Origin of the sequence: Lysinibacillus sp. IITD104, assembly GCF_036698265.2 — a bacterium.
Lineage (GTDB): Bacteria > Bacillota > Bacilli > Bacillales_A > Planococcaceae > Lysinibacillus > Lysinibacillus boronitolerans.
In genome coordinates, this window is the sequence record NZ_JBAHYH020000001.1 from 2,024,930 (window position 1) to 2,078,791 (window position 53,862).

Sequence of the window (53,862 nt, forward strand, 5' to 3'; positions counted from 1 at the left end):
AGTGTTTGATACGTTTCAATGGATAAAGTTGCAATTACCACTACAGGAAGAAGCCATTTAAACGATTTATATTTAGTGAAAAGTAGAGGTAAGAAAACGCCTAGTGGCACAAACATTAAAATGTTAAAAATACAATTTTGAAGATCACGTAACGAGTATTTCTTCCATGCATCTATATAGCCACTGAATGGTTGAAGATTCATTTGCATGAAATGAGAAGAACCACGTCCAAAAATCGTTAGTTCACATACAAATACAATATAGCCGATAAAGAGTGCTCCCAGTATCAATTGCTTAAAGTTTATTTTTTTTCGATTTGACTGTTGGTTTTTATGATAGAGGAAATAATAAAGTCCAATAAGTAAGAACTCAGCGCCAATAATAAGGATGACTGGCAACATTAAAATCCGAATGTTATTCATAATATCTGTAACGCCCAAAACAAGATGCTCCTAACTATGTTAATCTATTGTCGACTTTTCTTATTGTAAATGGTAATTATTAATAATTATTGAGAAAAATTATGAAGATTTCTTAAGATTTTGCAGCATATCTACTTGAGGGAATTTTCCGTAAAAAAGGTGAGGAACAGTTTGGAGATTATCTACAAAGTTTGTGAAAATTGCACGTTTAGAGACAAAGACAAACCTTGCTGTTTCGAATTATCAGCATAGTTTTATGGGCAATAAAGTATAGGTAGGCGTTTTTTATAAGACTTCCGTTATATTGTCTTGTCAGTCCTTGTAATCAAAATTGACGTAAACAATTGTCAGAAAATATCAATATACCCTATAATAAATAAAAAAGCTGAGAATAAGAGGTGAACTTATGGGGAAACCAGTAGATTACAATCTATTTCCGGGTTATAAAAACACACTTGACTCCAGACTTGATGAACGTAAGGAAGAATTTATTGAGGAACTAGAAAGAGCAAAAGTTGATGGACATATACTTGAATTTGAGAAAACAACAGAAGAATTGCCCCAATAGTAAGATCAAAGCATCTTGAAAAAGATGCTTTTTTCTTTTATTTGGAGCTTGTTTCTATGTATAAATTGGGCTTTTCACTTCAAGGAGCTCTTCCTTTTTAAGCGATAATAATTGAGAGAAATGTCAATAATCAATAGGATGTAAAGTACACTAAATACATTTAAAGTTAACGAAGGCAAAGGGAAAATGACATCTCTAATCAATATTAGCCAAATAGTGGTTGATACTAAAACAATAGTATCCAATAAAATAACCATAGTATGTTTATGGGCTTTAAAAATAAAATTAAATACAATTAATCTTACTAAAATTGGTGTCGTGAAGAAGTAAAATGAATAGATCTGTGTAATTTCTTCTAGGCTCACATGCATCTCCCTTTGGTGTTATTTGAGTTAAATAAGCGGCAGCAAACAAAAATAGGACTATTAAAAGTAGTCCTATTTCAAGAGTATAACATATAAATGTCTATTTTTCCATTTTACGTAAATAGGCAAGCTGTCCAATATGATAGGCATTATGGGTCGCGGCATTAGATATGATGGCCCACCACTCCGCTTTCACAGGAAACCCATTCACAATAGATAAAAGTTGCTCTTCCTCAATTAATTCTTGCCACTTAAGCAGGATATGTAATAACTTTTCTTTTAATTCAAAGAAAGTTACTTCATCTTTAACAAGAAACGTATTCGCATTATTTGTTTGCGAAGGAGCCTTCACTTGATTTTCCCTATACCGCATTTGCCAAATTTCATTCCAATAGATTAGATGCTGGACAATTTCAGCCATACTATGACTAGAAGAATCGGGTTTCCAAAAGGCTTCTGCTTCAGATAGCCCTTCTACGACTTCAGAAAATGAGATATACCAACTTCGGTCATTTGCATTAGCTAAAAGTTGATCTAACAAAATGGTTTTAGCTTCCATCATTCACGTTCCCTTCCAAAGTATTTTTCAAATAGTATAACATTCTGAAGTTGGAATGTACGGATGAATTTGGTGCAAAAAAAGCTGTAGCTTATTAGAGCTACAGCAAATATAGGAGAGCGTTTTAACAATTGAAAAGTTCCTAAAAAGAGGCAAATCAGCTTCTATTTTCAGCTTTTTCTGATTCATCTTTTTTACTTCTAAGCAACAAGGCCATGAATAAGAAACTGGCTACCCAAAAGGCAAAGAATAAATTTTCTAGTAAAGCCCAATGCCCATTTTTAATATAATTCCAAATAGTTGTAAATAAAAATATGATAATAAAGAATGAAATATATAAGCATTTTCCGAATGTAGTCATATTAAGCACCTCTATTTTTAAACATCACACAATAAGAAATGAAGACCGTAAAACCCCTGTTTCATTCAATATGGGTGATACACTCAAGGTTAGTGTGTGTAAATTATGGTTGCTTATACATCCACCGAAAGGTTAGACAATATCAATTTTGGAAAATTATTTTTTTAGCAATTGTAAATCGTTATTTTATAGAAGGAAATCATTTACTTTTGCTAAACTTATGAAATAGAAGGAAGGGAGGAAATAGCGTGAGACAGTATGCCAACAAAGAAGAATTGATTAATACGATTAACGAAAAGTATAAAAAATATATTGCAGAATTTAAAGATATACCAGAAAACTTGAAAAACAAACGGATTAAAGAGGTTGATAAAACGCCGTCTGAAAATCTTTCTTATCAACTTGGTTGGATAAATCTTTTGCTTCAGTGGGAGCAAAAAGAACAACATGGAGAAGAAGTACATACGCCTGCAGAGGGCTATAAGTGGAATAATCTAAGTGGATTGTACAATTCTTTTTATAAACAATATGGAGAGTACTCTTTGAAGGAACAACAATCAATGCTTAATGAAGCTGTCAATCATTTATGTGAGTGGTTAAAAACCCTTTCAGAAAAGGAATTATTTGAAGTTGATCAAAGACGATGGGCAAAAACACAAGCGAATTGGCCTGTTTGGAAATGGGTGCATATTAACTCAGTTGCTCCATTTACAAACTTCAGAACCAAAATTCGTAAATGGAAGAAGATGAACCTTTAAAAGAATGGATGTTCTTTACTATACAAAACAAACGGATTTACTTTAGCCTTCCACTAATGGAGGGCTTTTTTTATGCACTTTGGCAGCAATGAAAGGCTATTGTATCTCGATGCTTCATACGAATGATTAATTATTGGGGAAAGGAGAGATGGTAAGGAATGAATCAAGAAACAATCTTTCAACGAGCTGACCACATCTAAGTAATTATATCTCCTCGACCATTTCAATCCTTCTGTACAAAAGTAGTGAAGGGTTTCTTTGTCTGCCAGAGCTGGTACATTAGCGCTTTTGTTCATACGAGAATTTATGAGAAAACTACTATTCTCATGACTATTGTAAAAGATAAATATGTACTATTTTACATAGAATTTAGAATATTCATATTAAATAACAAAGTATTTATTATTTTTCTGTTAAAATTATTATGTTAAACAATATTTTGGGATTGTTTGATAATTACCAGTAATTTTGTTAATAGGATTGAGAATTTATCTTTATTAAACATGAATAGGAGGGATTACTCTAAGTATTTACATGCATTAACAGCTTCAGCGGGAGTAGTAGCACCAATTACATCTGAAGCTAATAGTTTCAAGGATGTACAGTAATTGAATAATAACTTCCATGTAAACAAGTTAAGGACAGATTATTTTAGATTAAAATCATAAGGAGCTAAGCGAATGAAGAAATATGAATGTAATATCGTTACCAAAATAGCGTTATCATTTTTACTTGTAATTTCGATGATTTCACCTTACTTCACAGTTGTAAGGGCCGAAACAGAAGCTATTGGAGTGGGAGAAGCGGTCAATCAATTTGATCCAACCATAGTTAAGAGTAATGTTACTGTAGAAGGATATATAGTAGGGTTTGCCAAAAGTGAAACTTCTTATTCTGTGATAGCAGATAGTGACACAAATATTGCCATTGCCGATACACCGGGTGAAACAGATGTCACGAAAATGCTGTATATTCAATTACCAAGCTCCTATAGAGCCAATTTCGGATTATTTACTAATCCAAGTAATCTTGGGAAAAAAGTTAAAATAACAGGTTCACTAGAAAAATACTTTAGTAACCATGCAGGGCTAAAATCACCAACTTCAATGGAGTTTGTTAGGGACGATACAACTGAACCAAATCCTCCCGAGACTGAAGTAACCATTGCCGAAGCTCGTGCAGCTGTTGGAACAGACCGCACAGTTCAAATTCAAGGGACGGTTACGACATTACCTGGTAGCTGGGGAGGCAAGGCCTTCTATGTACAGGATGAGACAGCAGGGGTATATGTCTTCTCTAGTTCTGCAGAAGCAGGGAGCTTAGCTGTTGGAGATATTGTCGGCATCACAGGGAAAACTAGTTTATATAGTGGAGAAGTTCAATTTAATTCACCGACAATTGAACGGATTTCTACAGGGACGGCACCTACACCGCAGACAGTAAATTTACCGATTGCGGATGATAGCACACAAGGAAGATTAATCACACTTGAAAATGTGAAGATTAAAGATTTAGCGCCATCTGGTACGTATGGTACATTTGAATTTAAAGCAGTCGATGCAGCAAATAACGAGCTGTTAATTCGCCATGATAACCGTACAGGCTATCAGTTCTCTCAGTTTGAAGCAGATGGTTTCAATAATAATGATGTCATCACAGTGACAGGGATTGCGTCAATTTTTAACGGGACATATCAATTAAAAACGTTAAGCGCGGAAAGCTTCCAATTAGTATCAAACTATGAGCCAACACAAGTAGAGAATATTAAGGCTTTACCAGCAACAGGCGAAGTTTATGCAGGAACGAAAGTAACATTATCTACAAATACCCCAAATGCAACCATCTATTACACAATCGATGGTTCTGAACCGTCAGTAGCTAGTGAGGTTTATGATGCAGCAGCGGGGATTGTTATAAATGAAGCCATGACTATAAAAGCATTTGCAACTGCAACAGGCCTAGATGATAGTGACATTGCATCCTTTAAATATACAGTGAAAGAAGAGCCGACCGTTATTTCCATTACGGAAGCACGAAATAAAGAAATCGGACAAACTGTCATCGTATCAGGTATTGTAACAGCGAAATTAGAAACGGCTACAGCGCACATACAAGATGATGGTGCGGCGATAGCCATTTATCCTGTGGATAGTCTTGCCGCAAATGTTGGTGATCGGGTGACGGTGCAAGGTCAAGTAGCTGAATATAGTGGTCTAAAGCAATTAACGAATATTTCACTTGTTGGCATGCCTGTTCCATCGACAATACCAGAGCCACACATTATTAAAAGTAATGAGGTTGCAGAAGACAATGAATCGAGACTCGTTACAATTAAAAATGTTGCCATTACTGGTTCGGGTCAAAACTTTACAGGAACTGACGAAGTAGGAACTTTTGCTATTTACGATAAAACACGAGACTCAGGTTTAGTGAGTGGAAAAACGTATGGGGAAATTACAGGGATTGTGGGTCAATATACAAACCATCAACTGCTCCCACTTCGCATTATTGAGGATGTAACAAAAGTGCAGGATATCAAAGCTTCTCACGTCGGGGGCGTAACAGCTGGCACAAAAGTTTCCCTTTCAACAATGACAGAAGGCGCAACGATTTATTACACAGTAGATGGCACAACACCAACAACAGCTAGTGCAAAGTATACAGAGGAAATCCTTGTTAATAAACCAATGACGCTGAAAGCGATTGCGGTAAAAGAAGGTTTAACAAACAGTGCGATTGCTACATTTGTTTATGAAATTATTGATACTAAAAATGCCAAGATTAGCGATATTCAAGGAGCAAGCCATAAATCACCATATGTCGATTTAACAGTAAGTGATGTAGAGGGCATTGTAACATTCGTTATAAATTCAGCAAGCTTTATTATGCAAGAAAACGAGTCGTCGTTTGATGGCGTAAAATCAACTGCTATCAAAGTAAATAAGACAGGACATAATGTAGCTGTAGGGGACCTTATTAAAGTATCAGGAAATGTAATAGAGGCGGGTGGCAACTCTCGATTGACAGATACACAAATTTCAGCAGCCAATATTACAAAAACAGGTACAGCAGGAATTCCAGAAGCCCTTGTGATAGGGAAGGATCTGTTCCCGCCAAATAAAATTATCGATAATGATGGCTTTGCGATTTTTGACCCACAAGAAGATGGCATCGATTTTTGGGAATCCATCGAGTATATGCTGGTATCATTCCCAGATGCGCGAGTCATTGGACCGATTTATAATAATGATTCTCCAATTGTTGTACCGAGCACAACAAATAATACATTCAATGTGAATGGTGGTTTAAATATAGCGGCCGATGATTATAACCCAGAAAAAATTATGCTTGAAGGGGTAGCTGGGAAAAATTATGATTCAGGTGATCGTTTTAATGAAGCCCTTATCGGATTTGTAGAAAATTTTACAGATGGCTATCGACTGAACACAAATAAAGTCTTCCCAGAGGTGACAAAAGCGAATCTTCAGCAAGAAGTGACGCATCTTGAACCAGTAGCGGACAAGTTAAATGTCGCTTCCTATAATATCGAAAACTTTTCAAATAATCCTGCCAATACATCAAACGAAAAAGTAGCCAGAATTGCAGCGACATTTGTGAATAATATGAAATCACCAGATATTATTACATTGGTCGAAGTTCAAGATAATGATGGGCAAACTGATTCAGGAAATGCGGATGCATCGGAAAGCTATCTGCGATTAATTCATGCAATTAAAGTTGCGGGTGGGCCTGCTTATGATTGGATTGATGTCATGCCAATTAACAATACAGTAGGTGGTGCACCTGGTGGTAATATTCGTGTAGGCTACCTATATAACCCGGAGCGCGTTTCATTAGTGTCAGGTATAAAGGGGATGGGTGATCAAAAAAATACATGGACAGCAGCTGGAAACCTTACTTTAAATCCTGGCTTTGTTGATCCATCAAAATTTGTAGATACACGAAAACCAATTGCAGCGGAATTTGAATTCCAGAATGAACGTGTAGTGATTATCGGAGCTCACCTAAATTCTAAAGGTGGGGATGGTTCACTTTGGGGACCAACTCAGCCACCAGTGCTAGAATCAGTTAAGAAACGTATTCAACTTGCTCAAGCCATCAATGATTTTATCGATGAAGGACTTGCCATTAATCCAGATTTAAATATCATTGTAGCAGGGGACATGAATGACTTTGAATTCACACCAGCGCTTGAAACGTTAAAGGGTGATATTTTAACGAATATGGTAGATAAAGCCCCAGAGCAAGATCGTTTTACGTACTTCTTCCAAGGAAACAATCAAGTGTTGGATCATATTTTAGTTTCGAATCATCTTGCTGACGTTACAGAAATTGACTTGATTCATATAAATGCGAACTTTACAGAAGCACAAGGCCGTGCATCAGATCATGACCCAGTATTAGTTCAAATTGATTTGAAGGCAGGGAATGTGGAAATCCCAACACCAATCATACCTGAAAATGTATACAACTATGATAACTACAAAACAGGTAAATTAATAATGAATCGTCCAAGTATTTCGCTAACGTTAGGGAAAAATACGAATATTAAAAATGGAATTGCGGTATTTAGTGAATATGCGGAATTCCATGGTGAAGGATTTGCAGACAAAACAGTAACGATTAGTCCCAAAAAGGGAAATGCAATTATTGACTTCAAAGGTACGAAAATTGGTGAAATTATTATCGAAGGAAAAAATGTGAAAGAAATTCGAAATTTACCTGATGGAGCGACCATTACGTATACTAAAGGGGCTTCGGCAGAGGAAATTGAGTTTAAGTAGTATCTAAAAAACAATCCAGCACTAGTCTATATTGGATTTGGTGCTGGGTTTACCTATAACATTGAAAATAATCATATAAAAATAACCAAGTGTTCATATGAGTACTTGGTTATTTTTTACTTTTTATAAAGCCCATATTAGGAAATAAAAAATTTTAAACCGATAATTAAAATAACGAACCCTGAAATCTTTAATGTCTCTCCATTTTCAGTTATAGAAGTTTAGATGGTAATGAATAGCATATTAGAAAAATCGTTATTTATTTTAACGATCAAGAAAAGCATCCCTCTATGTTTCACCGTTCCAATTTTCTTAGAGAAAAAACCCAACCAAATCAATTCTTTGGTACAGATGAAAGGATGAATGACTATGGCAAACAAAAAAGCATTGCAACGAAGCAATGCTAAGTACGTGGAGTTTTTGACAACTTTACTACATTAAAAACAAAGCCTATAAATCCACAAATAAAGAAAATATACGCTACTAGTATGGACATAGCTTCTAAATTGTTAGTAAAGATTCTATACCCTCCTAAAGTAAATAAAGCCAAACCACCAACCGAATTAAGTAATATTTTATTTTTGTCAGTCAAAAAACACACCTCCAAATAATGGTATGTATATAGGTTAACATAAATCAAATATTTAGTTAACCTATTTGTGAGTGTCATAAAACAAAGAAACTTTACTGAACATTACTTTAAATAGAATGATAATCCTATTACTCACAAAATATGAATTATCGACTGTAAAAATACATTTTAGTTCTAATTCAAGGTGGTACAGGAGGAATAGAGTAGGAGTGAGATAGATTTTCGGATATGCACGGGGATTAACTGGACAATTTGAAGTTCATGTCAAAAAGAAAATGTGCTGTAAGGGGGAGAGAAGCTGGAGGTAAATGAATGAATATGGAAAGCCCTATAACAGTGTACAGGGCTTTTATAATCTTAACATTAAAGTCTAAAGAATCGGTGTTAGTTCTGAGTTCACAAACCGTTGGGCAGCAATAATTACACCTGAAGCTGTTCGTCCATAAACGCTATATATTCCACCATTTTGATTTGGAACAATTTCAACTTCATATTGAGCTCCAACTACACCAGGCGTTACAAAAGTAGAACCATTAGCAATAGCGGCAAAAGGAGTTGTTGATAATAATTGTCTTGACCCATCTAGTCTAAAAACTCTTACTACGCCAGTTAATAAACCTCCCGTAAGGTTGAGAATTTTGACACGAACACTAGCTGCATTAGCTGGTTGATTTCCTGTATTTTCAATTGGGCCAGTAGTTAAAGGCATTTATTTCACCTCCAAATAAACAGAATTTGTATAATCTGCAGATTATATTTTTATTGTATGTAGCATTCTGTATACTCTCTAGTCTTATTAATCATTTCTATAAATTAAAGAAAAGTGTGGGTTGGATTAGTATGTAATGTGCAATATGTAAGAGAAGGTTAACCTATTTTTCATGACATAGAACCTTAGTAGAACATCTAAAAGTGGAGCTATCTTAGGAAGCTGAACAATATGAGGAAAATAACTAGTGCCACTGGGCTGGTATGACTCTAAAAGCTTGCGATACACTCAATCATTAGATAAACGATTGAGTTTACATTGTGGTTAGTAACGTTGGGTCGATACTTAGATTTAAGGAAAAGTAAACCTTCATTCAACATGAGTGGGATAACATAAGCCTAATATGGAGATGGGGTGCATTCTTTTCATATTTTAATTTGTATAACATAAAAGTTATACTTTGTAAATAAAAATACCATTAATATATATTATCAAATTATTTGTAATTTTTAGGTTTTGCTGGTATAGTTGGTTAAATTTGTGAAAAAAATGGGTGTTTAATTTGAATCGATTAATAAAAGCTTTTGGAACTCTACTCATCTTTATCCTAGTTTTTTCGGGTCTACAAAATGAAGCAAGTGCATCACCAGCTCTATGTGGAATAATGAGCATAGAGGTGGATTCAGAAGTAAATCCTGAAGTAAATCCAGAGATAGATTCTGAGATAGATTTTATGGCAGAGTCTGCAATTATCAATAATCTAGAACCACACAACTTGCTTGAAACATTAAGTGTTGAAATCACACCTTATTGTAGTGGAACACAAATGTGGGAAGCAATTCGCGGATTAGCAACATTGACAAATACGACAAACAAAATTAATAATTACGTAACTTCGGGTGGGACAGCTAGAGCAATTGAGCATTTTAATAGAATGCCAGGAACAACAGTAATTCAAAGTCCTACAACGAAAACAAAAACGAGTGATGGTAAGACTGTTGCTATGTATACATCAACATCAACAAAACAAACTACACTTAGTTATCCTAATGGTACTTTCACAGATAAAATAAGGTATGAATAATACAGAGAATAAATTTTTTTCTGAAATCGTATACTTTTGAGGGAAGCAAAGAGGTGATTATATGTGTAGCCGAAGACTTCATATTTGGCAACCAATAACCAGTTTAGTAAGAGCTCAAATAGTAAATGCTAAATTCAATTACACTGATTTGGGTTTATGTTTAACATTAATTGATATAAAAGGTTCTGAGGTTGATATCATTTATGATAGAATGTCCCAAATTCAAGATTATGTTTGGTCTTTTAGATATGCTGGAGAAATCCCTCGATCTGATCTAGTGCCACTCGTTGATGATGCAATTGAACGAGAGTCATCTTTCGATGAATCTGCTGAATGGTTTTACAAAATGAGCAATTCAGATTATATTGAATGGTTTGATCAATTACCTTGGTTGGGCAGTAAAGAAATTCCTAACGTTGAGCATCATATTTATTGTTACAATGATGGTATTTTTGAAGTAATTAGTGATTATGAACCTCGTTTTGTTATTAGAACTAAATCATAAAATAATGCTTTTAGTTTTGCAAATGTACAATTGCACGTGAAGATAGAAAAAGAAAAGATTCTGAAATGAGAAACGATTGAACTTAAAATGTTCAGTCGTTTTTATTTTGTACATAAACGACAAAGGGAAGGTGTTTCTAAATGAAAGAGACAAAAAGAAATCAAACACACGCGGTCAATGTAATTGCATTTTATTCGAAGGCAATAATTTTTAGGACAATCTAAAACATGCGGATATAAATATGTTCTTATTCATATAGCTCTCTATATTTGGGATATTTATTAAAGAGTATAGTGGATTTTAATTAAATTTTGTTCTTTTCTTTTTTGTCTTTAAACTTATCCTTTAAAACAAATAATTCAATCAAATTCGTTCATAATAATGAAAAGGACGTGGTGACTATTCTAAATGAGAAGAAGATATCAAAGTTGAAAAATATGTTAATTGAGCAAAAACACTCGCTCCAACGAAGAATGGATACAGATGATGAATATTTAGAACGAGGTAGTTTACGGGATTCTGTTGATGAATTATCAACAATCGATAATCATCCAGCAGATCTAGGTACCGAATTATATGAACGTGAAAAAGATATGGCGTTAAAAGTCCATGACAATGATGAGTTAGCAAAAGTAAATACCGCCTTACAAAAGATTGAGGATGGTACCTATGGTGTATGTGATGTTTGTCAACAAGATATCCCATATGATCGCTTGGTGGCACTGCCTTATACCTCTTTTTGTATTGAACATACTGCAAAAGACGTTCCAACAGATCGACCGGTTGAAGAGCAAGTGATGCTTCCTCCAGTTGACAATTCTTTTGCTGGCCGAGATGACAAGGATGATATTCATGATTATGAAGATGTGTTTCAGGTTGTAGCGAAATATGGAACTTCCGAAACACCTTCCGATTTTGAAGGGGATTTTGAAGATTATGATGAATTATATGAAGACCCAGAAGAAATTGCCGTTAATGACGAATGGAATTCATACCATATCTCCGAAACAGATGAACTAACACGCCAAGTTTCCATTCAGGAAGTAGAACACGCGAGAAAATTTGATTATTTAGAGGATTAAATGTGGGATTCAAAATTAATCAAACGAAAATCGATATATTGCTTTAACCTTATAAACAAAATTCCACAAATGGGCGCAATAGTTACAAATGAATGCTTTATATGTAAATAATAAAGCATTTCCTTGTTAAAAAGATCACTTCATATAGTGGTCTTTTTTAATAAAAGCGAATTAATACATACAGGTTTAGTCAATTTGTCTATTTCATTTGTCCCTTCATTGAATAATGTAATAAACAAGGAGGATGATAAAATGGGTTTCGACAATTTCAATAGAAGTGAAAAGGAACCAACTAATATAAGAATTAGCAGAATTCATGATGATTGTGAAGAAAGTTGTAATAACAAAAATGTCCATCAAGGAGTACAGGTACCACAACAACCTGTAGGTACGGGGCTTCCAGGGGTTGCTTATATTTATGATACAACTGCTCAACCAGGTATCCCGAATAATGGTTCAGTTACTTTCAATACAAATGGCAATATTACTCCTGCTGGGTTTGTCACACATGTACCAGGAACAGCACCTATCATTATAAATCAAACGGGTATTTATCTTATTACCTACGAGGTGTTTGTTACAGGTGGCCCTAATGCATTTGCGCTTTTCAATGGCGACAACCAAATAGCCGGTTCCAATTATGGAGACAATTCTGGTAACTTGGAAAATGGTCAAGTAATAACGACTTTAAATTCAACGGATGTTCTTACATTGAGAAATATTCATCCAAACCCAACAGCTTTATTAAATTTAGTTATTCCTGACATTCTAGTTATCAGCGCGTCTATTGTCATTTTAAGGTTGGCTTAGGAATCTTACTACATTCAACAAAGTGCACCGAAATGCACGATAAAACTTGAACACAATTCGTTACAAAATAATGTGGTGTCACGTTACCACGAGCCGCAAGTGAGCTCTCGACAATTTACCACAATATCAAAGCTTTCATCTTAGGATGTAGGCTTTTTTTGCTTTGAAAACTACATCCAACAGCCAAAACACTATGAGTTGAGAGGGCAGAGTTTGATATGGTTTTGACAGTGGAATTTATTGTTGGATTTAATTTTCTCTCCCATTATTATTAATGGTGGAGGGATTGTAATGGATATATTAAGATTTAATTATTCAACTTACTTAAGAGAAGTAAATCAAGAAGTTATCAACTACAGGTGATGGAACTAACAAAAGTCCTTATGACTTTTTTAAAAGATAATAGTTTAATAAATATGGATCCTTTTAAAGAGGATGGGTCTATAAAAGAGGATTTAGTAATTCGTAAATCAAATTTGTCTGACATTGGCAATGAGTTATTTAAAATTTATTATCCGAAGTGGTCAAATTACATAGATCGTGGGGGTAATATAGAAAATGCTAACAATGTAGAGATTTAAATACTGTACAATATGAGAAAATTACACAGTAAATAAAAAAAGCCGTAGCGTCATCACACGTTACAGCTTATATTTTTATATTTATTTTTTTAAAAAATTTATAATACCAGTACAAAAATAGATAAGGGAACAGGTACGAGAAAAACGTAAGGTAGACATTCCAACCGTTTTTGTAAATTACTCGTCCGAAATAAAAGAAAATCATTTCTAAAAAAGTAGTGAACAACGACATAAAAAAGATAACAGTATAAGCTCTGTTTAATTTTTTTATGAAGTAGATTAAGTAACATCCCAAGACTGGGTATATCCCAAAATCAAAAGGTAATGTAGCTATATGTTTCTGATTAGGGAAAGGTAGTACTTCCCAAAAATCAAAATAAAAACCTATGGTATTTACTATATAAGCAGTAACACTAAAATATGGAGCAAATAAAAAGAGTAACATTTTATCTCTCTTATAGAGGTGCAGTATACCTATAATCCAAGGAATTAGAAAGGCCAAAAGTAGATGTAGGATCATTTTTTCTTTCCTTTGGTTTTTATAATAAATATGTTCTTAATCGCTTTTTATTAAACTGTGTAAGTTTACTGAACAATAAAGTGTGCACTTAAAAACTTTTGTCATAACTCAGTGTGCAAATGAAAAACTACATGGACGATACCTACCAAAAGGAATTGGTCGTAATGATGCTCACATGTCTAGTTTTAGGGCTAACTTACAGGGGAGCTTTTACCAAAGCGTACAAGAAGGTTAAGCCACCAAGTGTTACATTGCCTTTTAGGGGTTACGAGGAGTGAAGAAAAAATTTAGTGGTGAGGTGTAGTAAGACCGGATATACACGATCATCTGTTGCTTCTTTCAAGGCTGTTCTTGCGATTATAAGTGAAAATAGTGTATTATAGCTTTCATGTTGTAAACAAAAAGGACGGATGTAATGAAATATAATAAGACAATTATGCTAAAGCTTATCAATGAACATCGAACATTGCATGATGAATTAAAAAAGCTAAAATCTGAAATGGGTTTAGAAAAAAATTTCGCAGTAAAGGCATTGTATCATTCATTCGTTGCAGAAGATGGTCCTTATATGAAAGAATATCAGGATTTAGAGCGATTACAATAAATCGTAGTGCCACTAACAAATGTATACTAAGCTTGTGATTGAGCCATTCATTTTGAGTGGCTTTTTTTGTCTTTTTTCTCGCAAACTTACGGATAACTAAATTGGGCAAGGAGTCAGAAGCTTAGCGTTATTTTTTATTGTCTAAATCGAATATGGTTTTATGAAGTGCAAGTAAACGGCAGGCGGTATAATGTTGAGTTTAGATGGTTTTAATGCATAATAGAAACTGAGGGAGATGATTCTAAGTTGATAGTAAAAAATGTCAACACCGAAGTTTCAGGAGATATAATCGTTACTCACCTGATAGGTCAAATAAAAATGGAAGACGTTAATGATTGGTTTAATGATTTTGAAAAGATATGTCAGCAGTTTATTTCTGAAGGTAGAGAATACAAATTGTTGGTAGATAGGAAAGGATACATCCCAGATCATTTTTCTATTCAAAAAGAATGGAAAGATAAGTTCTTTAATAAAACAATGCTAAAACACAGCAAAGCAATTGCGTTTCTTCTTGAAGAGGGAGAGATAATGAACCATTTAAAGCAATCCAACACAAAACAGTCTGTTGAATTTTTCGATAATTACGAACAGGCATTCAAATGGTTGGTTGAGTATTCAAAATAAGCGTCTTTTTATAAAGGTTTATAGAGATATGACGTGGTTGGAACCTAAACTGTACTGCAACTTCAAGCTTCAGGTTCTTTAAGAATTGTATCGTTTAAAGGTTTTGATTTTGATAAAGTTTCTAAAGCAATAAACCAAAAACCAGGCACTCTAATGAGCACCTGGTTTTAATCATTTGCAACAAATTTTTACCTTGTTAGAAAAAAGAGTAAAACGTTGATATATAAGAGAAGGGAGGGGTCACAGTAAAAGCGAACCTCAAAAAGTACCCCAATTTGATGAAATATTGTATTAACTTTTATTTCATCCATTTGCAAACGGATATCTTTCTCAAATGAATTGTACATATACATTTAATGCCGATGGTGACTGAAAAAACTGTTCAATAATAAGTAAAAGAAAAAGCCGCAGCGTCATCACACGCTACAGCTCGAATTAATTTATGCCTCTGATGGCTTAGTCATTAGCATTATACCCCAACTTAGGAGGGCAAACCTATATTAAAAGAAAGAACACTAACGATGCTTCAATGATTACAGACTACCACTGGATGGTTAACGCCATCAAAGAAATACGATCAGAAATGGTTATAGGGGCAAAAACGGCACAGTATGGGATTAAAGCTACATTACCAAAGGCAGCAGGCGGTGTAGGAGATCCAAATATGCAGGAAGCTATTAGACGATCTAAGAACATAAAGCGTGTTGCAGAATATGAGAAAAAGCTATTAGAGGTTCAGAAGCTTCTAGATAAGGTTACTGGAGACAGAGAACTATATGTACTGAACTGGATGTTAGACGGGTACTCAATGCCTTGGATTGGGAAAGTGGGGGCGTTTTTACGGCAATAAGCGCACTGGCTATATAGGGCAGAATTTGGTGTGGTTTTGAGAGTGGAAATTGTAGTATATGGTTCCAAATTATTCTCTTCCTGATTTAGGTTTGACATACAAACAAGCTTTTAACAAAGCATACAAACAGATTAAGCCCCCTAGCGTTGTGATACCATTCGTGAGTAACGAAGGTTGGAGAAAACAGTTTAATGGTGAAGTTTGAGTTATTTAGATAACCTTCGTGTTTTATTATAGGTGATTTCATCGTTGGATAATTATGTTAAAATTGATAGGTGGTTTTAAAGGCTACTAAAATTATTGGTGAGGAGGTATAAATGGTGAATATTTATTGGTTAGGTGGAGGGCTTCTTCCACTTGATTGGGAGTTTTGTTTTTTAACAGTTAATGAATACAAGGAGAAATTAATTGAAAAAAGAGAGAAGAACCCTGACTATTTTGATTTGCAAACAGGTGGAGTAGATAAATTATTTGCTCTTATAGATAAACGTGTCACGTTTGCTCTTAATAACTTTAATGGGACATTAGAAAAATATAATGAATTAAGGTGCCCTCCATTGATTACTCCAATCCCTAGAGGGGATGATAGTAATGGGGCAGATTTTATCATAATTTTAAAGCGAGATGAAGATGGAGATACAGTAGTTTACTCTCCATATCCTATTTCGTATTTAGAGGATTAAAAGGGCCCATATTTCTAGAATCAAACTCCATTTGATAAAGAAATGCACTGAAACTAATAGAGCAGTTTAGTTAAGCAACGGTAGTGAGTTTTTTTAGCACATAATTTAAAAAATAAAGGAGGGATAATGTTGCAAATTAATTTGAACAAATCTCTTGCTTGGAAAATAGGGGAGATGATTGATTCTGGCTTAATATCATATAAGCATTATTCCTTATTTTGTGATGATATTATAGATAAATCTGAAAGTCCTCCTTACTGGATTATAGAACTTTCATTAACAAAATTTCAAAACAATGCAGTAAGAATTGTAAATGAATTTGCATATTCTGAACCTTTTGAAAAATTTCCTGAATTAAATGATTTCTATTTGGCTTGTTTATTTTTGAAATATAGGCACCGTCAAATATCTTGGGCAAGTTTTCTTATTAATGCTGGAGTGTATAGTGACGGTTATCATTGTTCAATCCATTGTGAATTTTTTTATGACCAGCTTAATGCTTATGAAAATTCTAAATACAGTAAAAATATCGAAGAAATTCAGGTAATAGACGTTGAAAATCTTCTTAAGGTAAATATCAGTGAAGCACAAGTCACTTATAAGATATTTGAATATTACTTTAACAAATATGTATCTAGTTTCTAATGAATACTAAAAATAGAGGTACTTTAGTGTAGCTTTGGTTTCAACTTCTACGGATATTAGAGCATATTTTGGAAATTGTTTTTTCAAGCATGTTTTTTAGACTTGTTCTCATAATTATAAAATCTACACAAGTCATTCATTTTGAATGGCTTTTTATTTTTGTCTTTATTCTCGCAGACGTTATAAAGAACGAGAACAAATACACTTTCGAACAGTTTAAGGATTCTTACGAATAACTAAATTGGGCAAGGAGGAAATTATGAATCAAAATCTATTCACTCTTAAAACGTTAATACCTATAGATATTCAAATGCTTGCTGGAGAAGGAGATCCTAATCCGGAGTCAACGCCTGAACCTACACCGGAGTCAGCATCAGGCGGAGATGGTCAAGGGGCTGCATTGACACTTGAATCAGTTCAATCATTTCTAAATGACAATGATGAGGGTAAGAAATGGCTACAGTCAATTGCTGATACTAGAGTAACTGATGCTATTAAAACCTATGAAACTAAAACCCTTCCAAAGAAATTAGAAGATGAGATTGCTAAACGCTATCCACCTGAATCTGAGAATCAAAACAGTTACGCAATTTAAAAGCACAATTTGAGCAGTCTCAAAAAGAAGCCGCACGAGAAAAGCTAGTTCATCAAGCTTTATCTATTTTGATAAAGGACATCGAGACGATTTGAACTATAATTTCGGGCTGTTAGAAGCCTTGATCGGTGAAGCCAATGGTTTGACCGATAACTTGAGAGAGGAAATGCTCGGAAAGATCAACAACCTACAGCAACAAATCGATATACTAACAGGTGAGAACATTGGTGAATTATTAGAGCGCCTTAATGATTCTATACAGCAAGCTTTAACAGCGGCACAAGAGGCTAGGACAGCTAAAACAGCAACGGAAGAAGCGACGGCATTAGCTACAACAGCCGCAGAATTAGCGAATGCTAGTGCTTTGCTTGCTGATGAAAAGGCTAACTATGCTAATGAAAAAGCAGTGTAAGCGCAAGAGGCAGCAGATAATGCCAATCAAGAGGCTTCAAACTTGTCGCAGTTAAAGATTGATGTTGTAAAAGCTACACAAGATGCAAATGTAGCTACAGGTAATACAAATCAAGCAGCACAGACAGCCACTAATACAATTAATATAGTTTTACTAAATGTAACAGAGTTAGTAAATTAAAAGAGTGGAACAGCGAAACACAGTACAAATAGAACAACTTTGTTACTTTAGAAGGTAACGGTTATATGGCTTTACGTGACAATAAAGGAGTTAGACCCCCTTCATTACCTGTGCTTTCAAATGCTGATTGGGCAATGTTTGTTCAAAAGTGCGAGAAAGGTGAACATGGCCCTCCTGGACAGGACGCTCTAAACAGATTGAAACTAAGGAAGAACGCGATATGATGTAGTTGGAGCTGAGATTAAAATACAAGGTTCAATATTTAGAAAAAACAGCATCAGGTTCTTTAAGAATAGTATTGTTAAAGGTTTTGATTTCGATAAAGTTCCAGAAGCAATAAATTAATAGCCAGGCGCTCAAATGAGTACAAGGTGTTTTTGTAGGTGCTGTATTGTCACTGCTCGTGCATATTTATTCAATTTTTCATAAAGTGGTACCCCATTTAAAAGTGTTTATATGAATTTATATGGAATAAAAATTTATATTAGAAAAATCCATATTTATTTTAAATACCAAGAAAAGCAACGCTCTATTTTTCACCGTTCCAATTTCCTCAGAGCAAAAACCCCACCAAATCAATACTTTTACGCTATAATGTAGGACGAGGTGAAGAAAATGTTTGTGAGTGAGAAACAGATTGAAATACGGTATGCAGAGACCGACCAAATGGGCGTGGTGTACCATGCGAACTACATCATTTGGATGGAAATTGGGCGTACCCAGCTTGTAAGTGATGCGGGCTTTGAATATGCTGCGTTAGAAAAAGATGGCTATGTATCGCCGGTGATGGATTTATCGATTTCGTATAAAGCAGCCATGCATTATGGACAAGTGGCGACGGTGCGCACTTGGGTAGAAAAGCATGATCGTTTACGAACTACGTATGGCTATGAAATTTTACATGAGGATGGCACGGTAGCAGCCACAGCTCAATCCGTACATATTCTTGCGCATAAGGATACATTGCGACCGGTATCTTTAAGTAAGATTGACCCTGCTTGGGATGCTAAATATAAAGAAATTGCTGTTGAGGCAAAATAGGAGAACAATAGATGGAAATGTTTTTAGCTTTAGGCGCTATTTTGGCAGCTCTTGGTGTTGTTTTAGGTGCTTTTGGGGCACATGCACTCAAGGATAAGTTTGCCTCACCGCATTATGCAGCCATTTGGGAAACGGCTGTGCAATATCAGATGTATCATGCTTTAGGGATTCTAGCCCTTGGCATTCTATCCAATGAGGCATTTTTAGGAAGCTCTAGTCTGCTTTCTTGGGCAGTATACTTGATGTTTGCAGGGATTGTATTTTTCTCTGGTAGTTTATATGTGCTTGCCGTGACAGGTGTGAAAAAGCTAGGTGCGATTACGCCAATTGGTGGCATGTTATTTATTGTTGCGTGGGTGCTTGTAATAATAGCTGCCTTTGCCTAATACAAAATGTAACGAGAACGTTCTGGTGATTTATATCATCGGAGCTTCTCGTTTTTTAGTTGATCGGAAGAAAATGAAACAATTTGTCTGATTTTGCGTATTACATAGTATGAAGAGATGTTAAAATAAGCTAAACATCAATGTGAAGGTGGGAATATTTATGGGTTTATTAAAAGCAGGCGTTGGGGCATTAACAGGTGTTTTAGAGGATCAATGGCGTGAGTATTTTTATTGTGAAGCCTTATCCTCAGATGTGCTAGTAACTAAGGGTGTTAAGCGCACTTCTAAACGAGGTTCAAATAAGGGCAATGACAACATTATTAGTAATGGCTCTATTATTGCCATCAATGAAGGGCAATGTATGATGATTGTTGAGCAGGGGAAGGTTGTAGAGTTTTCTTCAGAGGCTGGGGAATATGTCTATGACACATCAACAGAGCCTTCGATTATGTACGGCTCAGATTTATCTCATGGCATTATGGAAACATTTAAACAGATAGGCAAGCGTTTTACATTTGGTGGCGAACCTGCTAAAGATCAGCGAGTTTATTATTTTAATAAAAAGGAGATAGTTGGCAATAAATATGGTACTCCTGCACCAATTCCATTCCGTGTGATTGATCGTAATATCGGATTAGATATCGATATTGCCATTCGTTGCCATGGTGAATATTCCTATAAAATTATTGATCCATTATTATTCTATACAAATGTATGTGGAAATGTAGAGCGTGAATTTACGCGAGAGGCCATTGATAGCCAGTTAAAATCAGAATTAATGACAGCGTTACAGCCAGCCTTTGCGCAAATTTCAGCAAGTGGCGTTCGTTATAGTGAAATACCTGCGCATACGGTTGCATTAGCAGACGCACTCAATAAGGTATTATCTGAAAAGTGGCTTGCTACACGTGGTTTAGCTGTTGTGTCATTTGGGATTAGTACCCTTAAGGCTTCTGAGGAAGACGAAGCCATGATAAAACAACTACAACGCAATGCGGTCATGCGTGATCCAGGTATGGCTGCTGCCCATTTAACAGGCGCTCAGGCAGAAGCGATGATTGCGGCTGCTAACAATGATGGTGGGGCTATGGCAGGCTTCATGGGGATGAATATGGCTTCACAAGCAGGTGGCGTCAATGCTAGTCAGCTATATCAAATGAATGAGCAAAATAAGCAAGCACAAATGGCTCAGGCTGCGATGCAAAATCAATCAGCCAATGCACCTGGTACATGGACATGTGCATGTGGTCATGACAACACGGGCAAATTCTGTTCGAATTGCGGCGCAGCAAAACCAGCGGAAGAGGGCTGGACATGTACATGTGGAGCGGTGAATAAAGGAAAGTTTTGCAGCGAGTGTGGCTCTAAAAAACCAGCTGATGCTTTACTCTATGCATGTGATAAATGTGGGTGGACACCAGAGGACCCTGCCAATCCGCCTAAATTCTGTCCAGAATGCGGCGATGTTTTTGATGAAAAGGATGTCAAGTAAGGAGATGATGACCTATGTCAACGCAAGAAGTTGAAAATGTCAAACAAGTAAAGCTTGACTTTGATGCGGAATGTCCATCCTGTAGTGCATCAATTGAGTTTAATCCTGCTACAGGTAAGCTGACTTGTCCATATTGTGGATTTGAATCTGAAATTGCAGCCCCTGAGCAAGAAGAGGAAAAGGTTGCTCAGGAAATGGACTTCTTAAAAGCAGAGGAGCGTGGGAATTTCAATTGGGGCGTGGAGAAGAAAACAGTTATTTGTAAAGCTTGTGCGGCCGAGACAATTTATGATGCATTGCAGGTCGCTGACAGTTGTCCTTACTGTGGCTCAAATCAGGTCATGGAGGCGAGCGCTGAAAATACGCTTGCTCCCAATGGCGTATGTGCTTTCGAAGTAACGGATAAGCAGGCAGGAGAACATTTTCAGAAATGGATCAAAGGTCGATGGTTTACACCAAAGGCTGCCAAAATAAATGCCAAGCCTGATGCCTTTAAAGGGGTATATCTCCCGTATTGGACGTTTGACTCCAAAACAAGCTCCAGATACTCCGCAAGATATGGACGACATCGAACAGTTACGGATAAAGATGGTAAAACGCATACTGAAACAGATTGGTATTCAACAAGTGGTTTTTATCAGGAGTTTATAGACGATCATTTAGTGAGTGCCACGACTCGCTATGATCGGAACATGATGCGAAAAATTGAACCATTTAATCTTCTTAATAATAAGGCCTATAAACCACAATATGTAGCTGGATTTTTATCAGAGCGTTACAGTGTTGGTTTGCAGGATGGCTGGAACCAAGCAAAAAATGAAATTCATGATCACCTCCATGCGCAGATTACGTCCAAAATTCGTTGGGAAAATAGTGCAGATGTAGTATCCAATCTATGCTTTTCCACAAACCATGATGATATTACATACAAATATTTAATGTTACCGATTTGGTTATCCTCTTTCCGCTATAAGGAGAAGATTTACCGCTTTATGGTGAATGGACAAACGGGTCGAGTTGGCGGAAATGCTCCTATTTCACCGCTTCGTGTAACGATTGCTGTTATTTTATCATTAGCAGTAATCGCTCTGATTTGGTATTTCTTTATGTCTGAATAATAATAAACAGTATGCCAGTAGGAGCCTTGTTGTCCTTTTGGGATACTGTTTTTTCATAAAATTGTCCTTAAATACTGGGTAAATGACTGAATTAATTGGCTGGTATAGGCTAATAATCATCCATTATCACGGCTGTCATTGCGTCGAGTTGCATAGATTAAAGGGAGAAATAAAATAAGAGAGACAGCCTTGGATGGACAAAAGTATAAAGCTGCAAGATGGAAAGTCGTTAGCATTGATAAAAATCACATACTGGCATTTATGATGGTTAAAGGTTAGGACGGCTTGGCCAAAAATCTTGGGAAGTGAAGTTGCGATTTTACTTTAAACAACTTATTATACAGTCAGAGAGCATTTTTTGAGCTAGTCATGATAAATGTAATGTTATTTTTGAATAACAATGAAAACGTTATTCATATTGGAGGTTTCGATGATGGACGCAATTGAAGTGTTAACAAATTTAGATCAAATACATGGGTATTATCAACCGATATTTAGCGCAGACGCGCATACGGTGATTGCCTACGAAATTTCCGGATATCTACAAATTCAAGGTCAGCAAATTAATTTGAAAGATTTTGTCAACAATGAAGATATTCCCGAAGAATATCGAATTGATATGGAACATAAAATTTTACATGCAGCATTAGCCAAAATTGATGAAATTGCTTCAGAAATTGATATTTATATTCCAAGCAATCCAAATTTATTAATGCAAGATTTTGGTGAAAGTCATTTTAATATTATCCAACAATATATAGAGGAAAAAGATTTACAACGTATCGTACTTGTCGTATCAGAGCATCGATTTATAGGGGATATTAACAAATTACATCACGCCCTACGCTATTTTACGACGTTTGGGGTGAAAATTGCCGTTCAGGAAGTAGGAGCCGAAAGTCATTTAGAGCATATTGCGCTATTGGCACCACATATCTTAAAGGTCAATACACGTGATTTAAATTATGATTCTTGGTCTGCTCAATCGGACATGATTTCTGCCATTGGTAGCCTTGCTTATAAAATTGGAGCAAATCTATTATTTGAGGATATTGAAACGGTTTATCAGCTACAATTTGCTTGGAAAAATGGTGGTAGGTTTTATCAAGGGCCATACCTAGCAAATCCAGCTATGACTTTTGTTGATAAGGATATATTAAAGGAACGTTTTAAAAAAGAATGCCAGCAATTTATTACTTCCGAAAAGAAAATGCTGGAGGCGCAATATTTGCAGCTGAAAAAATTAAGGGAGGAATTAGAGGCGATTGTTCACCGTGTGAAACCAACAAGCGACAATGTCTCCCATTTAGAGTACTTAGCTGAATTATTGGATAACTACTCCTTCCGTCTCTATATTTGTAATGAGGATGGGTTCCAGTTAACGCCTAACGTTATGCGAATTGATGGGAACTGGGAGCTACAGCCACGTGCCATCAATAAAAATTGGAGCTGGCGCCCTTATTTCCTTCAAACGATTATCAAAATGCGCAACGATCAAAGTGGGGAAATCTCTGAATTGTATCGGGATATTGAAACAGGGGAAATTACAAGAACATTCTCCATTGCCATTAACGAGCATGAATATTTGTTTGTTGACCTTTCCTATGACTATCTTTATGAAAACAAAATCTTTAGATAATATTACTAATTTCTTTTGTGACAACATTTCATGGGTACAAATTGCAATTCGATCTATTTATTTTAATTAAATGTATTAGGTATTATGGGGGAGAATCCTAAAAGCCTAGTAAAATACTGAAGTTGCCTTCTATATTTGCAGAAGGCAATTTTTTTTTGATTTCAATCAAGAATGCTATTTAAATTCTCATAGAAAATTAACTACCTCTATCGAAACAAAAATGGCAGTCTATACATTTGTTAAATTTGTAATGAATGATTTTGTTTTTTCAGTATTTTTTCATTTAGCTTAATTAAGATGGAAATATCATAAAGGAGCTGAAAAAATGAAGATTATCAAAATACTGCTAATTATTAGTTTAATTTGGCCATTTCTTGATGCCAACATAGCAAATGCGGATGATGAAGAAGATTATAAAAAATACGAGGGTGATGTTCATAAAAAGCACAATGATGATTATGATGATGACGAGGAAGATGATGATTATGATTATTATAAAGAAGAGGATGAATATGAATATTATGACCAAATAGACCCTGAAACAAATAGTAATACATGGAATATTTGGACAAGATCGACTTATGTAAATAAAGGAGAGTTACCCCTAAAAGAAGCGAAAGAAATTCAATTAAAACTAGAAAATAATAATAATACAGTGTCACTTTACTTGATTCCTTTAGATGGTGAAATATATGTGCCAGGTAAAATTGTTGCTGAACTTTTAGGTGCAAAAGTAGTTAATTATGATGATAGTAAAATATTGGAAATTAATAAAGCTGGTACAGAACTAATTTTTCGTGCGGGGACAAATGTAGTGTACTATAACGAGATAAAAACACCGATACCAGCTGTTACATTTTACTTGAATGATAATATATATGTTCCAATTAGTGTAATTTCAAATGGTTTGGGCTATGTGGCTGAATGGCAAGAAATGAATAACGCTGTTGTATTGAAGTTATTAAAATAAAAAGGGAGATGATTGAATGAAAGATCAAAAGAAAGCTAAATGGATATTAGGCACTTCTGGAGTAATATTATCTTCTTTACTATTAACGCAATTTAATAATGTTCCATCAGATAAAAACATAGCTGATCTAAATTTGACAAATGAACAATCAAAAAAAATGTCAGACCGAGAAAAGGAACTTGTTCAATTAGATTGGACAAATTTTGAAATTGTTGGAGTGAATCAACTACAACAAAATAAAATTCGTACCGATCGAACTACCAAACGATCCTAAACATAGTTTGAAGTGGAGTTGAAGTTGCTTGGATACCCTATCATTAAACACGATGAATACAAACTTTTATATTGAAATTGCTGGAACGCAAAAAATGGATTGGAAAGACAAAGTGGTAAAATGGTTGCAATACGTTGCAAGAGAGTGGTCGAGATTTGAGCCAAATAATGAGTTAAATCAAATTAATCAACTAAAGGTAGGAGAAATAGGTAGAATTTCTCCTGCATTATATGATTGTTTAAAAGCAGCAGACAACTATTATACATTAACTAATAATATATTTTCTCCGTATTTAAAATTACATTTAGAACAACATGGGTATGATCGATCCTTTCCTTTTCAAGAATCAACGTATAAGCCAATACAAATAGAAAAAAAAACAAATAAGCCATTTCTTTTTTTGGATCACAATGAAGTTTTAAAAACGGATAATCAATTAATTGATTTAGGTGGATTTGCCAAAGGATACGTAGTTGAAAAAATAGCTGATTGGCTTAGACAGGTTTCTCCAGAGTTTGGAATTGTAGATGGTGGTGGAGATATGAAAATGTGGTCGTCAGGCAAAAAGACATGGACCATTGGGATTGCTCATCCATTTCATATACACGAAGAGATCAGTTCAATTAGAATTCAAAATGGAGCAATTGCCACATCGAATCGTATATTCAGAAGTTGGAAACAGCAGGGGAAAGAAAAGCATCACTTATTAGATGGAAGAACCGGAGAGGTAATCATTAGCCCAATCCTTCAAACAACGATAATAACAAACTCATTATGTCAAGCAGAAGTGGCAACAAAACTGGCTTTTTTATTAAATGAACAAGAATTACAAGTATGGTTTGACAAACTACAGATGCCTTGTGCTTGCTTAATAGCAAAAGATGATGGAAGTATATATTGGCTGAAAGGAGGAGAAAAATTAGATGTTATTTAGTACTTGGGAATGGATTCGATTATTAGGGCTTTTAAGTTATTTTTACTTCAGTATGTCAATTTTTTTTGGTTTACTAAGGAAATCTTCTACTCTCAAGTCCAATAAAAACTTATACTTTCAATTACATCAAATGAGTGGATGGATGGGATTTATAACTGTTATTGTACATTTACTTTTACTAATGATTGATCAATACGAACCCTATACTATTTCTGAAATCCTATTACCTTTTAGCGCTAACTATCAGGCATTGTTGTCTGGGCTAGGAACCATAGCTTTTTATTTATTTTTAATAGTTCTTTTAACATCAGATATATGGATAAATAAAATGAACTTCTCACTTTGGAAGAAGATGCATTTTCTTGTTTTACCTGCTTGGATATTATCACTTATACATGGGCTATTCATTGGTACTGACTCTAATCAAATGTTGGTAATTTTATTTTATAGCAGTACGGTAATGGTTATAATTACCGCACTACTTGTAAGGTTGATGAGTGATGGGTTTAAGAAGAAAGATCAAAAGCAAGGGGTTAGCAAGTAAGCGGTGCTTGAATGGATGAAAGGCAGTTTCTCCATGTTAGCTAGACTGCCAAAGTAGCTCAAAAAAATAAACTAGTTGAATGGCACTACTGATACATGTAATGCCATTCTATGGTTTATCCATCATGTAATGATGAAGAGCCTACTTTTTAGTATAAAGAGGAAATTGAATACAAAATGTTGTACCTTTTTCCAATTCGCTTTGAACTGTGAATGTTCCTCCGTGATCATGAACAATAGAATCAGCTATAGCAAGTCCTAGTCCTGTTCCGTTTCTGTTTCTCACTGCATCACTCCGGAAAAATCTATCAAAAATAAAAGGGAGGTCTTCCTTAGAAATCCCAATGCCTGTATCTTCAATGTAGATATATATCATTTTATCAGTTTGTAAAAGCTTTAGATAGATTGATCCTCTTTGTGTGTACTGAGCGGCATTATCTAATAATATATAAATTAATTCAGTTATATTATTTGAATTTCCAATAAATTCAACATTAGGTTGGATTTCTGTTTCGAAAACGATTGATTTCGGTAACGCTCGTTTAAACTTCCTACTAATCGTTATTAGCAACTCTGTTAAGGAGATTTTTTCTTTAGTTGAATGAATACGATTTTTGTCATGTCGGGCTAAAAATAATAGTTTATCTAATAGCTCTTTCATTAACTCTGCTTCATGCTTTAAATCTTCAATCAATTCTTTACCGAAATCACTCATATTATTAGCTTCATCAGTTTCTAAAATATCGAGTGAACTATAAAATACACTTAGCGGTGTTCTTAACTCATGAGAAGCATCTGAAACAAAGCTTTTCTGTTTTTCAAGTGCATGTTGAATGGGGATCATGGCTTTTCCTGCCATGTAGTAACTTAAAAATCCAATTATTATCGTAAAAATTATAATTAAAATAATAAACAGTAAGATCATTTTTTGAAAAAAATGATATTGTGATGTGGTCGATTTGCCTATAACAATATATCCAAGGAATTCATCGTTCGGCTGAATGGGTTTCGATAAAATTAAAAGATGTTTATCGCGCCACTTTATATTTTTTACAAAACGTTTAGAAGGATCTTCCGTTTGAATGATTTTTTCTAGATCTTTAAATAAACCTTGATAGTTTTCGTCACCGTGGACTAGTATCTGGTCTTTTGTATAAATATAGTAAAAATACATACCATTTGGGTTAAATTCTAATTTCCCTTCATTATCATTTTTGTGCTCAAAAAAGTCATGATATTGTTCTTTATAATAAGTTTCTAGTTCTTCTATTTGTTGGTAATTCATTAGTTGAACTAATGAAAAATAAAGAATAATAAGAAAAGCAAAGAAAAAGCCTATAAAATTAATGGAGTTAAATAAAGTTAATTTTTTACGAGTTTTCTTAAACATGCTACCTCACTCTGTATCCTATTCCTCTAATGTTTTCAATAATGGATTTTGGTCGATTATAATCGATTTTTTTACGAACTAATTTTACTAACGCATCAAGGTTGTTGTTAGTCATCTCATGATCAAAGCCCCATACTTGTGAATAAATTTGTTCTCTAGTAAGAATGATGCCTTTGTTGATAAAAAGGTACTCTAACAATAAAAATTCGTTTTTAGTCAATAGTATTTCTTGATTATCTTTAAAAAGTGTTCTGGAATCCAAATATAACTTTAAATCATCAATTTGAATGATTTGATGAATGGATTTATTTTTTCTTCTTAAAATGGCACGTATTCTCGCTAAGAGTTCTTCCATTTTAAATGGTTTAACAACATAATCATCAGCACCTGCATCTAATCCGCAGATAATGTCATTGCTATCATCCTTTGCTGTTAGTATTAAAATGCCTCCTTCATAACCATTTCTTCTAGCTTCTTTGCACACATCAATACCGCTTATTTCTGGCATCATCCAATCTAGTATGACTAAATCGTATGTATGAAACAGTATGTATTCTAATGCATGCTGACCATTATCTACAGCATCCACCTGATGAAATTCTTTTTGAATGATGTGAACAATGTTTTTTCTTAATCGATTATCATCTTCAGCTATCAGTATTTTCAACGAAGCTCCTCCTACCTTTTTTATATTCAATATAACTAATTTATAACAACATTATGAAATCCACCTGAATTTTTTGTGCGACCAATCTTCTACTTATTCTAAGCCAAAAAAGAAATTTAAATTAAATATCGTAATTTTTTCTAGTACCGTTTTTCAGATTTTTTTCATATTGGTTGCTTAGACTAATGTTGAACCTCAATATGGAAGGAGATCTCCTATGCGCTATTTAAAAATTTTTGGGATAGTATTGGTAGTGATGTTTTTTTTGTATGATGTAAATCCCATTTATGCTGATGATATTTTTGAAGGAAGAGATGAGTATGATGAGGGTAACGGTAGACAACAACACGAAGAAGGGCGTTATGAGGACCTTGGTGAATTAATTGGTTGGTGTGCATTCATAGGAATTGGTGCAGCGGGTATGATTTTTCCTATTAGAACCTTCTTGAAGTCTGTAATTCGTACTTTTCCACAATCTAAAGGGCTATATTTATCCGTAGCAAAGTTAATAGGTAGATATCATATTCTTTTTGGCACAATGGCATTGTTGCTAGGTATTGGTCATGGGCTAATCATGTACTTTAATGAGGGTGAATTGGAGAATGAAGGAATTATGGGCTTGATTGTAATTATTCTTTTGTTAATTACTGCTATTATAGGAACGAATTTATTCAACAATAGAAAAAATCGAAGCTTACGAACAATCCATATGACAATAGCCGCAATAAGTGTGATTACAGGAGGGATTCATATTTTTATCTCTTAATCATGTTAAGCTTACTAAGCTTAACATTTTTGTTGCATATAGCATTCATTTCTATATTTGTTGTATAAACAATGTCTTAGACAAAGAATCTCTAATATTTGAGCTTAATGCAAAATGATTACTTTAGGGAAGTGTGATGAGTGTAATTATATTTAAATATTTTCTCATTTGGTCTTCTTATAGGTCATATATTGGCTATGGTATCTTTCAGCAGAAAAATTCTACACCTCAGCTTAAAAAAATACGATTGATTAGAGATAAAAGCTGCAAGCAATCTTAGCCAACATAAGTACGGCACGACCCCAAAATAAACAAAAAACTAGGTACGCCAATGAGGGGTACCTAGTTCTATTAAAGGGACACTTGGGATGGAGTGACCCTAGTAACAATTTCGGAGGTGTAAGGCTAATATAGCTTTACACTACTATATATATGTTGTGATGGCTATGATTGAATAGTTAATTGCCTGAGAAATAATCGATGACATGCAAAAATAGTTTTGGTATTTCGTTGATCGTATAGGATAAAAATGGTAAGGTGAATATAACTTTAGGAACAAGGAGGAGAATTCACATGAAAAAAAGAGCTATTCGTTTTTTAAGCATGGGTATAGGGTTCTCCACAGCTGTTTTTTTCTAAAATCAATGAGCGAGGGATAAGTCTGCCCTTTTTTAGAAAAATACAATCCAAAAGGAGAAAAGAATATGAAAACAAACATAATACGTAAAAATCCAATGCAGGTACCTAGCCCTGTTGGTAAATATAGCCACATCACAATCATTCCGAAAGATGCAACAATGTATGCATTCTCTGGACAAATAGGGGTTGGTCAAGATGATCAACTGCCTGTAGGACTAAATGAACAAATGATCAATACATTTAAAAATATTGAAGCGCTTTTAGCAACTGAGGGATTGGATGCTTCTCATGTGGTAAAAGTGAATATATGGGCGACAGAGGAGATTGATTGGCATCATTTCGATCAGCAATGGGAAATGATGTTTGGTCATTCTTATCCTTCTATGACGATTGCTTATATATCTGCATTAGGGCTACCAGATATTAAAATAGAGATTGAACTTTGGGCTGCTAAATAGCCTGAAAAACGACAATATCCATGTGGTATTGTCGTTTTTGTGTACAGATCTGTATTAACGTGACATCCTTTTTAATTGTTTCATTTCATAATTTAATTCGTCAATTTGCTTTTGTAGTTTGTCAATTTCATTGCTATTATTTTCATTTTCCTTCAACTCATCCTCTAGGGCAAGACCAGCCGCAATGGTCGATAGAGCGTCTCCAAGTGTTGTAATCGCCCCCGCAATGACAGCCAGCCTAGCTGCATGACTCACGGATTCCAATCCCTCACTATTCCGATTACCTTTATTTTGCTTCATATAATCCTCCCTACAAAAAAGGGTATTATTTGCAGTGTATGCTTAGAATAAGAAACAGGTGAAGAATTTATTTGCATCAAATAATATAAAAAGCAACTTATATATGTAACAAGGGTAAGTTGGTTTTTAGAAGGCGTTTTTCAGAAGTCTATGGTCTTTTTTCAATACATTCAGAGAATAAATAAATATTTTAACTCATGTGAAAATGTGTTGTCAATAATAAATTTGTAATTTTATTTAAAAATGTTATAATAGTCTTACGATCATTTTTTTATAAACGTATTTCGAATTCCGATGTCCTATTTTGCAGAAAGAATTTGGATACGTTTTTTTAATTTTTAAAAACAAAATTGTTTTAAAGAAGTTATTTAAAAAAATTTACTAGCTAATAGTAACTTCGTTTTTTATTCCATAAGGAGGACTAGATGAATGAATCTAATTAATAAGAAAGTTACACACAAGCGCTTTGGCATAGGTAGTATAGTTAAACAAAATGATTCAAGTATTGAAATACATTTTGCATCAGAAAATAAAAGGTTTGTTTTTCCAGATGTATTTGGAAAGCACCTAACAATACATGATAAAAGTGATGCTAAGTTACTTGAAGAGATTATACAAAAAAAGGAAATTGAACGAGAAGAAGAAGAAGGGCGGAAGGAAGAGGAAAAGAAACGTCAACGAAAAGAACTGTTACTTCGCTTGGAACACGAAAAACTTATGAGTAACCATAAACTTCATCCTGCATCACAGATGGTTTTTTGGTGTGATTCAGAGGAACAGAATCGTTCTTTTTCAGAGTGGAAAGTTTTTTCGGGTATATTAAAGAGTGGTACTAACAAAGGAAACCCAAACAAGCCGAGCCGTTTGCATCAAAATAGCGCTGTCCTTTTAACAGCAAGAGATTCCAGTCAGCTTGAAAAAGATAGACGCATCTTAGGTGTCTATATGGTGAATGAAAATTTTGTTGGTAAACTGTGTGAAGATGGACATATTCCTGCTCATTCAAAATACAGAATTCAACTGACAGAACAGGAATCGGATCAGCTGCTTTTCTGGCAATATTATATCAATGAAAAATTCCCCGAAAAGATGACATGGAAGACAGGTAAATATCGTTATTTCGAAAATTTATGGATGGCTCAAATTTTACTTGATATCATTGCGCTGAAAAGTGACCCAAAAGAACGAGAGTTGGCACAACAATTCTTTAAACATTTTTGTAAAATGAATCAAATAACAGTTCAAGAAATTCCAAAACCTGATGGCGCTTTAACCCGTATTTAGTACAGTGAACCAATTATCAAGATGAAGAGACATACCCGCTTGAAAGTGAAAAAAATAACTGCAATGAATACAAGTCACTGGATTATAAAATCCAGTGACTTGTATGTTTATCTCCTAATTAGCATTCAATTACCTATTCCCCACAAAGTACCCGAATGATTCACTTTTATTTCTTATTAGACTTAATAAAGTAAAAGAAACAGCGTTAACAATGATTAACGCTGTTTTTAAATTAGTCACGTTGGTGACCAAATAAAATGGGGATGTGTTTCTTGCTGAAGATATGAGCAAAGATGGAAAGCGAGTAGGGTACATTACCAATATATGATGTTTACCACCAAGCTGATAGGTATTTATCCTTTACAATAAATAATCTTTATTTCTTTGTCGTAGGGGAGGAATTGTCCAATATGTGCCGATTCGCCATAGCCATTCCATTGGGCCAAAGCGGAAAAAGTATAGCCATAGCTTACTAAAGAGCAATTGGCAAACATAAATGCCTAGACAAATCCACAAAGATTCAAGATAGCGAAGTTGTCCGATTAAACCGAAAGCATGGCCAATTAAGAGAATGAGCACGGTTTGCCCCAAGTAATTAGTCAAGGCCATGCGCCCATATGCTTTTAACGGTGCCAATAGTCGCTGGAACAAAGTACTTTGTAATAATAGGATGATTGTTCCCATGTAAAAGGCAGAAGCGAATGGGCTAAACTGTAGTCCAATTAATGAAAATTGCTCGATATTAGTAATATGAGCTGCTAGCTGATCCTTTGGCAAATGTTGGATGTTGACGAGGGGCTCAGGGACATACTGCCATTGATAAAACCAGCTAACCATGCTTATCAAGCCCATTACAATCGTCACTAACCTGATTTTATTTCGATGTAACGTGATATTTTCAAATAAATGATATTGACCTGCAGCTAGACCAAGCAAAATCAGTGGAAATGGCATTAAAATTTTTAGACCAAAATAGGCAGTGATGGCTAATAGGATGAACCCAAGGATGAGATTGATGCCTTTGCGCATTTTATAAAATGGTAAGGCTATAAAGCCAAAGATAGCATAGACTGTTAAGGCTTCACCTGGTTGGAAATAAAAATGAACAATCCCTATAAGCAGTAAAATCAAAAGTCTACGGCTAAATAAGGCATAGGCTTTTTCACCCCTTGCCTGAGCGCGTGAAATAAAGAGATAAAATCCTATTCCAAATAAAAATGAAAAAATGATAAAAAATTTACCCTCTACAAAAAGTGTTAGAAAGCGGCTATAGGCAATATCGTTTGCCAATTTAGGTGGTTCGATCCACATTAACGAGGGGATATTGACTAGAATAATGCCTAGTAAGGCGAACCCTCTTAAATAATCTAATGTATCAATTCGTTTATTACTGTTGGTCGGTTGCACGTAAATCTCCTCCTTCAAACCCAATTATAAGGACGCTCTCTCAAAAGTAGTAACGATGAATGTTACGTGAATCTGACAAAATTGTCATCTTAATGAGGTTCTTTTGGCTCGGGGTAAATCGCTAATAGCTCATGTGCATGCTGACGCAAAAGCTGAATTAATGCTTGCGGTTCTTTGACAATCGCATGTTGACCAAGGCGAAAGAATAGGGAGCTATTAAAGTGGAGCTCATGTTGATCGATGATCGTATCGATATAGCCTGTTCCATCACTATGTCGAACAACCGCTTTTTCCAGATGGGGCTCACTTAAACATTGACGAACGCCCTCGCTTGATAATTCAACATATAAGCGAATTGGCTGCTGAGGCTCATAGTCAGTTTCTAGCCATTGCTGCAAATTCATCGTCGTTTTACGGTTTGTTTCACCAACTTTTATGCCTTTAATTCGATCTACACGGAAGAGTAATATTCTTTCATTTGATAGCAGTAGCGCAGGCATATACCATAAGCCATCATGAGCGTACACGCCAATAGGCTGGATATGCTTTGAGGTCATACCAGACTTCGATTCATAGTGGATATGCAATTGTGATTGGTTAATGATAGCCTCTAAAACGTCAGTTAAGAGTGGTGTTGTAATGGCTCTTTTAGGGTTCCAAAAGGCAATATAGGATTGCAGCGTATCCACCTTTTTCTTGGCTTCCTTCTGTAAGGATTCATACAGCTTTTGAGAGACAGACTGCATTTCAGTATTAAAAGGTAAATCACGATAATAATGCAAAGACTGGAATGCAAAGAAAATAGCGACCGCTTCTTCCTCGGTAAATAATATAGGAGGGAGAATGGCATTTGATAGCACCGTATAGCCCCCATATCTTCCCTGTTCCGCGTAAATGGGTAGACCCATATCACTTAAATCCAACAGGTAACGATGTACCGTTCGCACGGAAATATGGAAGGTGTCGGCAATTTCCTGCGCTGTAAATTTCTTTTTCTTACTGACAAATAACAAAATATCAATTAATCGTTTAGCTTTGCTCATATTTTTTCACCTTTTTATTTAATCATGCCAATAGTTGTCATGTTTTATGTTTAGTATAGAGATTGTACAAGAGATTTTCAAAAGAAGAGGAGCTGACGTAATGTCACGAGAAATATTGGTATTTATTGCAGGGAGTTTAGATGGATTTATTGCCAAGGAAAATGATGATCTACAGTGGTTAGAGGAAACAGAGGGAGAAGGAGATAATGGCTACGCTGATATGTATCAAACCATTGATACCGTCATTATGGGAAAACGGACATATGATTATATCCTAGAGCACATTGATCCGTTCCCTTATCCTGATAAAAAATGCTATGTCTTCTCCACAACTCAAACTGGGGAAAATGAGCATGTGACGTTTGTCCAAGAGGATGTCATCACATTTACTAAACGTTTAAAAGAGCAAGAAGGCACAAAGATTTGGATGGTAGGGGGAGGGGCCATTCTAGATGCTTTTTTACAGGAGCGGCTAATTGACGAATGGATTATTACGCTTACACCGCATTTACTGGGCTCAGGTATACCGTTGTTTACATCTCCACGTCCATTCGAAAACTTAAGGCTATTGGAAACAAAACGATATGGTCAAATGGTACAACTGCATTATGAGGTAAGGAAAGAGGCTTAAATCAAGCCTCTTCTTTATTGGATAAAGGAACGATAGATTTCTCCTAAGAGACCTTGCATTTGATGGACGCCTGTATCGGTGTTAGTCATGGCAACAAAGCCTTTGTCTAGGTGGGGATAGGCCACTAGCATACATTGATAGCCAACACCCCAGCCAAGCGAGGATATTTCAAGCTGCTCACCAGCACCATCAAGAAATACACCAAGGCCCATCCATTCCTTACAGCCCTGAGGACGAATTAGCTCATGGATTGAAGCTAAACCAAGTGTACCTTTTCCCTTTAAAGCCTGCATTACCTCTTGTAATAATTTTGCTAGATCTGACGGTGTTGTCCATAATCCACAAGCTGCATCATACGGGTAAATAGGGTATCTCTGTGCTGTTACGGTGCCATCTTTATGATGACCACTTGCTGTATTGGCAGTTGGAACTGCGGAAGAAAAAAAGCTATTTGTCATGGCTAGTGGTTGAAAAATCAGGTCTTTCATGAGTGTTGAAAAATTTGAGCCTATTATATCCTCCATTAGCAATTGAACAATGCAAAAGCCAGCATCGGAATAATGAAATTCTTGCTCAGCCTCAAATGTACTATCGATTGGTATGGGACAATAAGGAGTTGTCCCTTTTAATAAGTCAACCATCGAAGGACTCTGCCATAGTGAATGTAAGGGAGAGAAGCTGTCTTTAGGGTCAATAATCCCCGCCTGATGACTTAACAAATGTCGTAATGTAACCTTTTTTGCCTGAGTGTAGCGATTATCTGGCATCTTCCAGGATGTGAGCTTTTGATTAATATCCTCATCTAAATCCACTATACCTTGCTCGACCAGCTTCATCACTAAAATGCCTGTAAGTAGTTTACTGATTGAACAGGCATTGAAGATGGTTTCGGTATTGACTCTGTTAGTTTTCCCAACCTCTAATAGACCAAAGCAATCTGCTTGCTGAAGCTCACCATCCTTTATATAGGCAATGCTGAGGCCAGTTATTTGTTGTAGCAACATTTGCTCATGTATTGTCATGAATTAAGATCTCCTAGTTTTTCCTTTATTATACCATAATTAGGAACGAATGTTCTTGGAAAACTATCGTTATGTCAGCTGAAATCTATTGTATAATAAAGGAATTATTTCTACAAAGGTACATATAATGGAGGGGTTCTGTGACAAAAGCGTTTCCACAAAAAATACATATTATTGGGTCGGTTGGCAGCGGAAAAACGACATTGGCGAGGAAATTATCTAAAACCTTGCAAATTCCTTATTATGAGCTTGATAATGTGGCATGGATTCGAAAGGAATCAGGGGATATTCCAAGAACAGATGAAGAAAAAAAGGAGCACTTACAAACCATTCTCCAAACGAACAGTTGGATTATAGAGGGGATCCATCAAGAGGAGTGGGTTATTGATAGCTTCCAGCAAGCGGATTGCATTATCTTTCTCGATACGCCTTATAAAATTCGGATCTTTCGTATTATAAAAAGATTTATGAAACAAAAAATGGGCATCGAAAAAGCCCATTATCAACCAACTTTTTCGATTTTTTTTAAAATGTTTCGTTGGAATAAACGCTTTGAACGGGTAGGGAAACCTAAATTCTTTCAACAGCAACAGGCTGTATTGACTAAACTTTTAATGATTCAGCGCAAAAAGGATTTAGATTCCTATTTTCGACAATTCTAAAGCGTATCCCGATGTCAGGATACGCTTGTTCTTAGGCATTTTTCTTTGTCCGTGTTGTCCGTTTTCTTGTAGCTGGCTTTTTCGTTTTTTCTAATGAAGCCTGTAGTGCTGTCATTAAATCCGTGACATTTTCAGGGATTGGACGTTGTTTATCACTTGTAGCGATTGTATTTGTAGCTTTCTTTTCTTCAATTAGTTCTAATAAAGCATTGCGGTAATCGTCTGTATATTTTTCAGGGTTAAATGTAGTTGTTAGCTGTTCCACTAGCATAAGCGCTGTATCAAGCTCCTTTTGTACTACATCCTGTTCACTTGGAATGTTTGGAACATCGCCAATACTCCTTACCTCATCTGGATAGTGAATTGTTTCCATTACGAGGGCATTTTGATAAACACGCACGATGGCAAGCTGCTCTTTAGAACGGATAATGATTTTAGCAATGCCAATTTTCCCTGATTGTTCTAATGTTTTTCGTAACAATGAATAGGCTTTGGCACCCGTCGAATCGGGTGATAAAAAATAGGTGCGTTCAAAATAAATCGGATCGATTTCAGTTAATTGCACAAAATCAATAATTTCCACAGCCTTATCTTCATTTTCCTTACGCAAGTTTTCTAAATCCTCTGGATCCAACACAACAAATTTATTTTTGGCATATTCATAAGCCTTCACGATATCTTCATCTTTTACCTCTTGGTTACAGCCCTCACAAACCTTTTTATAGCTAATCGGCGTATGGCAGTCTTTGTGAAGCTGACGCAATTTGATATCTTTATTTTCAGTTGCAGCATGTAGTTTCACAGGAATATTAACAAGTCCAAAGGAAATACTGCCTTTCCACACTGTATGCATTGTTGTCACCTCGTTTTTCTTACTATGATGTATTTTGAGGTTTTTTATGTATCTTAAATAGAAATCTTCAAACACTGAAGATAAAAAGCAAAGAAGGTATTGTGGAATGAGACCAATGCTTTTAACAGAAACAAGCGAAATACCTAATGGGGATGAATGGCTATTTGAAACGAAATATGATGGTTTTCGCTGCTTATTCGTTTGGGATGAGGAGCCGCAGCTCATTAGTAGAAATGGTCGAAATTTAAATCACCTGTTTCCAGAAATTTTAGCTTTTTGTCAGCAAATACATGCATCGATTCAATCATTTTTACCTCTTACCTTGGATGGGGAGTTAGTTTATTTACGCAATCATTATAAAAGTGATTTTGCCGTTGTTCAAAAGAGGGGGAGAATGCAAAATCAAGACGTGATTCAGGAACATGCTAATTCATTTCCTTTTCACTATCTAGCATTTGATGTTTTAACCCTTAAAGGAGAACCCTTCCAAAATCGCTATTTAAAGACGCGGAAAGAACAATTGGTCAAGCTTGCTACGAAGTTCAATTGGCCAAGCGTGGACTATGAGAATCCAACGCCTATCCAAATCATACATGGTAGTGAGGAGCATGAGAGCTTATGGCAATCCATCAAGCTTTACAATGGAGAAGGCATTGTTGCTAAGAAGAAAACAAGTAAATGGCTTGAAAACATACGATCAAAACATTGGTTAAAGATAAAAAATTGGCGTTATGTCACAGTCATTGTCACCCAATATGACCATAGCAATAGCTATTTCCATGGTGCGGTGTTTGAGGACAATCAATTACGAGAAGTTGTTACGTTTAAGCATGGTATGACAGAGGAAGAGCATCAAACACTTGTCAAATTCTTTCAGACTAATGGACTTCGTAAGAAGGAGCGATGGCAACTTGAGCCTTCTATTTGTGTTGACATTGCCTGTATTGATTTTGATGGTAGTAAGCTTCGGGAACCTAGATTTCATGCCTTTCGATTAGATTTGTTACCTGAGGAGTGTCATTGGCAGCACATGCAACGCCAATTGTATCCTATCCCTGACTCCGTTGCTATCACACATCCAGACAAGCCTGTATGGCCAAAAATGGGTATTACAAAGGATCAATATTTGTTCTATTTGCAAAATATATCGTCCTATTTATTGCCTTTTCTAAAGGACCGCCCTCTAACGCTAATACGCTATCCACATGGTGTTCCAGGTGAAAGTTTTTATCAAAAAAGTAGACCTGAAAAAATGCCTGATTTTGTGGCAACAGCCGTGATGGATGACATCGATTATATCGTGTGTAATAACTTGGAAACCTTATTGTGGCTTGGAAATCAGCTGGCATTAGAGCTCCACATTCCATTTCAAACACATCGTTCTCCATACCCGACAGAAATTGTTTTCGATTTAGATCCTCCCTCAGCACAAGATTTTTCATTAGCCGTTTCAGGAGCACTTGATTTAAAGAACATTATCGATTATTTTCAGCTACAATCCTTTGTCAAAACATCAGGTGGAAAAGGTTTACAGCTATATATTCCTTTACCCGCAAATACATTTACTTATGAAGAGGTACGTATATTTACAGAATTTGTTTGTCGCTTTTTATGTGAGCAAAAGCCCAATTTATATACAATTGAGCGTTTAAAGAAGAATCGTCATGAAAAATTATATTTAGATTATGTCCAGCATGCAGAGGGCAAGACCATCATTGCCCCGTATTCCACTCGAGGCAATGAACTGGGTTTAGTAGCAACACCGCTTCTCTGGGAGGAGGTCAATGAAAACCTTACACCAGAGCTTTTTACGATTCCTTTTGTCATGGAGCGCATGAAAAAAATGAGCAATCCCTTTCAATCTTTTCGTGAAGTAGGGGAGCAACAAGATTTTCAAGCTGTTCTAGATCGTTTAAAGGTTTAAAGACAGTAAACTTTAGAGCATTTTGATAAAAAAGAGAGTGGATTTTCCAAAAAAGATCGCTTCGAGCAATACTAAAAGCGAATCTAAAAAAGAGGTGTTCCAAGTCATTGGAGACACCTCTTTTCCTAATTAGAGTGGAACCTGTGCATTTACTTTTTCTAGGTAATCCAGTATTCCCATTGCGGACACAATAGTATCAAATGGGATGGTTTGATAGACAGGATGATCTGAAGGAATGCCGTTTTCCTGTAGATAGTTGAATAAAAGCTCCTTTAAGCGTGCATCTAAGTAGTGAACTTGTTCCTGGAACTGGCTTGATGCTGCTTGTGCTTTTCTGCCTTCTTCTAAAAAGAGCGGTGTCCAATAGCGCACCTGGCGATAGGCTTCTGCTGGATTTTCATAAGCTCCGTAGTGGCCGAAGTATAATTCACTTGCTTGTAGCTTTTCGTACAATTTTAAGGATTGTTCCATTGTTTCAGGGTCGTATTGATTTGGAGAGGTGGAAGGAATGATTAAATCAATTGCTTCCCCATCCATTTCAGGATAGCGAACACCCGTCGTATCTCCTACAAACAAGCCATTTGTAGCAGAATAAAGCATTGAAACATGATGTTTAGCATGCCCCTCAGTATGATAAAACGTTAAATGATGTTGACCTAATTGTAAACGCTGTTCGTGATGAACTTCAATAATTTTTGCAGCGTCAATGGGTACAATTGGATCAAAGAGGCGGTCAAATTCAGCGCCATAAACCCCTTTAGCACTAAGGATAAGACGACTTGGATCAATCATGTGGGCTGCGCCACGTGGATGAACCACTAATTTAGCATTGGGACAGCTTTGCAAAAATAATCCTGCTCCGCCTGCATGATCTAAATGAATATGTGTCACGATGATATAGTCTATATCCTGTACTGCAATATTTAATTCTTGTAACCCTTCCATAATATAAGGTACGGATGGACTGGCCGAAGTTTCGATAAGAGCTATCTTTTCATCGATTAATAGATAGGAGCTTGTTCGCTGCTCTCGACCTAAATCATGTGTATCGATACAATAGAAATTTGGTGCGATTTGTTGGACGCTAGTCAATTCAATTTCCCCCTTTTATTTCAAAAATAAGCTAATTCTGCTTATAAATGCAATATTTAGCTACAAAAAGTAGTTGTTATACTATATAATAATAGAAAATTAAACTGAATGTCTATTCATTTTTTTAGGGGGATAGTAATGGAGCATAAAATTCGTTATGATACACGGAAAGTTCATCGTGTAAATTTGGCTATTATCTCAATTTTGGCCATTTTAATATGTGGACCAATGATTCTATCAAAGGGCTTGCATTTTTTATTTATTGGGCTAGCTGTCATTGCCTTGGCGGTATGTAATTATTTTTTACCTATTAAAACGTATGTCAAAGGCTTTATTTTTGGCCTCATTCCATCAAGTGTTGTGTTTACACTATTTTTGCTTGATAGCTTTTCATTAAATAAGCATTATATTTTACTGTGCACAGTGGCCATCATTGCTCTGTATTTTAAAAAAGAATTGATTGTCTTCTTTGGGATTCTAACAAATCTTAGTTTTTTCATTTTATATTTGGTCAACTCGTCATCATTGTTAGGGCCATTCGATGACACCATTGTCTTTGTGACACTTTTGGCGATTATGAATGGGGTTATCATTGCCTTTTATTTGCTGGCAAAATGGGGGAATGAACTGATTCAACATGCAGAAATTCAGCAAAATGAAGTACAAGCATCCTTCAATCAATTACAAAATACGTTTCAGGAAATTGAAAAGAGCAGTCAGGCATTAGACATGCATGTCACGCAATTCCAACAAACCATGCAGAGGATTTCTGGCTCTAGTAAGCAAATTTTAGTAGCGACTGAGGATATTTCTGCAAGTATTCAGCAGGAGGTATCTAGTTTACAAATGATTCATGGCACTATGGGCGACTCGGTTCATTTTGTCAATAAAACTTTGACGATCTCAAAGGATACGGTCGCTAAATCTACTGAGCTACAACAAGAAGTATTAGCGGGATGGGATAAAATGCAGGATGCAATGACTCAAATGAGCGTTATGAGTCATGCAATGGCCTCAACTGCGGAAACTGTCAACGAGCTACAACATAGCCTACAAACAGTGGATAGTCTTTTAAAGGGGATTACCCATATTGCAGAACAGACTAATTTATTGGCATTAAATGCTGCGATAGAAGCGGCTAGAGCGGGGGAGCATGGTAAAGGATTTGCGATTGTTGCAGATGAAGTACGTAAGCTAGCAGAGGAAAGCGCTGCTATTACTGTCAGCATTACCAATGTGACGAAAACCTTGTTTGAAAAATCAACAGAGGCTCATCAACGCTCTGATGACGGTGAAAAGGCGCTACAATATGGAGAACAGCTTTTACAGGATGTCAGTCATTTCTTTAATAGTTTAAAGGATTCTTTTACGGAAACGAATACAGATTTAACAAGAGGGATGCATGAATTAAGCAGTGCCATCTCACAATTCGAGGTAATCCAAATGCAAATTGAAAAACTGAATCACATGACGGAGCAAAATGCAGCTTCTACTGGTGAGATTCTACACTCAGTGGAGGACGAAAATCAGCTTCTAGTAAGCATGACAGATACAACGAACCACATTCAGGCTTTAAGCAACACATTAAAGTCATTAGTAATGGCAAAGGGATGAGCGAACCATTGATATTGAAATAAATGGTAGGTTAAAATAAGAATAGGATTATCCCTCCTAGATAGAGGGTATAGAGATGGTATTCATCTGCATTGTTTTATCCATACCTGTTTATTGTTACTGTATTGCTGTTGTAAAACTTGAAAAGGAGGATTGATTCCATGAACATTCGTAGTGTACAGAGTTCAGATTATTATACTTTATCCCCATTAATTAATGAGTGGTGGGGCGGTAGGAATATGTCAGATAAGCTGCCTAAATTATTTTTTGATCACTTTACAAATACGAGCCTTATTATGGAGAAGGATGGCGAAATCATTGGCTTCCTCATTGGCCTTTTATCGCAATCCAAGACAAATGAAGCATTCATCCATTTTGTTGGGGTCCATCCTGATTACAGAAAACAGAATATTGCAAAAAGATTATATGATGTATTCTTTCATGTGGTGAAGCAGTACCATCGAAATATTGTGAAATGTGTCACGTCGCCTGTTAATGAAGTATCCATCGCTTTCCACACGAATCTGGGCTTTAGAATGGAAAAAGGTGACAAGGTGATAGAAAATATATCCATTCATAGTAATTATGGTGGCGAAAATCAAGATCGCGTGTTGTTTTATAAAATTCTACCGTAATTTACTTTAGCTATTTGGCATATAGTCCCGAATAAGGGGGCTATATATGTTTATTAAAAAGTTATTTACGTTATGGTTTCTTCTTTTAATCATTGTTTGTGGTGCATTTTTCTTTTTTGCAAATGCACCTATTCAATATGCTGAAAAAACAAATATTCCAATGTCACAACCTAGTAATGATGAATTATTGCGTTATATTCAGCAATATCAATTTTTAATCAGTGAGGTTTCTCATGCATTGCGCAAAGAAGCTTATAGCTTTCAATTAGATTATGGAATTTTACCCAATAGCAAAATAGAACTTCTTGTGTCATTACCCGACAAGGTCGATCGCAAGGCCAAGCAACATATAGAAGAAACCATATTGGACGTTATCAAAGCTAATGAATTAAACCCCATCTCTTTTCAAATAACGTTAAAAAATCTCTATGAGCCAGCAGCAGCGATTTCAACTCGGCTTAGTTATAATGATGTCATGGCCAATTTATTTGAGGCGATGTTTGCACAAAATTTTGGCGCCTTCAGCGTTGACCATAGTATGACATCTGAGGAGATTCAAGTAAGGATTAATTTAACAGATGAGAAAAATGACAAGGCTAAAAAGAAGGCTCAACAGTTAGCGGAAGATACGATAAAGCAGCATCAATTTGATGTAGAAGCCTTTTCTATTGATGTTCAAAATCAGATTAAAATTTTAGATTAGAAAATTTATCACGAATTTTGTTTGGTATGAATTCAGATTAGATGAAGAGGGGAATACATACTCTACATGTGGCAAATTCTTCGCGTTTTGATTTCTAAAAACGGAGCAGACCTTTATTAATAATCCATCGAAAGCGTCCCAAATATACTGGGGGTAAAAACAATGAGTAAAACGCAACAAAAAATAGCAATCATTACAGGTGCAAGCCACCCACAAGATATTGGAACAGCTATTTGTAGAAGATTAGCTGGGGATGGTGTCAATATTTTTTTACACACTGGCATGCTGATCTTAATTGGATAGGAGAATTCAAACAGGAGATTTTGAGCATGGGTGTTTCTTGTGAAGAAATGTCGATTGATTTATCCCAATCCCAATCCTCAAAAACGATACTCCAAACGGTTGACGAAAAACTAGGCGTACCTTCCATTTTAATAAATAACGCTGCCCATTCAGCACAAGTTGGTTATCTAGCGTTAGATGCTCAAACATTAGACGATCATTACGCGGTGAATATGAGGTCAACCTTACTCCTTTGTGTGGAATTTGCGCGTCTTTTTGAAAAAGCTAATTTTATCTCAGGGAGAGTCATTAATATGACATCTGGTCAAGAGTTAGGTCCTATGATGGGAGAACTAGCTTATGTAGCAACGAAAGGGGCCATTTCAGCCTTTACTAGATCATTAGCACAGGAGCTAGCACCATTAAGCATTACCGTAAATGCTGTCAATCCAGGGCCAACAGATTCTACATGGATGAACGATGCTATTAGAGGCTATCTATTACCTAAATTTCCAATGGGGCGGATTGGGACACCTGAGGATGTGGCAAAATTGATTAGCTTTCTCGCTAGCGAGGAGGCTACCTGGATCACTGGACAAATAATCCACTCGGAGGGCGGATTTCTGCGAGGATAATTGAGATCAAAGTCTTGCTATGATTTGTGGCAAGGCTTTTTTACTTGCTTAAAAAAAGGGTCACTTCCGGATTGGAAATGACCAAGATTGGTTAGGTGTGTTCGTTGGAGGAAAAAATCATAAAGAACAGATACACTACTATTTTATTCGGTTAATATAATAATTTCTAGGTTTTGAACCAGTGACTGAGTTTCTTCCTAAGGGCTTTATTTTTTCCCCTAATCAACACTTTTATCTTCCTCCTACTTATCTACAGTAAGGCAAAAAGGTTGCTGTAGACCCACTCGATGTTGGGTTGTTATGATGGTAATGTACGTAAGTGGGAGGTAAGTGAATTGGAAGCAGAAAGATATAATAATCTTAAATTAGGTGAACGTGGTGCCATCATCAGTATTATTGCGTATATAATTTTATCCATCATAAAAGTTGGCATTGGTTACATGAGTGGTTCAGAGGCTTTAAAGGCAGATGGATTGAATAATACGACAGATATTATTGCCTCTATTGCAGTACTTATTGGACTAAAGCTTTCACAAAAACCAGCAGATCATGATCATCGCTATGGTCATTGGAAAAGTGAAACCATTGCCTCAATGGTCGCTTCATTTATTATGATGGCCGTGGGTATTCAAGTATTAGTGGGTGCTTTTTCTTCCATTTTTCAAGGCGGAAAGGAATCGCCAGATATGATTGCAGCCTATGTAGGGTTAGGATCAGCATTGGTGATGTACTTTGTCTATCGTTACAACAAACAATTGGCTGAAAAAGTCAATAGTAAAGCCGTTATGGCTGCAGCGAAAGATAATTTGTCAGATGCTTGGGTAAGTATTGGAACCGCTGTAGGAATTTTAGGGTCACAACTACATATGCCGTGGTTAGATACAGTAACTGCGATTGTCGTAGGTTTCATTATTTGTAAAACAGCTTGGGAGATTTTTAAGGAAGCTTCTCATGAACTATCGGATGGATTTGATGAGAAAATTCTTCAAACATACAAAGAGATTATTTTAAAAATAGATGGTGTTAAGGGATTGAAGGAAATCAGAGGAAGAAATTATGGTAATAACGAGGTTATTGATGTGGTTATTCTAGTAGATGCCAAGTTGGATATTACGAAAGCTCACGATGTTGCTTCTGTTGTTGAAAAAAATATGGTGGAAGAGCAAGGGGTTTATGAAGTGCATGTCCATGTGGAGCCTAAGGAAGCATAGGGCAATTGAGTCCTAAAATGTAATATTCAACATCAAAAAAATATGAGGTAAGGAATATCGCTAACAATTGCCTCTAGCTACTTATAGCTGCGGGTTATCGTCAAACTGTTGGGCTAAAGGCTGAAGGCACGATGTTAGCTGTGAGCAGCAATAATGATGGCCAAGGTAATGTAGTTTCCAACACCTCAATAAATAATCTGTAGCTTCTTAATGGCGGTGAAATGACTAATTTTAACCTTGTAAATAGGTGGTACGTGTAGGTTTTAGCTTTCATTGATAAAAAAATTCACTTTACACTGGACTAATACGATTTTTTATCATATACTGTATGTAATAGAATCTTTCTTAAAAGAAATAATAAATTCACATATTACAAAGAGTAATCGTGTTTTGTTAGTTACTTTTTGTAATATGTGAATTTTTTTCTTTGGAAGTAGTATGATTTTATTTAATAACATTATTGGAGGTCATTTAAATGACACAAGGTACAGTAAAATGGTTTAACGCAGAAAAAGGTTTCGGTTTCATCGAAGTAGAAGGCGGACAAGACGTATTCGCTCACTTCTCAGCTATCCAAGGTGAAGGTTTCAAATCACTTGAAGAAGGTCAAAAAGTTGAATTCACAGTTGAAGAAGGTCAACGCGGACCACAAGCTGCTAACATCGTAAAACTTTAATTTTTAATTGAAGAAAAACATTCTTAAATAGAGTGGTTTCCGTAGACAAAGTCGATTTATTCGACTTTGTCTATATTTTTTACCTCACTATATATCGAAATTTTATTGTTTATTAAAATTAATGCCCCTTCCCAAAGCCCCTTAGTAAGAAAATTTCCTGTAAACAACCTGCATTTCAAAAGTGCTCATAAAATCACGGAAAACTGAAACTAATTATTGACCCATCCACATTTAAAAAGAAGGTACATAAAATTTTTCAAGAGGGTGTGAGATTTTGTATTTTAGTATGATGTTTACAAATCAAAACTACCTAAAACCATAAAATCTACAATCACGCCACTTACCGGATTTTCCGAACCTAACACACTAATTCCTAATACTGTCACACCACTAATATTTGTAATATTAGCAGAGACATATTTCCCACTCATATTCTTCTCTCTCATTTGAACTCTCGGTCTTAAGTTTATCGTTGGATTTGTCGAGTATACGCTTGCCACTGCATAATCAATAGAGGATAAAAGAGGCTTGCCATTAGCTAATGCATTGTCTGTAAAATAAAATGTGGCTATTCCATTTGCGTCAGAGGTAGCTTGTCCATAAACAATACGCTTTACTTTGTTCGGATTCGAATCTCCCGCTTTAAACACCTGCATAATTGTTGGTGCAAGTGTAATAAAATCAATGCTCATAGGCACTCTCCTTTGCTAGTTTTAGACCTAAATATGCTTGATATATTCTATGAACTGTTAGTTAGATTAGTACAATAAGCAACAAACACATTCTTCTATGCTACAAAGTAAGTAGTAAAAAAGGGTCACCAGGGTGGAGACGACCCTTTGTTCATAGCAAGAATATTGAAGAATAATAGATAGGCATTCTACAAGTAGAATGTAATTGTTATTTATTTATACAAGAAAGTAGCGCCTGCAATAATTAAAAGAATAAAGAGGACAACAATTAGAGCGAATGATAAATTATCGTGCTTGCCATAGTTGGAACCATAAACTTCATATCCCATATAAAGTCCCTCCTTTCAATAATCTAGAATATGTAGAATTATAGAAAGCGCATAGCCAACCATTCTCCTTAAACCTGATTTGACTAAATTAGAAAATATTTAAGGGTCACTCGGCTGAAAGTGACCCTAAGTAACAATTCGGGAGGTACAAGTTAAACTAGTTTAGCTTAACACTACTATTTATATGAAAAGCTACTTTGTTTTGTATAGTTTATTGCCTTCAAAATAAATTTAAAAAATAAGACTGTGACGGTCAACCAACGCCACAGCCTAAGAAGTGCGTGCGATACACTCATTAATAGTTTGTGTAAATATAGTCTATTTATACATTTAAAAAGCTGCAGCGTCATCAAACGCTACAGCTTAAGATAATTTTAATTATTAAGCCAGGACTGTGTCCATTTGGCATCTCTGGCATATAGTTGGGAAGATTTCTCCGATACGTATTATGAAACATTCTACACTCAGGGTATTTGTTGATATCGTAGTTAGGTACAGGGAATAGTTTCCCAAAATCTACGCCTAGAGCTTCTAATGCTTTGGAAAATGCATTTTAATCGAACAAGCAGAAAAGCTAGCGTTGCCCTAAATGTCTGATTAGAACGCATCTCATAAATACGTGTCCTTGGAAGAACACCCGTTGACTCAAATACAGTCTTTATTTTTCAGGATAATTAACATGTAATGGCGGTGGTACAAGCCAGCCTTTATTTTTGTTTAAACGTAAAAGTTTAGCACCAAGTTGAGCTTTAGCCATATGGAATTGCCCATACATCAATGCGATATCTTCACGAGTAGAAGTACCCATTGCCTGACTACATGCAACTAATCCAGCTGCTATGTCAGCAGTAAGAGCAGCGCTTATTTCTGGATCATTAAACTTAGCACCTGGAGGAATATCTTCCAGTCTTGCTACAGGTCTTTCAGGTGAAGCAGGAGGTAGTGCAATCCCGTTTGTTTTTAGAATTTTTTCTAATTGCTTAACTTCTTCCCTGCATGTTTCGATGATATCTTCAATAATTTTTTTTAGATCTTCATCACCAGCATGATTATAAAACGTTTGATAGCCAGAAATCATACCATAGTCTGCAATTAAACTCGACCAAACACTAAATACCTCACCATAATGCAACGGTTCATCTTTTGGATTTCCACCAAGAATACCCATCTGTACACATCCTTTTCTTATTTTTCGCCATTAAAGCCATGTTAGTATGGATGAAAACAGAAGTAAAATTCACCTTTAATTAAAATATTTTATGGAAAAAATTAAAAGAAGCCACAGAAATAGAAATCTCTGCAGCTCTTTAAGTAGTGAAACACTACGCACTTATAGAATGGTTGTATATTGTCTATTTATACATGAGATATAAATTATTTAAGAAATGAAAAGTATAGATCTTTTTAATCAGGACATTTTAAAGTATAGTGGAGGTGAGTGTTTTGACAAAAGAAAAGCAAAAAAATGAATTAGAGCAAGAAGAAATAGCAATAGAATTTAATCCTGAAGAATTAGAGGCAGTAAAAGAGGAACAAGAGCAAAAGAAAGAACAGCCATTCAATAAAAAAGAAAAGAAGTAAGAAGATAAAATGCCACAATCTACGGATTGTGGCATTTCCATAAATACACCTAAATCAAAATGCTGACTTAATTGAAAGTAGAGGATTTTAAATGGACAAGAATTTGAATTACGGAGAAGATTATAAATTTATTCCAGCAACCTCTGTTGGAAGTGGCGTAGGCATAGAACTATTACCTGATTTATATCAATACACGATTCAAATTGTAAACATTGTACTTTATGGCGAACCGCAGATGAAAGATTTTGTGCTAATAGATGCGGGGATGCCCAAAAGTGCAGAGGAGATTATTTCAGTTGTTGAAGAACGTTATGGTTCTAATTCTCAACCGAAGGCAATCATATTGACTCACGGTCATTTTGATCATGTCGGAGGAATTATAGAATTAATAGAGCGTTGGGATGTTCCTGTCTATGCGCATACATTGGAGATACCCTTTTTAACTGGAAAACAAAATTATCCAGAGCCTGATCCAACTGTAAATAACGGCTTGGTTGCTAAATTGTCACCTATTTTTCCAAATGAAGCTATAAATTTAGGTGATAACATCAAAGCCTTACCTTCTGATGGTAGTGTTCCATTTATGTCAGGTTTTCAATGGATTCATACGCCAGGCCATTCACCAGGGCATATATCATTATTCCGTGAAAAGGATAAGGCACTTATTGCGGGTGATGCGTTTGTTACGGTCAAACAAGAATCACTTTATAAGGTGATTACACAAACAAAAGAAATCAGCGGTCCTCCTCAATATTTTACAACTGATTGGCAGGCTGCCCGAGCATCTATCGAAAAATTAGCCTTACTAAAACCATCCAATGCGATCACAGGGCATGGATTACCGATGAAAGGTGAAGAACTGACAAGCAATCTTAAAAAACTTGTCGATCATTTTGAACAAATCGCGCTACCCAAGCACGGTAAATATTTAAATTAATAATTTAAGGATAAAAAAGCCGCAGCGTCGTCACACGCTACAGCCATTGTCTTGCCAGTTTAGTCAGATGATTCATTATAGCATAATTTATCAGATAGAAACTGTAGAATGAACAGATTTGAATGACAAGACACAAGAAATGGCCAAGTAGCTAATAGGAGCCTGTTTTGATAATAGCTATCAAAACAGGCTCCTTCTATGTATTTGAATGCCATAAATCATAAAATTTCCTTTACACCGAAAAAATGGTTGAACTAATTTTTTATTTGTGTATATAATGTTTATATAGTATATATACAATATATAATAATTCGTTTTGTCTCTTTAATGAATTAGTGAGGGGTGAATTGATCAAGTGATAGGCACTGAAAAAACGCATGACAGTAATTTGTTAAAACGATGGATCATCACTATCGGTATATTTTTAATTGTTCAATTGATCTTTATCATGGTCGATGGCACTGTGCTGGAGCCAAACATAAACGATAGTAATGATTTATTTGCCAGAATGGGAAGATGGATATTAGATTCGAGGCTTTTCACCGAATGGATAACGCCTTATTCCTTTCCCTTTTTTAATATGTTCATCACAATTCATATTATTGCTATACTGATTGCAGCACTAGGGGATATTATTTCAACTATATTCTCAAAAAAATAAAAAAGAGGGATTGGCATGCAAATTATTATTTCGAACAGTTCAAAGGAGCCAATTTATGAACAAATTACGAATCAAATTAAATCGCTTATTTTAGCAGGTGAATTGCATGAGGGCACTGCAATACCCTCTATGCGTAACCTTGCAAAGGATTTACAAATAAGTGTAATAACGACGAAACGGGCCTATGAGGAATTGGAGAAGGCGGGCTTTATCTATTCTATTGTCGGCAAAGGTTCTTTTGTAGCGGAGCAAAATTTAGAGGTTATACGAGAAAAGAAGCTGAAGGTTATTGAGGAACAGCTGAGTGCGGTCATAGCGAATAGCAGAGAAATTGGCCTATCACTTGAGGAGCTAAAGGAATTATTGAAGATTTTATACGAGGAGTGAAAGGGATGGAGAATGTAATCGAATTAAAGAATGTAACAAAGAAGTTTAAAGGTTTTTCCGTCAATAATATAAATTTACAGGTAAAGCGAGGCTTTGTAACAGGTTTCATAGGAGCCAATGGAGCGGGGAAGTCCACAACGATAAAAACAATGATGAATCTTTTAAAACCAGATGCTGGAGAAGTTAAGCTTTTCGGATTGGACTACAAGACGCATGAGAAGGAGATTAAGGAGCGCATCGGATTTGTCTACGATGGCAATATATTCTTTGAAGGGCTGAACTTAAAAGATATAAAACGTATAGTTGCCCCTGCTTACAAACATTGGGACGATACATTATTTGATCAATACGTAGAACAATTCGAATTACCGCTTAATAAAGCGATAAAAACATTTTCTAAAGGGATGCAAATGAAGGCTTCATTGGCAATAGCACTCTCACATCATGCAGAGCTAATTATAATGGATGAGCCAACAGCAGGTTTAGATCCCATTTTTAGACGGGAGCTGTTAGATTTATTGCAGGAATTAATGGTTGATGGTAATCGCACCATTTTCTTCTCAACGCATATTACAACTGATTTAGATCGTATTGCAGATTACATAGCTTTTATACAGAAAGGGAAATTAGTATTTAATCAGTCTATTCACGATGTTGCTGAAAACTATGCGCTTGTTAAAGGGGAATTAAATCTTCTTGATAGGGACACTGAAAAGGCATTTGTTCATATTCATCGTGCATCAACAGGATTTGAAGCATTAACGGATAATATCAAAGCAGTGAAAAATATTTTCGGAGACACAGTGATTATTGAACGTGCCTCTCTGGAAGATATCATGTATTACTTTAAAGGAGGCATCCATCATGCTTAACTTAATTAAACGCGATGTCATACTACAGAAAAGGCAGCTATTATTCTATATTCCATTTATCGTATTCTTTATTTTAATGGGCGCACCACCAGTTTTAATTTTCCTAGTTGCCAGTATTTTTATTCCCTTTAATACCTATGCATACGATGAAAAAGTTGAGACAAATATATTATTAAACTCCTTACCATACACACGTACGGAAATTATTGCATCCCGCTATCTTGGTGCCATCGCATATATGATTTTATCCATAGGCGTGACAAGTCTAGCGTTACTTGCTTTCAATAAACATTTTACGATGGCTGATATTGCAATTGGGAGTGGTTTATTCTTACTATTTGCGGCGCTTACCTTCCCATTATTTCAGATATTTAAACAGGGCTATATTACAACGGTTATACTTATTAGCTTTATCCTCTTAACTTGGATTTCACGGCCTATTGCTTTGTATATGAATGAACATTTAACAGCAATCATTGATTTTGTAGATAATACATCCGTCACGGTTTTATATACAGGGGCGACACTTTTCATTATGCTAATCTATATTATTTCTTGGGGAATTACACATAGTATTTACCAACGAAAAGCCTTCTGATTGTGTGCTTTGTAGTTGTCTCGGGGTTTACTCCTAGAAGGTTACTGAAGGAAAGTGGCCAATTTTAGAATGGTGCCCGCTTGGAACTAAATGTAAGATGAATTTAAATGTCTTTATGCAAAAATGAATGAAGTAAAAAAGGTTATAACTGATAATCATCCATATAAAGAAATATAGAATACAGGACTGCAAGGTGATTTTTTCCACTCGATTGCTTAATATAAGGGAAAGAATGAAAGCCTCCATATGCCTACAAATCGACATATTTAGGCGTGTTTACTTAGTATTTCGATAGTGGTTTTATAGTAACATTTGGTATATATACTGCAGGAGGTTGTATATGCCTGATTTTTACTCATTCTTTTTTTATTTAACTTTTCTTTATTTCTTTTGCACGAAATGGATGCAATAAGATGCTCTGAGTGGCGATTGTTTATAATATTTAAAGATATGGAAGATTCAAAGGCTTATATAGTATTCACTTTTATTCACCTGTTTCTATACGTATTATTCCTTTCCTTACTTTTCAGTCAGTATCAAACCATCATTTTTTGGATCGTTGATTTATTCTTTATCATTCATGCAATCCTGCATGTATTTTTTGAAAGGCATCCTCGAAATGAATTTAAAAATAGCTTCTCAAGATCCATTATTTATCCAATGGGGGCCCTTGCGGTAATACATTTAGCATTATTAATGAATATGTCGATTTAATTGTATTATAAAGGAAGTTTTCGTTTAGTAATTTGCAGAAAATTATTCCAATTTGTTGGTTTTCTGCTTATTATAAAGATGGAGGTGATTATCAGATGTATAGTAATACGGCAAATATGTTGAAACAAACAAACAATCTTATCAATGCATTGAAAAAATTGAAACAAAATCTATCTTTTGTGAAATTGTATATTAATAGCGATAGAATACTGGCTATCTATTTTTTAAGTAATGCATATAGTGATTTTAATTTATTTAAAACCATTTATTTATCTGTAACACCTGGTGATCAAACGATTGATGAGTTTTTACAGGAGTATGAAAAATTCTTTGTAGAAGTGAATAAATACTTAGAGGTCCTTAATGAGGATAGCATTGTCGAGGATAGACTTCATAAGGAAGTTTTGTTTGCGATTAATGAATTAGAAAGATATTTGTTAAATCTTTTAGATGTGTATAGATAAAAAATTAGACATTCCTTATTTC

At 35.5% G+C, this 53,862-nt stretch carries 59 protein-coding genes and 2 pseudogenes (1 of these 61 running past the window's edge); 44 read left to right on the plus strand and 17 right to left on the minus strand.

Going from position 1 to position 53,862, the window contains the following annotated elements; all coding sequences use genetic code 11:
- Positions 1-440, minus strand: partial view of a VanZ family protein gene (locus V1L66_RS10185; protein ID WP_333003799.1) — the 5' portion only. Its footprint begins 985 nt before the window's first position; the window shows 440 of its 1,425 coding nt (coding positions 1-440); its start codon is at positions 438-440; its stop codon lies off the left edge, out of view.
- A gap of 388 nt (positions 441-828) precedes the next feature.
- Between V1L66_RS10185 and V1L66_RS10190 the strand changes: the two genes are divergently transcribed.
- Entirely contained in the window at positions 829-990 is a 162-nt protein-coding gene (locus V1L66_RS10190) for a hypothetical protein (protein ID WP_258859190.1), read from the plus strand.
- A gap of 465 nt (positions 991-1,455) precedes the next feature.
- Here V1L66_RS10190 and V1L66_RS10195 read toward each other — a convergent pair whose 3' ends face one another.
- The gene (locus V1L66_RS10195; RefSeq protein ID WP_016993950.1) at positions 1,456-1,917 is read right to left on the minus strand and encodes a DinB family protein; all 462 of its coding nucleotides are present in this window, start codon (positions 1,915-1,917) and stop codon (positions 1,456-1,458) included.
- Between the two features lie 606 nt (positions 1,918-2,523).
- Between V1L66_RS10195 and V1L66_RS10200 the strand changes: the two genes are divergently transcribed.
- Both V1L66_RS10200 and V1L66_RS10205 read left to right on the plus strand, forming a co-directional pair.
- Positions 2,524-3,033, plus strand: a complete 510-nt coding sequence (locus V1L66_RS10200; RefSeq protein ID WP_016994205.1) for a ClbS/DfsB family four-helix bundle protein — start codon at positions 2,524-2,526, stop codon at positions 3,031-3,033.
- 680 nt (positions 3,034-3,713) lie between these two features.
- Positions 3,714-7,838 carry a chitobiase/beta-hexosaminidase C-terminal domain-containing protein gene (locus V1L66_RS10205; RefSeq protein WP_333003793.1) on the plus strand — a complete coding sequence of 1,375 codons (4,125 nt, stop codon included), beginning with the start codon at positions 3,714-3,716 and terminating at the stop codon, positions 7,836-7,838.
- Between the two features lie 403 nt (positions 7,839-8,241).
- On the opposite strand, the gene V1L66_RS10210 is transcribed toward V1L66_RS10205, so the two are convergent.
- Together V1L66_RS10210 and V1L66_RS10215 are read right to left on the minus strand one after the other, a co-directional pair.
- Positions 8,242-8,430 carry a hypothetical protein gene (locus V1L66_RS10210; RefSeq protein ID WP_016994201.1) on the minus strand — a complete coding sequence of 63 codons (189 nt, stop codon included), beginning with the start codon at positions 8,428-8,430 and terminating at the stop codon, positions 8,242-8,244.
- Positions 8,431-8,800: 370 nt separating this feature from the next.
- Positions 8,801-9,139: a hypothetical protein gene (locus V1L66_RS10215; protein ID WP_016994200.1), complete on the minus strand. Its 339-nt coding sequence runs from the start codon at positions 9,137-9,139 to the stop codon at positions 8,801-8,803.
- A gap of 562 nt (positions 9,140-9,701) precedes the next feature.
- On the opposite strand from V1L66_RS10215, the gene V1L66_RS10220 reads away from it, so the two are divergent.
- The 4 genes from V1L66_RS10220 (at position 9,702) to V1L66_RS10235 (ending at position 12,620) form a co-directional block, all read left to right on the plus strand.
- Positions 9,702-10,223, plus strand: a complete 522-nt coding sequence (locus V1L66_RS10220; protein WP_333003791.1) for a hypothetical protein — start codon at positions 9,702-9,704, stop codon at positions 10,221-10,223.
- Positions 10,224-10,284: 61 nt separating this feature from the next.
- Positions 10,285-10,728: a hypothetical protein gene (locus V1L66_RS10225; RefSeq protein WP_016994198.1), complete on the plus strand. Its 444-nt coding sequence runs from the start codon at positions 10,285-10,287 to the stop codon at positions 10,726-10,728.
- A 401-nt stretch (positions 10,729-11,129) separates the two neighbouring features.
- The gene (locus V1L66_RS10230; protein WP_333003997.1) at positions 11,130-11,810 is read left to right on the plus strand and encodes a TraR/DksA C4-type zinc finger protein; all 681 of its coding nucleotides are present in this window, start codon (positions 11,130-11,132) and stop codon (positions 11,808-11,810) included.
- 252 nt (positions 11,811-12,062) lie between these two features.
- A complete protein-coding gene (locus V1L66_RS10235; RefSeq protein WP_312125835.1) occupies positions 12,063-12,620 on the plus strand; it encodes a hypothetical protein in 558 nt (185 codons plus the stop codon).
- A gap of 648 nt (positions 12,621-13,268) precedes the next feature.
- Here V1L66_RS10235 and V1L66_RS10240 read toward each other — a convergent pair.
- Positions 13,269-13,721 carry a CBO0543 family protein gene (locus tag V1L66_RS10240; protein WP_312125837.1) on the minus strand — a complete coding sequence of 151 codons (453 nt, stop codon included), beginning with the start codon at positions 13,719-13,721 and terminating at the stop codon, positions 13,269-13,271.
- A gap of 415 nt (positions 13,722-14,136) precedes the next feature.
- Between V1L66_RS10240 and V1L66_RS10245 the strand changes: the two genes are divergently transcribed.
- The 17 genes from V1L66_RS10245 (at position 14,137) to V1L66_RS10325 (ending at position 26,712) form a co-directional block, all read left to right on the plus strand.
- Positions 14,137-14,325: a hypothetical protein gene (locus V1L66_RS10245; protein WP_004225125.1), complete on the plus strand. Its 189-nt coding sequence runs from the start codon at positions 14,137-14,139 to the stop codon at positions 14,323-14,325.
- Positions 14,326-14,541: 216 nt separating this feature from the next.
- Complete coding sequence (locus tag V1L66_RS10250) at positions 14,542-14,949, plus strand: STAS/SEC14 domain-containing protein (RefSeq protein ID WP_333003995.1); 408 nt, start codon at positions 14,542-14,544, stop codon at positions 14,947-14,949.
- Positions 14,950-15,478: 529 nt separating this feature from the next.
- Positions 15,479-15,799, plus strand: coding sequence for a hypothetical protein (locus V1L66_RS10255; protein WP_016994191.1), 321 nt, complete (start codon positions 15,479-15,481; stop codon positions 15,797-15,799).
- Between the two features lie 317 nt (positions 15,800-16,116).
- Positions 16,117-16,482, plus strand: coding sequence for a hypothetical protein (locus V1L66_RS10260; RefSeq protein ID WP_333006539.1), 366 nt, complete (start codon positions 16,117-16,119; stop codon positions 16,480-16,482).
- A 129-nt stretch (positions 16,483-16,611) separates the two neighbouring features.
- Complete coding sequence (locus tag V1L66_RS10265; protein WP_333006540.1) at positions 16,612-17,127, plus strand: hypothetical protein; 516 nt, start codon at positions 16,612-16,614, stop codon at positions 17,125-17,127.
- Positions 17,128-17,386: 259 nt separating this feature from the next.
- Positions 17,387-17,722 carry a hypothetical protein gene (locus tag V1L66_RS10270; RefSeq protein ID WP_333006541.1) on the plus strand — a complete coding sequence of 112 codons (336 nt, stop codon included), beginning with the start codon at positions 17,387-17,389 and terminating at the stop codon, positions 17,720-17,722.
- A gap of 91 nt (positions 17,723-17,813) precedes the next feature.
- Entirely contained in the window at positions 17,814-18,134 is a 321-nt protein-coding gene (locus V1L66_RS10275; protein WP_312125840.1) for a hypothetical protein, read from the plus strand.
- 42 nt (positions 18,135-18,176) lie between these two features.
- Complete coding sequence (locus tag V1L66_RS10280) at positions 18,177-18,314, plus strand: hypothetical protein (protein WP_258859181.1); 138 nt, start codon at positions 18,177-18,179, stop codon at positions 18,312-18,314.
- Between the two features lie 615 nt (positions 18,315-18,929).
- Positions 18,930-19,355: a thioesterase family protein gene (locus V1L66_RS10285; protein WP_004225136.1), complete on the plus strand. Its 426-nt coding sequence runs from the start codon at positions 18,930-18,932 to the stop codon at positions 19,353-19,355.
- An 11-nt stretch (positions 19,356-19,366) separates the two neighbouring features.
- Positions 19,367-19,741, plus strand: a complete 375-nt coding sequence (locus V1L66_RS10290) for a DUF423 domain-containing protein (protein WP_036076416.1) — start codon at positions 19,367-19,369, stop codon at positions 19,739-19,741.
- A gap of 160 nt (positions 19,742-19,901) precedes the next feature.
- Positions 19,902-21,233: an SPFH domain-containing protein gene (locus tag V1L66_RS10295; protein WP_312125845.1), complete on the plus strand. Its 1,332-nt coding sequence runs from the start codon at positions 19,902-19,904 to the stop codon at positions 21,231-21,233.
- A gap of 14 nt (positions 21,234-21,247) precedes the next feature.
- On the plus strand, positions 21,248-22,351 hold the full coding sequence (locus tag V1L66_RS10300; RefSeq protein WP_036076414.1) for a hypothetical protein: 1,104 nt from the start codon (positions 21,248-21,250) through the stop codon (positions 22,349-22,351).
- A 433-nt stretch (positions 22,352-22,784) separates the two neighbouring features.
- Positions 22,785-23,990 carry an EAL-associated domain-containing protein gene (locus tag V1L66_RS10305; RefSeq protein WP_258859178.1) on the plus strand — a complete coding sequence of 402 codons (1,206 nt, stop codon included), beginning with the start codon at positions 22,785-22,787 and terminating at the stop codon, positions 23,988-23,990.
- A 325-nt stretch (positions 23,991-24,315) separates the two neighbouring features.
- A complete protein-coding gene (locus V1L66_RS10310; RefSeq protein WP_333006542.1) occupies positions 24,316-24,960 on the plus strand; it encodes a copper amine oxidase N-terminal domain-containing protein in 645 nt (214 codons plus the stop codon).
- Between the two features lie 16 nt (positions 24,961-24,976).
- Positions 24,977-25,234 (plus strand): hypothetical protein, encoded by a 258-nt coding sequence (locus V1L66_RS10315; protein WP_281216340.1) that lies wholly within the window; start codon positions 24,977-24,979, stop codon positions 25,232-25,234.
- A 28-nt stretch (positions 25,235-25,262) separates the two neighbouring features.
- A complete protein-coding gene (locus V1L66_RS10320; RefSeq protein ID WP_016992200.1) occupies positions 25,263-26,168 on the plus strand; it encodes an FAD:protein FMN transferase in 906 nt (301 codons plus the stop codon).
- Positions 26,158-26,712, plus strand: a complete 555-nt coding sequence (locus tag V1L66_RS10325; protein WP_333006543.1) for a ferric reductase-like transmembrane domain-containing protein — start codon at positions 26,158-26,160, stop codon at positions 26,710-26,712. Before V1L66_RS10320 ends, V1L66_RS10325 begins: the two co-directional genes overlap by 11 nt.
- A 141-nt stretch (positions 26,713-26,853) precedes the next feature.
- Here V1L66_RS10325 and V1L66_RS10330 read toward each other — a convergent pair whose 3' ends face one another.
- Both V1L66_RS10330 and V1L66_RS10335 read right to left on the minus strand, forming a co-directional pair.
- Positions 26,854-28,101 carry a HAMP domain-containing sensor histidine kinase gene (locus V1L66_RS10330; RefSeq protein ID WP_333006544.1) on the minus strand — a complete coding sequence of 416 codons (1,248 nt, stop codon included), beginning with the start codon at positions 28,099-28,101 and terminating at the stop codon, positions 26,854-26,856.
- Between the two features lies 1 nt (position 28,102).
- Entirely contained in the window at positions 28,103-28,768 is a 666-nt protein-coding gene (locus V1L66_RS10335; protein WP_016992197.1) for a response regulator transcription factor, read from the minus strand.
- 217 nt (positions 28,769-28,985) lie between these two features.
- On the opposite strand from V1L66_RS10335, the gene V1L66_RS10340 reads away from it, so the two are divergent.
- The gene (locus V1L66_RS10340) at positions 28,986-29,534 is read left to right on the plus strand and encodes a hypothetical protein (protein WP_333006546.1); all 549 of its coding nucleotides are present in this window, start codon (positions 28,986-28,988) and stop codon (positions 29,532-29,534) included.
- 704 nt (positions 29,535-30,238) lie between these two features.
- Positions 30,239-30,631 carry a RidA family protein gene (locus V1L66_RS10345; protein ID WP_333006548.1) on the plus strand — a complete coding sequence of 131 codons (393 nt, stop codon included), beginning with the start codon at positions 30,239-30,241 and terminating at the stop codon, positions 30,629-30,631.
- A 54-nt stretch (positions 30,632-30,685) separates the two neighbouring features.
- On the opposite strand, the gene V1L66_RS10350 is transcribed toward V1L66_RS10345, so the two are convergent.
- Positions 30,686-30,931: a hypothetical protein gene (locus V1L66_RS10350; protein WP_333006550.1), complete on the minus strand. Its 246-nt coding sequence runs from the start codon at positions 30,929-30,931 to the stop codon at positions 30,686-30,688.
- A 429-nt stretch (positions 30,932-31,360) separates the two neighbouring features.
- Here V1L66_RS10350 and V1L66_RS10355 point away from each other — a divergent pair, with 429 nt between their 5' ends.
- Complete coding sequence (locus V1L66_RS10355; RefSeq protein WP_333006552.1) at positions 31,361-32,215, plus strand: malate synthase; 855 nt, start codon at positions 31,361-31,363, stop codon at positions 32,213-32,215.
- A 360-nt stretch (positions 32,216-32,575) separates the two neighbouring features.
- Here V1L66_RS10355 and V1L66_RS10360 read toward each other — a convergent pair whose 3' ends face one another.
- The gene (locus V1L66_RS10360) at positions 32,576-33,622 is read right to left on the minus strand and encodes a DUF418 domain-containing protein (protein WP_016992193.1); all 1,047 of its coding nucleotides are present in this window, start codon (positions 33,620-33,622) and stop codon (positions 32,576-32,578) included.
- An 89-nt stretch (positions 33,623-33,711) separates the two neighbouring features.
- Positions 33,712-34,665 (minus strand): YafY family protein, encoded by a 954-nt coding sequence (locus V1L66_RS10365; protein ID WP_333006555.1) that lies wholly within the window; start codon positions 34,663-34,665, stop codon positions 33,712-33,714.
- Positions 34,666-34,765: 100 nt separating this feature from the next.
- Here V1L66_RS10365 and V1L66_RS10370 point away from each other — a divergent pair, with 100 nt between their 5' ends.
- A complete protein-coding gene (locus V1L66_RS10370; protein WP_036076400.1) occupies positions 34,766-35,296 on the plus strand; it encodes a dihydrofolate reductase family protein in 531 nt (176 codons plus the stop codon).
- A gap of 14 nt (positions 35,297-35,310) precedes the next feature.
- On the opposite strand, the gene V1L66_RS10375 is transcribed toward V1L66_RS10370, so the two are convergent.
- Complete coding sequence (locus V1L66_RS10375) at positions 35,311-36,318, minus strand: serine hydrolase domain-containing protein (protein ID WP_333006556.1); 1,008 nt, start codon at positions 36,316-36,318, stop codon at positions 35,311-35,313.
- Between the two features lie 140 nt (positions 36,319-36,458).
- On the opposite strand from V1L66_RS10375, the gene V1L66_RS10380 reads away from it, so the two are divergent.
- Positions 36,459-36,980 (plus strand): AAA family ATPase, encoded by a 522-nt coding sequence (locus V1L66_RS10380; RefSeq protein ID WP_333006557.1) that lies wholly within the window; start codon positions 36,459-36,461, stop codon positions 36,978-36,980.
- A 31-nt stretch (positions 36,981-37,011) separates the two neighbouring features.
- Here the strand turns inward: V1L66_RS10380 and V1L66_RS10385 are convergent, their stop codons facing one another.
- A complete protein-coding gene (locus tag V1L66_RS10385; RefSeq protein WP_333006558.1) occupies positions 37,012-37,833 on the minus strand; it encodes a Ku protein in 822 nt (273 codons plus the stop codon).
- Positions 37,834-37,939: 106 nt separating this feature from the next.
- On the opposite strand from V1L66_RS10385, the gene V1L66_RS10390 reads away from it, so the two are divergent.
- Entirely contained in the window at positions 37,940-39,757 is a 1,818-nt protein-coding gene (locus V1L66_RS10390) for a DNA ligase D (RefSeq protein WP_333006559.1), read from the plus strand.
- Between the two features lie 129 nt (positions 39,758-39,886).
- Here V1L66_RS10390 and V1L66_RS10395 read toward each other — a convergent pair whose 3' ends face one another.
- On the minus strand, positions 39,887-40,849 hold the full coding sequence (locus V1L66_RS10395) for an MBL fold metallo-hydrolase (protein WP_333006560.1): 963 nt from the start codon (positions 40,847-40,849) through the stop codon (positions 39,887-39,889).
- A gap of 138 nt (positions 40,850-40,987) precedes the next feature.
- On the opposite strand from V1L66_RS10395, the gene V1L66_RS10400 reads away from it, so the two are divergent.
- From V1L66_RS10400 to V1L66_RS10425, 6 genes and pseudogenes are all read left to right on the plus strand, one after another.
- Positions 40,988-42,463 carry a methyl-accepting chemotaxis protein gene (locus tag V1L66_RS10400; RefSeq protein ID WP_333006561.1) on the plus strand — a complete coding sequence of 492 codons (1,476 nt, stop codon included), beginning with the start codon at positions 40,988-40,990 and terminating at the stop codon, positions 42,461-42,463.
- A 161-nt stretch (positions 42,464-42,624) separates the two neighbouring features.
- Complete coding sequence (locus V1L66_RS10405; protein WP_333006562.1) at positions 42,625-43,098, plus strand: GNAT family N-acetyltransferase; 474 nt, start codon at positions 42,625-42,627, stop codon at positions 43,096-43,098.
- 46 nt (positions 43,099-43,144) lie between these two features.
- Positions 43,145-43,801 (plus strand): hypothetical protein, encoded by a 657-nt coding sequence (locus V1L66_RS10410; RefSeq protein ID WP_036076393.1) that lies wholly within the window; start codon positions 43,145-43,147, stop codon positions 43,799-43,801.
- A 162-nt stretch (positions 43,802-43,963) separates the two neighbouring features.
- Positions 43,964-44,718 (plus strand): annotated as a pseudogene (locus V1L66_RS10415) (SDR family oxidoreductase).
- A gap of 335 nt (positions 44,719-45,053) precedes the next feature.
- Complete coding sequence (locus V1L66_RS10420) at positions 45,054-45,929, plus strand: cation diffusion facilitator family transporter (protein ID WP_309484780.1); 876 nt, start codon at positions 45,054-45,056, stop codon at positions 45,927-45,929.
- 475 nt (positions 45,930-46,404) lie between these two features.
- Entirely contained in the window at positions 46,405-46,605 is a 201-nt protein-coding gene (locus tag V1L66_RS10425) for a cold-shock protein (protein WP_004225195.1), read from the plus strand.
- A 293-nt stretch (positions 46,606-46,898) separates the two neighbouring features.
- On the opposite strand, the gene V1L66_RS10430 is transcribed toward V1L66_RS10425, so the two are convergent.
- From V1L66_RS10430 to V1L66_RS10445, 4 genes and pseudogenes are all read right to left on the minus strand, one after another.
- On the minus strand, positions 46,899-47,297 hold the full coding sequence (locus V1L66_RS10430; RefSeq protein ID WP_333006563.1) for a hypothetical protein: 399 nt from the start codon (positions 47,295-47,297) through the stop codon (positions 46,899-46,901).
- 212 nt (positions 47,298-47,509) lie between these two features.
- Positions 47,510-47,626, minus strand: coding sequence for a YjcZ family sporulation protein (locus V1L66_RS10435; RefSeq protein WP_081977462.1), 117 nt, complete (start codon positions 47,624-47,626; stop codon positions 47,510-47,512).
- Positions 47,627-47,975: 349 nt separating this feature from the next.
- Positions 47,976-48,279, minus strand: a pseudogene (locus V1L66_RS10440) (manganese catalase family protein); the annotation flags it as partial.
- A gap of 5 nt (positions 48,280-48,284) precedes the next feature.
- Positions 48,285-48,794, minus strand: coding sequence for a DUF3231 family protein (locus tag V1L66_RS10445; protein ID WP_016995542.1), 510 nt, complete (start codon positions 48,792-48,794; stop codon positions 48,285-48,287).
- A gap of 275 nt (positions 48,795-49,069) precedes the next feature.
- On the opposite strand from V1L66_RS10445, the gene V1L66_RS10450 reads away from it, so the two are divergent.
- From V1L66_RS10450 to V1L66_RS10485, 8 genes are all read left to right on the plus strand, one after another.
- The gene (locus V1L66_RS10450) at positions 49,070-49,207 is read left to right on the plus strand and encodes a hypothetical protein (protein WP_156113263.1); all 138 of its coding nucleotides are present in this window, start codon (positions 49,070-49,072) and stop codon (positions 49,205-49,207) included.
- 91 nt (positions 49,208-49,298) lie between these two features.
- Positions 49,299-50,144 carry an MBL fold metallo-hydrolase gene (locus V1L66_RS10455; protein WP_333006564.1) on the plus strand — a complete coding sequence of 282 codons (846 nt, stop codon included), beginning with the start codon at positions 49,299-49,301 and terminating at the stop codon, positions 50,142-50,144.
- Positions 50,145-50,499: 355 nt separating this feature from the next.
- Complete coding sequence (locus V1L66_RS10460; protein WP_016993770.1) at positions 50,500-50,805, plus strand: YfzA family protein; 306 nt, start codon at positions 50,500-50,502, stop codon at positions 50,803-50,805.
- A gap of 15 nt (positions 50,806-50,820) precedes the next feature.
- Positions 50,821-51,192, plus strand: a complete 372-nt coding sequence (locus V1L66_RS10465; protein ID WP_016993768.1) for a GntR family transcriptional regulator — start codon at positions 50,821-50,823, stop codon at positions 51,190-51,192.
- A 5-nt stretch (positions 51,193-51,197) separates the two neighbouring features.
- Positions 51,198-52,064: an ABC transporter ATP-binding protein gene (locus V1L66_RS10470; protein ID WP_036076387.1), complete on the plus strand. Its 867-nt coding sequence runs from the start codon at positions 51,198-51,200 to the stop codon at positions 52,062-52,064.
- Positions 52,057-52,662 carry an ABC-2 transporter permease gene (locus V1L66_RS10475; protein ID WP_333006565.1) on the plus strand — a complete coding sequence of 202 codons (606 nt, stop codon included), beginning with the start codon at positions 52,057-52,059 and terminating at the stop codon, positions 52,660-52,662. Before V1L66_RS10470 ends, V1L66_RS10475 begins: the two co-directional genes overlap by 8 nt.
- Positions 52,663-53,019: 357 nt before the next feature.
- Entirely contained in the window at positions 53,020-53,376 is a 357-nt protein-coding gene (locus V1L66_RS10480) for a DUF6713 family protein (RefSeq protein ID WP_333006566.1), read from the plus strand.
- Between the two features lie 95 nt (positions 53,377-53,471).
- Positions 53,472-53,840 carry a hypothetical protein gene (locus V1L66_RS10485; protein WP_016993763.1) on the plus strand — a complete coding sequence of 123 codons (369 nt, stop codon included), beginning with the start codon at positions 53,472-53,474 and terminating at the stop codon, positions 53,838-53,840.
- The last annotated feature ends 22 nt before the right edge of the window (positions 53,841-53,862 follow it).

Excerpts from the sequence above, each read along its gene's own strand:
- V1L66_RS10190 (WP_258859190.1), top strand. The coding sequence starts at position 829 with ATGGGGAAACCAGTAGATTACAATCTATTTCCGGGTTATAAAAACACA.
- V1L66_RS10195 (WP_016993950.1), bottom strand. The coding sequence starts at position 1,917 with ATGATGGAAGCTAAAACCATTTTGTTAGATCAACTTTTAGCTAATGCA.
- V1L66_RS10205 (WP_333003793.1), top strand. The coding sequence starts at position 3,714 with ATGAAGAAATATGAATGTAATATCGTTACCAAAATAGCGTTATCATTT.
- V1L66_RS10215 (WP_016994200.1), bottom strand. The coding sequence starts at position 9,139 with ATGCCTTTAACTACTGGCCCAATTGAAAATACAGGAAATCAACCAGCT.
- V1L66_RS10225 (WP_016994198.1), top strand. The coding sequence starts at position 10,285 with ATGTGTAGCCGAAGACTTCATATTTGGCAACCAATAACCAGTTTAGTA.
- V1L66_RS10235 (WP_312125835.1), top strand. The coding sequence starts at position 12,063 with ATGGGTTTCGACAATTTCAATAGAAGTGAAAAGGAACCAACTAATATA.
- V1L66_RS10240 (WP_312125837.1), bottom strand. The coding sequence starts at position 13,721 with ATGATCCTACATCTACTTTTGGCCTTTCTAATTCCTTGGATTATAGGT.
- V1L66_RS10245 (WP_004225125.1), top strand. The coding sequence starts at position 14,137 with ATGAAATATAATAAGACAATTATGCTAAAGCTTATCAATGAACATCGA.
- V1L66_RS10255 (WP_016994191.1), top strand. The coding sequence starts at position 15,479 with ATGATTACAGACTACCACTGGATGGTTAACGCCATCAAAGAAATACGA.
- V1L66_RS10260 (WP_333006539.1), top strand. The coding sequence starts at position 16,117 with ATGGTGAATATTTATTGGTTAGGTGGAGGGCTTCTTCCACTTGATTGG.
- V1L66_RS10270 (WP_333006541.1), top strand. The coding sequence starts at position 17,387 with ATGAATCAAAATCTATTCACTCTTAAAACGTTAATACCTATAGATATT.
- V1L66_RS10285 (WP_004225136.1), top strand. The coding sequence starts at position 18,930 with ATGTTTGTGAGTGAGAAACAGATTGAAATACGGTATGCAGAGACCGAC.
- V1L66_RS10290 (WP_036076416.1), top strand. The coding sequence starts at position 19,367 with ATGGAAATGTTTTTAGCTTTAGGCGCTATTTTGGCAGCTCTTGGTGTT.
- V1L66_RS10295 (WP_312125845.1), top strand. The coding sequence starts at position 19,902 with ATGGGTTTATTAAAAGCAGGCGTTGGGGCATTAACAGGTGTTTTAGAG.
- V1L66_RS10300 (WP_036076414.1), top strand. The coding sequence starts at position 21,248 with ATGTCAACGCAAGAAGTTGAAAATGTCAAACAAGTAAAGCTTGACTTT.
- V1L66_RS10305 (WP_258859178.1), top strand. The coding sequence starts at position 22,785 with ATGGACGCAATTGAAGTGTTAACAAATTTAGATCAAATACATGGGTAT.
- V1L66_RS10310 (WP_333006542.1), top strand. The coding sequence starts at position 24,316 with ATGAAGATTATCAAAATACTGCTAATTATTAGTTTAATTTGGCCATTT.
- V1L66_RS10315 (WP_281216340.1), top strand. The coding sequence starts at position 24,977 with ATGAAAGATCAAAAGAAAGCTAAATGGATATTAGGCACTTCTGGAGTA.
- V1L66_RS10325 (WP_333006543.1), top strand. The coding sequence starts at position 26,158 with ATGTTATTTAGTACTTGGGAATGGATTCGATTATTAGGGCTTTTAAGT.
- V1L66_RS10330 (WP_333006544.1), bottom strand. The coding sequence starts at position 28,101 with ATGTTTAAGAAAACTCGTAAAAAATTAACTTTATTTAACTCCATTAAT.
- V1L66_RS10340 (WP_333006546.1), top strand. The coding sequence starts at position 28,986 with ATGCGCTATTTAAAAATTTTTGGGATAGTATTGGTAGTGATGTTTTTT.
- V1L66_RS10345 (WP_333006548.1), top strand. The coding sequence starts at position 30,239 with ATGAAAACAAACATAATACGTAAAAATCCAATGCAGGTACCTAGCCCT.
- V1L66_RS10350 (WP_333006550.1), bottom strand. The coding sequence starts at position 30,931 with ATGAAGCAAAATAAAGGTAATCGGAATAGTGAGGGATTGGAATCCGTG.
- V1L66_RS10355 (WP_333006552.1), top strand. The coding sequence starts at position 31,361 with ATGAATCTAATTAATAAGAAAGTTACACACAAGCGCTTTGGCATAGGT.
- V1L66_RS10365 (WP_333006555.1), bottom strand. The coding sequence starts at position 34,665 with ATGAGCAAAGCTAAACGATTAATTGATATTTTGTTATTTGTCAGTAAG.
- V1L66_RS10370 (WP_036076400.1), top strand. The coding sequence starts at position 34,766 with ATGTCACGAGAAATATTGGTATTTATTGCAGGGAGTTTAGATGGATTT.
- V1L66_RS10375 (WP_333006556.1), bottom strand. The coding sequence starts at position 36,318 with ATGACAATACATGAGCAAATGTTGCTACAACAAATAACTGGCCTCAGC.
- V1L66_RS10385 (WP_333006558.1), bottom strand. The coding sequence starts at position 37,833 with ATGCATACAGTGTGGAAAGGCAGTATTTCCTTTGGACTTGTTAATATT.
- V1L66_RS10390 (WP_333006559.1), top strand. The coding sequence starts at position 37,940 with ATGAGACCAATGCTTTTAACAGAAACAAGCGAAATACCTAATGGGGAT.
- V1L66_RS10400 (WP_333006561.1), top strand. The coding sequence starts at position 40,988 with ATGGAGCATAAAATTCGTTATGATACACGGAAAGTTCATCGTGTAAAT.
- V1L66_RS10405 (WP_333006562.1), top strand. The coding sequence starts at position 42,625 with ATGAACATTCGTAGTGTACAGAGTTCAGATTATTATACTTTATCCCCA.
- V1L66_RS10410 (WP_036076393.1), top strand. The coding sequence starts at position 43,145 with ATGTTTATTAAAAAGTTATTTACGTTATGGTTTCTTCTTTTAATCATT.
- V1L66_RS10425 (WP_004225195.1), top strand. The coding sequence starts at position 46,405 with ATGACACAAGGTACAGTAAAATGGTTTAACGCAGAAAAAGGTTTCGGT.
- V1L66_RS10430 (WP_333006563.1), bottom strand. The coding sequence starts at position 47,297 with ATGAGCATTGATTTTATTACACTTGCACCAACAATTATGCAGGTGTTT.
- V1L66_RS10435 (WP_081977462.1), bottom strand. The coding sequence starts at position 47,626 with ATGGGATATGAAGTTTATGGTTCCAACTATGGCAAGCACGATAATTTA.
- V1L66_RS10445 (WP_016995542.1), bottom strand. The coding sequence starts at position 48,794 with ATGGGTATTCTTGGTGGAAATCCAAAAGATGAACCGTTGCATTATGGT.
- V1L66_RS10455 (WP_333006564.1), top strand. The coding sequence starts at position 49,299 with ATGGACAAGAATTTGAATTACGGAGAAGATTATAAATTTATTCCAGCA.
- V1L66_RS10465 (WP_016993768.1), top strand. The coding sequence starts at position 50,821 with ATGCAAATTATTATTTCGAACAGTTCAAAGGAGCCAATTTATGAACAA.
- V1L66_RS10470 (WP_036076387.1), top strand. The coding sequence starts at position 51,198 with ATGGAGAATGTAATCGAATTAAAGAATGTAACAAAGAAGTTTAAAGGT.
- V1L66_RS10475 (WP_333006565.1), top strand. The coding sequence starts at position 52,057 with ATGCTTAACTTAATTAAACGCGATGTCATACTACAGAAAAGGCAGCTA.
- V1L66_RS10485 (WP_016993763.1), top strand. The coding sequence starts at position 53,472 with ATGTATAGTAATACGGCAAATATGTTGAAACAAACAAACAATCTTATC.